The organism is Oscillochloris sp. ZM17-4, from assembly GCF_019599295.1.
In the GTDB taxonomy this organism is placed as follows: Bacteria; Chloroflexota; Chloroflexia; order Chloroflexales; family Chloroflexaceae; genus Oscillochloris.
The window spans coordinates 240,127-293,849 of sequence record NZ_JAIEWN010000003.1 but is presented as its reverse complement, the minus strand read 5'-3'; the positions used below and the strand labels follow the sequence as shown (position 1 = coordinate 293,849).

The following is a 53,723-nucleotide window of genomic DNA, read 5'->3' as shown; positions in this document are numbered from 1 at the left end:
CGCAGCAGCGCGGCGCTGCTGCGCCCCAACAGGAACCCTATGACAATCAATCTGATGCAGGGCGGCGAGAGCCGCCTCACCATACGCTACCTGCCGCTGCTGGCCTGGTTATTCATTGGGGTGACGCTCTACGGCGTCGGGACGCTCGTCGCCGAGCTGGCCGCCGGGTCGCGGGCGATGGATGGCGGCACCGCCCTCGGGCTGGCCGGCCTGATCACGCTGGTGCTCTTCGTCGCCGTCGCCGCCGGGCAGTTCGTGGTCTGCACCTTCGACCGGGGCGGCGACCAGGTGCGGATCGCGCGCTACGGCCTGCACGGGCGGGCCGTGCAGACCCGCCCGCTGAGCGAGGTGGTGGGGATGGACGTGCGCGTGCTGCGGCGGGCCCAGCACCGCATTGAGCTGCGGCTGCGCTCCGGCGAGCGCCTGTCGCTGACCCCCTACTATGTGGTGGCCTACGGCACCGGCGGCATCGAGCGAATCGGCGCGCTGATCGGCGTCGAGCCGGTGACGATTATGCAGCGGGCGACGCTACGGCGCTAGGATGAATGTTGAATGTTGAATGTTGAATGTTGAATTGGCGCATCATACGTGCGACTTTTACCTTTTACCTTTTGCCTTTTACCTTGACATGCTGAGCACCTTCCACCTCAGAACCTTCCTGGCCGTTGTCGACGAGGGCAGCTACTCGGCGGCGGCCCAGCGGCTGCACATGTCGCAGCCGGCGGTGAGCCAGCAGATCCGCGCACTGGAGGAGCAGCTCGGCGACGTGCGGCTGTTCCGGCGGGTCGGCCAGCGCATGGTGCCGACCCACGCCGGCGAGGAGCTGCTGGGCAGCGCGCGCGAGCTGGTGGCCCTCGCCGAGCGGGCCGCACAGAGCATCATCGCCCTGCGCGGCCAGGTGACGGGGCGGGTGCTGGTTGGGTGTACGCCGAGCAGCGGCGAGCGGCTGCTGCCGCGCCTGCTGGCCGCCTTCCGTGAGCAGTTCCCCGCCGTGAGCGTGGAGCTGGAGGTAGCTCAGGCCGACGCCCTGATCGACGGGCTGGGCGAGCGCCGCCTCTCGCTGCTGCTGCTGGAGGAGCAGCAGCGCCGCCGCGGCCTGGAGTCGCAGGCCATCGGCGCCGAGCCCCTGTCGCTGCTGGCACCCAACGCCCACCCGCTGCTCAAGCAGGAGCAGGTGCCGCCCGGCGTGCTGCGCGAGCACGGCCTGCTGCTGCCGCGCGCCGGCGCGCCCCTGCGCCGGCTGATCGAGGAGAGCCTGCGCCGCCGGGGCGTGGCCGCCGCCGACCTGCGGGTCTCCCTGGAGGCCGACAGCATGACCGCGATCGTGCAGGGCGTGCGCTCGGGCCTCGGCCTGGCCTTTGTGCCGAAGATCTGTGTGCCCGGCCGCGGCGAGGGCCTCGGCGCGATCGATCTCGCCGGCCAGCCGCTCCAGCAGGAGTGGTACCTGGTGCGCGCCCGCGAGCGCGGCCTGCCCCGCGCCGTCCAGTCGCTCTACGACTTCCTCGCAGGCCCGCAGTGCCGCGCGCTGCTGAACAAGGCCGGCATCCTCGCGCCGGCCTGACTCCGCCTCAGGGCTGTTGCAACATCCTGGGGCTGCGCCCCAGACCCTACTTTTTGTTGAGGTTTTGGCGGCGAAGCCGCCAAAACCTCAACAAAAATCTTTGGGGGTGGCTTCGCCACCCCCAAACCCCCGCCATGCGGCGACATTGCATCAGCCGTGGACTCCGCCTCTAGCCCCTTGCCTGCGCCGCCGATCTCAGGTATTCTTCAGACGGTCAATATTGGACAAAGCAGATAAGTGGCGCTATGCGGCGCACGTAAGGAGAGCGGCGTGACACGTCAGCGCGTGGTGCTGATCACCATCGGGGTGATGATGAGCCTGTTTATGGCCTCGATGGAGAGCACGGTGATCGCCACGGCGATGCCGACGATCGTGGGCGAGCTGGGCGGCCTGGCCAGCTACAGCTGGGTCTTCGCGATCTACATGCTCACCTCGACGACGGCGGGGCCGATCTTCGGCAAGCTCTCGGACATCTACGGGCGGCGGCCGATCTACATGGCGGCGATCGCGCTGTTCATCGCCGGCTCGCTGCTCTGCGGGGCGGCCATGAGCATGCCGATGCTGATCGCGGCGCGGGCGCTCCAGGGCCTCGGCGCGGGCGGCCTGCTGCCCCTGGCCTTCATCATCGTCGGCGATATCTTCACCTTCGAGCAGCGTGCCAAGGTGCAGGGCCTCTTCTCGGGGGTCTGGGGCGTCAGCTCGGTGATCGGTCCGCTGATCGGCGGCTTTCTGGTCGACCAGATCTCGTGGCACTGGGTCTTCCTGATCAACATCCCGCCGGGCCTGATCGCGGCGGCCCTGGTCTGGACGGCCTGGCAGGACCCGGAGCGCGGCGAGGCGAAGCGCCCGGCGATCGACTACGCCGGCGCGGCGCTGCTGAGCGTGGGCGTGGTGACGCTGCTGCTCGGCCTGAGCGACCTGAGCTCGCCGCTGAGCTGGGGCCTGCTGGCGGCGGCGGCGGCCTCCACGGCGGCCCTGATCGTCGTGGAGCTGCGGGCGGCCGCGCCCATCCTGCCGGTGCGCCTGATCATGCGCGACCGCATGTTCGCCGTGGCCTGCGCCCACGGCGTGCTGGCCGGATGGGTGCTCTTCGGCAGCATGTCCTACGTGCCGCTGTTTGTGCAGGGCGTGCTCGGCACCACCGCCACCCAGGCCGGCTCGACCCTGACGCCCATGCTGCTGGGCTGGGTGGTCACCAGCATCGTGGCCAGCCGGCTCATGCTGCGCTTCAGCTACCGCTCGCTGGCGATCACCGGCATGCTCGGCTTTGTGCTGGGCACCTTCCTGCTCTCGCGGGTGCGCCCCGACATGGGCCAGCTGGAGCTGGTGGTGGCCCTGTCCCTGATGGGCTTCGGCATGGGCGCATCCATCCCCTCCTTCCTGATCGCTGTGCAGAGCAGTGTGGCCCGCACGGATCTGGGCTCGGCCACGGCCACCGTGCAGTTCAGCCGGACGATCGGCGGCACCTTCGGCGTGGCGGTGCTCGGCGTCATCCTGGCCACCTCGCTCACCGCCGCCCTGCAGGCCTCCGGCATCGCCCCCGACTCGGTGCCCCTGGGCGACCTGCTCGGCGGCGGCGGCGCGGCCTCCCTGGAGGGCGGCGCGCGGGCGGCCCTGGCCACCGCCCTCTCGCACACCTTCGGCTCGACCCTCTGGATCGCGATCATGGCCCTGGCTGTGACCTTCCTGGCCCCGCGCGGCAATGTCGGCGACCTGCGCAGCCGCCGGGCCGCCGAGGACGCGGCCGCCGCCGAGGGCGCGGTGGCGGCGCACTGATCAATAGCCGATAGGCGATAGCCGATAGGCGCATGGTGACGGCCAATAGCCGGCGGAGTAGCTGGCCGCTGCGTCGCCTTGTCGCCGATCAAGGCATCGGGTACAATTGGCGGCACCTGAGCGGCAGGAAATAGCCGGCCTATCGGCTATCGATATATCGGCTATCGGCTATATCATGGGAAGGGCCACGGGGTGAGCAGCCCGATTGAGGCGGTGCGCGGGATGCGCGATGTGCTGCCGGACGAGCAGCGGGCCACGGCCTATGTGCGCGCCGCCCTGGAGCGCACCCTGGCCGGCCACGGCTACCTGCCGATCGACCTGCCGATCGTGGAGCAGCGCGAGCTCTACCTGCGCAAGCTGGGCGAGGAGCTGGTCGGCAAGGTCTACGAGTTTAGCTTCGGTGGCCGTGAGCTGGCCCTGCGCCCCGAGTGGACGGCCTCGCTGCTGCGGGCCTACGTGGCGAACATGCAGGATCAGCCGCTGCCCCTGCGGATCGCCTACAGCGGCCCGGTCTTCCGCTACGAGCGGCCGCAGCGCGGCACCTACCGCCAGTTCACCCAGGTTGGCGTGGAGCTGGTGGGCGGGCCGGCGCCCCGCGCCGACGCCGAGGCCCTGGCCCTGGCCTGCGCCGGCCTCGACGCCGCAGGCGTGGGCGGCTACCGGGTGGTGGTGGGCCACATCGGCCTGATCCGCGAGCTGCTCGTCGGGCTCGGCCTGGAGGAGCGCACCCAGGGGGTGCTCGTCTGGAGCATGGAGCGCATGCGTGTCGATGGCCTGGATGCGGTGCGCGCGCGGCTCGGCGAGACGATCGCGGCCCCGCCGCCCGGGCTTGAGCTGCCCGCCGGCCTCGACGACGACCAGGCGGCGGCCTGGCTGCTCGGCATGCTCGACGCGATGCGGATCGACCTGAGCACCGGCACGCGCAGCCCGCAGGATGTGGTGGCCCGCCTGCTGCGCAAGCTGCGCCGGGGCGACCAGCAGCCCCAGATCGACCGCGCCCTCGATCTGCTCTCCCGCCTCGGCCAGCTGCGCGGCGCACCCGCCGAGGTGCTCCCGCTCGTGGCCGACCTGATCGCGCAGAGCGGCCTCCAGTCGGCGGCCTACGCCGAGCTGCGGGCCATCCTCGCGCTCCTCGCCGACCACGGCGTCGACCAGGGCCGGGTCGAGATCGACCTCTGCCTCGGGCGCGGCCTGCACTACTACACCGGCCTGATCTTTGAGATCTACGACGGCGACCAGATGCAGCTCTGCGGTGGCGGCCGCTACGACGACCTGGTCTCCGCCCTCGGTGGGCGCCAGCCTGTCCCGGCGGTGGGCTTCGCCTACGGCCTGGAGCGCGTGGCCGCCGTGGCCGCCGCCCCCCCCCCGCCCGAGGAGCGCGTCGCCCTGGTGGCGCCCGTCTCCGACGAGGACTACGCCTACGCCCTGGATGTGGCCCGCCGCCTGCGCCTGCGCGGCTTCATCGCCACGGTCGATGTGCGCGGGCGCACGCTCGCCACCAACCTGCGCGACGCAGCCCGGCGCGGGGTCGGCTACCTGGCCGTCGTCGGCGCCGAGGAGCGCGCCCAGGCCAGTTTCGTCTGGCGCGACCTGGCCAGCCGCGATGAGCGGCGGGTCGCCCTCGGTGAGATTGCAGATTGGTGATTGCGATGAGATTGCAGATTGCAGATTGCAGATTGCAGATTGCAGCGCCATTCGTCGATGCGAGCTTATGAAGCGTAGGGTGAGCCCAATCTACAATCTGCAATCTGCAATCTGCAATCACAGGAGTATCTGATGGGCGATCCGCCCGTGTGGGGGCGCTACTTCGAGCTTCGCCCGGCCGACCTCGCGGCGATCTGCGACAAGGTGCCGGTTGCCTACCTCCCCTGGGGCGCCCTTGAGTGGCACGGGCCGCATTTGCCCCTCGGCCTGGACGGGGTCGTGGCCGAGGCGGTGGCGAGCCGGGCCATCCGGCGCACCGGCGGCGTGCTGCTGCCGACCACCTGGTGGCCGGCCGGCGCCCTGCCCCACCCCAGCTCGCTCAGCGCCGCCGGAGCCTCGCTCGGCGATCTGCTCGACGGCCTCTTCGCCCAGCTCGCGGCGGCCGGCTGGCGAGTGGCCGTCATCGTCAGCGGCCACCACGGCCACGCCCACGAGCTGGCCATGATCGACGCCGCCGAGCGGGCGATCTCCCGCCACGGCCTGCTCGCCCTGGCCGTCCCGCCCCTGGCCCTGGTCGATGAGACAATGCTCGACCACGCCGCCCTCTGGGAGACATCCCTGGCCATGGCCCTGCGGCCGGATCTGGTGCGGCTTGATGCCCTTGGGCGCGAGCCCCTGCGCATCGAGACGAGCGCGGTGATCGGGCGCGACCCGCGTGACACTGCGTCGGCATCGATCGGTGTGAGCGCGCTCAACCTGGCCGCCGAGCGGCTCGCTGCCGCCGTCATCGAGCTGCGCGAGACGGATAACATGGCTCCGCTCCGCGCCCTCTACGCCCAGCGCCGCGCGCGCTACGAGTCCTTTGTCGAGCGGTTCGGCAGCGATGGCGAGCGCGCTACCCGTGCCTGGTGGGACGATCTGACACAGGAGAAGCCGGCGGGCGGCTGACGAGGGGACAGGGGACAGGGGACAGGGGACAGGCGGAGAGCGGCCATTTTTGAACCCTGAACCCTGAACCCTGAACCCTGAACCCTGAACCCTGAACCCTGAACCCTGAACCCTGAACCCTGAACCCTGAACCCTATGCTACGATTCGGCATTCCCTCAAAAGGCGCGGGCTACGACGCCACCCTGGCCCTGCTGGAGAGCTGCGGCCTGCGGGTGACGCGGGCCAACCCGCGCCAGTACACCGCCACCCTGCGCGGCCTGCCCGACACCGAGGTGCTCCTGCACCGACCCGCCGATATCGTCGAGAAGGTGGCCGAGGGCGGCATCGATATCGGCGTGAGCGGCTTTGACCTTGCACACGAGCAGCGCGGCGACGACGAGAACCTGCTGGTGATCTTCGACGACCTGGGCTTCTGGCGGGCCGAGCTGGTCTTCGCCGTGCCCCAGGGCTGGGTGGATGTGAGCTCCTGGCAGGACCTGGCCGACCTAGCGGTGGAGATGCAGGGCCGCGGCCGGCGGCTGCGCATCGCCACCAAGTATATCGACACCGTGCGCAGCTTCTGCTACAGCCACGGGATCAACGTCTTCGAGCTTGTCGAGTCCCACGGGGCCACCGAGGCCGCCCCCGGCCTGGGCTACGCCGACATCATCGCCGATATCACCGAGACGGGCTCGGCCATCCGCGAGAATAAGCTGAAGATTGTCGGCGGATCGATGCTGAAGTCGCAGGCGGTGATGATCGGCTCGCGGCGCAGCCTGCGGGCCGACCCGAGCAAGCTGGCCCCCGTCCGCCAGCTGCTGGAGCTGATCGAGGCCCGCCGACGCGGGCGCCTGTTCTACTCGCTCACCGCCAACGTGCCCGGCACCTCGGTCGAGGCCGTCGGCCGCAAGGTGACGGCGCGCCAGGGGCTGGCCGGCCTCCAGGGGCCGACGATCTCCCCCGTCTGGAGCAAGTTCGCCGCCGAGGGTGTCTCCGAGCCGCCCTGGTACGCGGTGAATGTGGCCGTGCCCCAGGAGGAGCTGCTGCCCGCCATCGACCACCTGCGCGAGATCGGCGCCTTCAGCATCACCACCGTCCAGGTCCAGCACGTCTTCCAGTCGCAGAGCGAGGCCTACGCGCGGCTGCTCGCCGCGCTCGCGGAGTAAGGGCGCAGCAGCGCCGCGCTGCTGCGCCCTGACAGACTTCCTAGAAGGAGCCCCTATGAGCGACACATATGCCGCCGCCGGCGTCGATATCGCGGCGGCCACCCGGGCCAAGCACCTCATGGCCGCCTCGGTGCGCGCCACCCACGGCCCGGCCGTCCTGGCCGGCATGGGCGCCTTCGGCGGCTGCTTCGACGCCGGCCTGGCTCTGGCCGGCATCGAGGAGCCCGTCCTGGTCGCCAGCACCGACGGCGTCGGCACGAAGACCCTGGTCGCCGCCGCGCTCGGCCGCTACGACACCGTCGGCCAGGACCTGGTCAACCACTGCGTGAACGATATCCTCGTCCAGGGCGCGCGCCCGCTCTTCTTCCTCGACTACATCGCCTCGGCGCGGCTCGACCCCGAGCAGGTGGCTGCGGTGGTCGGCGGGGCGGCGGCGGCCTGTCGGGCGGTGGGCTGCGCCCTGCTCGGCGGGGAGACGGCCGAGATGCCCGATGTGTACGCGGCCGGGGCCTTCGACCTGGCCGGCACGATCATCGGCGTGGTGGGCCGCGCCCAGCTGCTGCCCCGGCCCGACATCGCCCTCGGCGACGCGGTGCTGGCCCTGCCCTCATCTGGCCTGCACACCAACGGCTACTCACTGGCCCGCCGGATCGCCGAGGCGGGCGAGGGCTACGACGCCCGGCCGGCGGTGCTCGGCGGCCAGAGTGTCGGCGAGGCCCTGCTGGCCGTCCACCGCAGCTACCTGGCCGAGGTGGACGCCCTGCGCGCCGCTGTGACGATCAAGGGCCTGGCCCACATCACCGGCGGCGGCCTCTTCGACAACCTGCCGCGCGCGCTGCCCGAGGGCATGGGGGCCACGATCCGCCGGGGCAGCTGGGACATCCCGCCGATCTTCACCTACCTGGTGGAGCGGGGCGGGGTGGCCGAGGGCGAGGCCTTCCACGCCCTAAACATGGGCCTGGGCATGCTTGCCATCGTGCCCGCCGAGGATGTGCCCGCCGCCCTGGCCTCCGTCCCCGAGGCCCGCCACGTCGGCGAGGTCACGGCCACCGCCGGAGTATTGCTCGTAGGGGTGTAGCAGTAGGATCGGCTCTGGCGCTATGCGCCAGAGCCGATCCTACTGCTGCGCCCCTACGGGGGCATACCATGGACATAACATACACCTCGGCGGCGGCGCTCTCGCTGGAGGCGCTCGCCGACCTGTTCACCCGCTCCTTTGAGGGCTACTACTACCCCGGCGTCACCACGGCCGAGGCCCTGGCGGTGCGCGTGCGCGTCGAGCAGATCGACCTGTGGTCATCTCCGGTGCTGCTGGCCGACGGCGAGCCGGCCGGGATCACGCTGATCGCCCGCCGCGGGGATCGGACCTGGTGCGGCGGCTTCGGCGTGGTGGCCGCCCAACGTGGCCTCGGCCTCGCCCACGCCCTCACCGCCGAGATGGTCTCCCGCGCGCGGTCATCCGGCGCGCGGAGGCTGACCCTGGAGGTGCTGACCCGCAACGAGCGGGCCATCCGGGCCTACCAGCGCGCCGGCCTGGCGATCACCCGTCGCCTGCTGATCATGAGCTGGCGCCCCGGCGACGACTGGCAGCCCGCAGATCTGCCGCTCGTCGAGATGCCGCCCGAGGCGCTGCTCTCCCAGTTCGCCGCCCTGCACCCGGCACCCGTCGCCTGGCAGCGCGACCTGCCGGCCCTCCTGGTGGCCGGCGGCCGGCGCGGCCTGTCCCTGCCCGACCCCGCCCTGGCCTACGCCCTCGTCTCCGGCGACGCCGAGAGCCTGCGCATCGCCGACCTGGGCGCGCGGGATGCCGAGGGGGCCTACGCCCTGCTGCGCGGCCTCCAGGCCCGGTCGCGCAGCTTGATCAGCGTCAATGAGCCGGCCGAGAGCCCGCTGACGGCGGCCTTCCACCGGGCCGGCTTTGTGGTGGCCGATGAGCAGCACGAGATGGAGATCATGCTCTGATGGGCGCGAGCGCAGCTCGCGCCCATCAGAGCGAGAATATAATGGAGGCGGATATGCAGCTGGGAGCGAAGCTTGCCGAGGGCAAGACCAAGGGTATCTACGCCCACCCGGACGACCCCGAACTGGTGGTGCTCTTTCATAAGGACGGGATCACGGCGGGGGACGGGGCGCGGCGCAGCGAGATCGTGGGCAAGGGCGCGATCGCCGGGCGCACCGCCGCTAACGTGCTGGCCTACCTGGAGCGCGAGGGCATCGCCACCCACTTCGTGGGCGCCCCCGCCGACGACATGACCGTGGTGCGCCGCTGCGCGATGCTGCCCCTGGAGGTGGTCATGCGCCGCCTGGCCACCGGCTCCTACCTGCGCCGCAACCCCGGCGTCGCCGAGGGCCAGCCCTTCGACCCGCCCCTGGTCGAGTTCTTCCTCAAGGACGACGCCGCCCACGACCCGCAGATCAGCGAGGGCGAGATCGTGTCCCAGGGCATCGCCTCGGCCGAGGATGTCCAGCGCATGATCGCCGTCGGCCGCGAGGTCTGCGCGGCCCTGGCGCGGGCCTGGGCCAGGCAGGACGTGACCCTGGTCGATCTCAAGATCGAGTTCGGCCGCCCGGCCGGGGGCGAACTGATCGTCGCCGACGTGATCGACAACGACTCCTGGCGGATCTGGCCGGGCGGCGAGAAGGCGCGCATGTTGGACAAGCAGGTCTACCGCAACGCCGCCGAGGTGGACGAGGCGCTGCTCGCCGCGATCAAGGATCGCTACCTCCAGGTCGCCGACATGACGGCGGGCTTCTGATAGCTGATAGCCGATAGCCGATAGCCGATATTGCGACCGGGCTATCGGCTATCGGCTATCGGCTATCGGCTATTTCCGCAGGATAACCACACACTCGACGTGCGGCGTCTGCGGGAAGAGATCCACGGGCTGGACGAGGTCCAGCCGGTAGCCGACGTTCAGGAGCGGGCCGAGGTCGCGGGCGAGGATGCCGGGGTGGCAGGAGATGTAGGCGATCCGCTGCGGGGACAGGCGGGCCAGCTCCTCCAGCACGGCGGGGTGGCAGCCGCGGCGGGGCGGGTCAACGATCGCCGCGTCGAAGGGCCCCTCGATGCGGGGCAGGGCGCGCTCGGCGGCGGCCTGGATGAACTCGACGTTGACGATGCCGTTGTAGGGCAGGCTGCGCGCCCCGTCGGCCACCGCCGAGGGGCTCTCCTCGATCGCCACCACCCGCTCCAGGCCGGCCGAGAGCGGCATGGCGAAGGCGCCCGCGCCGCTGTAGGCGTCGAGCAGTCGCTCGCCCGGCTGGAGGGCCAGCTGCTCGCGGATCACGCCGAGCATGCGCTCGGCCTGGGGCGCGTTCACCTGGAAGAAGGTCTCCGGGCTGAGGATGAAGGCCACCCCGCCCAGCTCGTCGTGGATGTCCACCGGGGCCGGCTGATCGTAGCCCGGCGCGTCCACGGCCACACCGGCCATGATGGGTGTGCGCAGGATCCAGGCCGCCGCCAGGTCGGCCAGATTGGCCGGGGAGGAGCGGTCGTGGCCGTGGAGCAGGCCCACCGCGTAGCCGTAGGCCGCGCTGGCCCGCAGCGTCACCCCCTCGACGGCCGACTTAAAGGTGGGCAGCACCTCGCGCAGGCCCGCGAGGGCCTCGTTCAGCGCCGGCAGCAGCAGCGGGTCGTGCTCCAGGTCGGAGACGTGGCGGCTGCCGGAGTAGTGGTAGCCGATCCGGTCGCCCTCGACGTGCAGGTGGGCGGTGTTGCGGTAGCCCCAGGGCTGCGCGGCGGCGATGATCGGCGCGACCGGCGGCGCGCTCAGGCCGGCCAGCTTGGCCAGCTGCTCGCGGATGATCTGCTCCTTCAGGCGCAGCTGGGCCGGGTAGGCGATATGCTGCCAGGCGGCGTGGCCGTCGTCGGCAGTGATGGGATCGACCCGGTCGGGCGAGGCGTGGAGCACCTCGACCACCGACCCGCGGGCGTAGCTCTGGCGGCGCTCGCTGATCTGGACGCGCACCGTCTCGCCGGGCAGCGCGCCCGTGACGAAGACGACCATGCCGTCCACTCTGCCAACCCCGTCGCCGCCCTGGGCGATCCCGTGAATATCAAGCGTTAGTTCTTCCATAGCCGGCCATGATACCACAGCATCACTGAGGCACGGAATCACTGAGGCACGGAATCACTGAGGCACTGAGGAGTTGAGGCGCTGAGGAGCTGAGGCACTCATCATCCTCAGCGCCTCAGTGATTCCGTGCCTCAGTGATCACCATGCACGACTCTGCGGGGAAGCGCAGTGTCACCAGATCGCCGTGGGCCGGCGGGGCTAGGTGCGGGTTGTTGAACACGTCGAAGTGGACGGCGCTTGCGCCGAGGCGCACCCGCACCCGCACGATCGCACCCAGGAAGGTCACATCCTCGACGCTGCCGCGCAGCTGGTTGGCCTGCGGGCCGTGGGCGCCGTTGGGCGAGATGATCTCCGGGCGCACGGCCACCGACAGGCGCTGCCCGGCCGCGCCGCCGCTGATCGGCTTGCCCAGGGCGATCTCCTGGCCGTCCACCCGCACCCGCCCGGCGCCCGCGTCCACCACCTCGGCCGGCAGCACGTTCAGGGTGCCCACGAACGAGGCCACGAAGCCGGTCTGCGGGAAGTTGTAGACCTCGAAGGGGCCGCCGATCTGCTCGATCCGCCCGCGGTTCATCACCACGATCCGGTCGGAGAGCGACATGGCCTCCTCCTGGTCGTGGGTCACATAGATCGTCGTGATGTTGAGCTGGCGCTGGATGGCCCGGATCTCCTGGCGCAGCGAGAGCCGGATCTTGGCGTCGAGGGCCGAGAGTGGCTCGTCGAGCAGCAGCAGCTGGGGCTGCGCGGCCAGGGCGCGGGCCAGAGCCACCCGCTGCTGCTGGCCGCCCGAGAGCTGGGCCGGGTAGCGCCGGGCGAACTCGGGCATGTGGATGAGGCCGAGCATCTCATCCACCCTGGCCCGGATCTCCGCGCGCGGCCGCCCGGCCACCCGCATCCCGAAGCCGATGTTGTCGGCCACCGTCATGTTTGGGAAGAGCGCGTAGGACTGGAAGACCATGCCGATCTTGCGCTTATTTGGCGGCGTGTCGGTCATATCGACGCCGTCGATCCGGATGTGGCCGGCGCTCGGCCGCTCGAATCCGGCCACCATGCGCAGCGTCGTCGTCTTGCCGCAGCCGCTCGGCCCGAGGAAGGAGACGAACTCGCCGCGCTCGGCCCTCAGCTCAAAGTGCTCAACCGCCACCGACTGGCCGAAGGTCTTGCGGACGCCATTGATCTCAAGGAAGCTCATAGGTTATACCCGCCGCCAATCTGCAATCTGCAATCTGCAATCGCCTAGCGAGGCCCGGCCATCTGGCCCTGGCCGGGCGTGCCCCGGCTGAGGAACTGGATCAGCCCGATCGAGGCCCAGGTCAGCGCGAAGCTGACCACCGCCAGCGCCGAGGGCTCGTAGACCTTGCTGCTGCTCAGCAGGCTGATGTACGGCCCGAAGGCGGGCTGGGCCAGCAGCGAGGCGATCGTGAACTCGCCCATGACGATCGCGAAAGTGATGAATGCCCCGCTGAGCACCGAGAGCAGCACGTTCGGCAAGATCACCCGCAGCAGGATGGTCGGCCAGCCGGCGCCCAGGATCTGGGCCGCCTCGGTCAGCGCGCGCACGTTGATCGCCCGCAGGCCGGTGTCCACCGAGCGGTACATGTAGGGGAAGGAGAGCACCACGTAGGCCCCGGTCAGCAGCACGCGCAGGCCCTCGCGGCTATTCGTCAGCGGCGTGCCGTTATAGGTGCGGGCCAGGCTGAAGACCAGCACCACCGCCGGCACCACAAAGGGCAGCAGGGTCAGCAGCTCGATCAGCCGGCGGGCCTGCGGCAGGCGCAGCTGCACCCAGTAGGCCGTCGGCACGATCAGCAGCACGCTGATCAGGATCGTCGCCATGGCCGTCTGGAAGGAGAAGGCGAAGCTGCTGAAGAAGTTGCCGTCGCGGAAGATGTTGGCGTAGGCCGTGAAGCCCAGCGTGCCGCGCTTGGCCTGGAGCGAGAACTGCATCGTCGCCGCCAGCGGGATGATAAAGTAGGCCGCCCCGAGGGCCAGCCAGAGCCAGGGCCAAAAAGATGCGCGCTTCATAATTAATGTTGAATGTTGAATGTTGAATGTTGAATGCCGCAGTGCTCATTCAACATTCAACATTCAACATTTGTACTACTTCCACCGCTCCGAGAGCCGCTGGAGCCAGGAGTACAGCCCGATCGTGATCGTCATGATCACGATCATGCCCAGGGCCAGGGCGTTGCCGAGGCCGGGGTTCGCCAGGGCGTCGCTGCTGATCTGCGCGCCGATCAGGATGGTGACCACGCTGGACTGGCTGCCGCCGCCGGTGAGGGCGAATGCGGTGGCGTGGGCGCCGAAGGCGTTGCCGAAGAGCAGGGCCATGGTGCCGAGGATCGCCGGCAGCAGGATGGGCAGGCCGACGAAGCGCCAGTACTGCCAGCCGGTCGCCCCCAGGCCCTCGGCGGCCTCGCGCCAGTCGCGGCGCATCGCGTCGAGGGCCGGGGCCATGATCAGCACCATCAGCGGGATCTGGAAGTAGACGTAGGTGATCGCCAGGCCCCAGAAGCTGTACAGGCTGAAGGCCGGGTAGAGGCTGACCCCCATCCCCTTCAGCCACTGGGTCACCAGGCCGAGCTGTCCGAGGGTGGCGATGAAGGCGAAGGCCAGCGGGATGCCGGCGAAGTTCGAGGCCACGCCTGAGAAGCCGAGCAGGCCGGCCCGCGCCCAGCTCGGCAGGCCGCCCACCGTGATCGCGTAGGCCAGCAGCAGGCCGAACAGCCCGCCCACGGCCGCCGTCACCGCGCTCAGCTCGATGGTGTAGATATACGAGCTGACGATGAAGGGCTGGCTCAGGTCGGCGATATTCTGGAGCGTGAGCCGGCCCTGCTGATCGAGAAAGCTGCGCACTACGATCGATGCCGCCGGCCAGAGCAGGAATGCCACGATGAAGGCCAGGAAGGGCACCACGCCCAGCCAGGCCATGCCGGGCCACCTGGGCGCCGCGCGCGGCCCGGGCGTATATGTCGTTTCGGTGGAGATCATTTGCGCCATAGTAGGGCCGAAGCATTCGCCGCCATGCGACTCCGCACACCTGGCTTTCCGCTGCGAATGCTTCGGCCCTACACTATTTACTTCACCGTCGCGCCGACCACGGTGGGCCAGCCCTTGGCGATCGTGTCGAAGGCCGCCGCGATCTGGGCCTCGCTGGGCACCGCCACCGGGGCGTCGGTCGTCGGCAGCTTGTCGAGCAGATCCTGCGGGATGGCCTTGCGCGCCTTCAGGTCGTCGAAGCGGACCGGGGTGGCGTAGCCCTTCAGCCAGGTCAGCTGGCCCTCGTCCGAGTAGAGGTACTCCATCCAGAGCCGGGCGGCGTGGGGGCGGGGCGCGTAGGCGCTGATCGCCTGCAGGTAGGGGCCGGCCAGCGAGCCGCTCTTGGGGATGATCACCGCGATGTCCACGCCGTCCTTGTTCTGGTCGCGGTTGCTGAGGGCGTTGTAGGTCCAGCGTAGCGTGATCGGCGTCTCGCCCTTGGCCACCGTGGCCGGGCTGGCCACCACCGGCAGTAGGTTGCCGGCGTCGTTGAGCTTCTTGAAGAACTCCAGGCCGGGCATGGGGTCATCGAGCGAGCCGCCGTTGTAGAGGGCGGCCGCCCAGATCGAGTAGATCGCCTGGGCCGCGCCGGTCGGGTCGCCGCCGAGCGCGATCTGGCCCTTGAACTCGGGCTTCAGCAGGTCGGCCCAGTCCTGGGGCGGGTTCGCGATCACCTGGGTGTTGACCTCGAAGGCCATCACGCCGTAGTAGTCGCCGACCCAGTAGCCGTCGGGGTCCTTCAGGGTGGCCGGGATGCTGTCCCAGGTGGCCACCTTGTAGGGCTGGACGAGCTTGTCGGCCTTGAGCTGGCTGCCCCAGTTGAAGCCGACGTCGATCACATCGGGGTTCTGCGGGCCGCTGTTGCCGGCGTTCGCCTTGATCGCCTCGACCTCCTGGGCCGAGCTGCCGTCGGGGTTGAGGTCGTTGTGCGTGAGGAAGGGGTACTTGGCGAGAAATGCCTTCTTCATCTCGCCATAGTTGGCCCAGCTGTCGGGCAGGGCGATCGTCGAGAGCTCGGCCTCGGCCTTGGCCAGCTCGATCAGCTTGTCCATGCCGCCGGCGGCGGCGAGGTCGATCGGGCCGGCGGCCGGGGCGGCCGGGAGCGGGCCAGGGACGGCGGTGGCGGCGGCGGCGGCCGGGGCCGTCGTGGCGGCCGGGGCCGCCGGGGCGGCCCCGCAGGCCGCCAGGGCGATGCCCATCCCGCTCAGGCTGCTCAGGCGCAGGAACTGGCGGCGGCTCAGCTCCAGCACGCGCTTCTTCTTCAGGGTATCGTCGGTGCTCACGGGTTCTCTCCTTCTCGGACAGCGTAGAGAATCTGCTGCGCCGGCGGGCACGATCAGCCGGGCCGCCCACAGACAGCTCTGTCCTGGTGGGGGCGCGTCTCGGTGAGCGGCACGGCTCGAACTGCCTCGCGCAAACACAGTGCAGCCGAGTGTAGCACCGGTGTGTGATCGGCCCGTGAAGGAGATGTTAAGCGGAGGTTATCGGTGTGGGGGCGGCGCGTAGGGACGCAGCGTGCTGCGTCCTACCTCCCCGCCATGATCTCGCGCAGCAGGTCGTGGGGCAGGGCGCGGGAGACGCGGCCCTGGAAGCCCGTGATCGTCTCGGCGGCGCAGAGGGCGTTGAGGATGGCCTCCTCGGTGGCCTCGGCCACGCCGTGGAAGAGCGGGTCGATCTGCTCGTGGGGCAGCATGCGCAGGTTGTAGGGGCCGGCGGGGCCGGCCGGCAGGTGGTTGCCGGTGGCGAAGGCCAGGAAGATATCGCCGCTGGAGTTGTGGCCGTAGCCGCCCACGCGGGCCAGCCCGGTGGTGGCGCGCTGGGCGAGCCGCCGGCACTGCACCGGCAGCAGCGGCGCGTCCGTGGCGATGATCACGATGATCGAGCTGGACGAGTCGTGTCTGGGCCAGGGCGTCGGCACGACCTCGGGGCCGATCAGCCGCCCGACCGGCACCCCGTCCACCCGCAGATCGCCGCGCAGGCCGTAGTTGGTCTGCACCAGCACGCCCACGGTGAAGGGGCCGCTCTGCGTCTGGGCCACCCGTGAGGCGGTGCCGATGCCGCCCTTGAACTCGTGGCAGTTCATGCCGGTGCCGCCGCCCACATTGCCCTCGGCCACCGCGCCGCCGCGGGCCGCATCGATCGCCGCGATCGCGTGCTCCGTCGTCACGTGGAAGGCACCGATGTCGTTCAGGTGGCCGTCGTAGGTCTCCGCCACCACCGGCAGGAAGAAGCTCTCGTAGAGCTCGCGGTCCACCGCATAGCGGATGATCGCGTCGCGCACGACGCCCACCTGGTGCGTGTTGGTGATCCCGATCGGCGCGCCGATCATGCCCGACTCATCGATCCAGGGCAGGCCGGTCATCTCGCCGTTGCCGTTGTAGACGTGGTAGGCGGCGAAGGCGTGATCCGACCAGATCCCGCCGTCGCGGGGGACGATCATCGTCACGCCGGTGCGGGCCACCCGCGGCTGGTCGTAGATCAGGGTGGTGTGGCCGACCAGCACCCCCGGCACGTCGGTGATCGCGTTCAACGGGCCGGTCGGCAGGTCGCCGATAGCAATGCCAAGATCGCGGGCGCGCGTCATGTCGCTTCGCTCCTCAGAGAGAGGTATGGAGAGAGTGAAACTCTCTCCATACCTCTCTCTTCACCTCACCTCAAACAGCTCTTTATCCAGCACCTCAATATCCACCGGGTACTCGCCGATGAAGCAGCCCTTGCAGAAGTTCCCCGGCTCGCGGCGGGTCGAGCGGATGAGGCCGTCGAGGCTGAGGTAGGCCAGGCTGTCGGCGCCGAGGTGGCGCTGGATCTCGGGGATGCTCATGCGGTGGGCGATCAGCTCGGGGTAGCTGGCCATATCGACGCCGAGGAAGCAGGGGTGGCGGATGGGCGGCGAGCAGACGCGGATATGCACCTCGGTGGCGCCGGCCTCGCGCAGCAGGCGCACGATCGGGCCGGAGGTGTTGCCGCGCACGATGCTGTCGTCGATCAGCACCACCCGTTTGCCGGCCAGGTTCTCGGCCAGGGCGTTGAACTTCAGCGAGATGCCCACCTTGCGCAGCTGGTCGTCGGGCTGGATGAAGGTGCGCCCGATGTAGCGGTTCTTGATCAGGCCCTCGGAGTAGGGGATTCCCGACTCCTGGGCGTAGCCGATCGCGGCGGGCACGGCGCTGTCGGGCACCGGGATGACCACGTCGGCATCGGCGGGCGACTCGCGGGCCAGCTCGCGGCCCTGCGAGACGCGCACGGCGTGCAGCGAGGCCCCCTGCAGCACGCTGTCGGGGCGGGCGAAGTAGATATACTCGAAGAGGCAGGCGGCCGACCGCGCGGCCGGCATGCGCGCGATCACCTGCGGCCCCTCCTCGGTAAGCATCAGGATCTCGCCCGGCTCCACCTCGCGCACAAACTGTGCGCCGATCGTGCCGAGGGCGCAGCTCTCGGACGCCACCACCCAGCCCCGGTCGCCGAGGCGGCCCAGGCAGAGCGGGTGCAGGCCCCAGGGGTCGCGCACAGCGAAGAGCGCGTCGCGGGTCAGCACCGTCAGGCAGTAGGCCCCCTGGGCGCGCACCATAAACACCCGCAGCTTCTCCTCCCAGGTGCGGCCCTCGCCGCCGGCGAGCATCTGGGTGATCACCTCCGAGTCGCTCGTGCTGGTCAGGCCCACGCCGCGCAGGAGCAGCTCGCGGCGCAGCGCGGCGGCGTTGCTCAGGTTGCCGTTGTGGCCCACGGCGAGCGGGCCGAGGGCGCTCTCGACCACAAAGGGCTGGGCGTTCTCCAGCTTTGAGGAGCCGGTGGTGGAGTAGCGGGTGTGGCCGATGGCGAAGTGGCCGACCAGCGGGCGCAGGTTGTCCTCGTTGAACACATGCGAGACCAGGCCCATCTGCTTATAGTAGCGCAGCCCGCGGCCGTTTGACACGGCGATGCCGGCGCTCTCCTGGCCGCGGTGCTGGAGCGCGTAGAGGCCGAAGAAGGTCAGCCGTGCGACATCGGCGTCGGGGGCGACGATCCCGAAGATGCCACACTCGTGCGCGGGCTTGTCGTCGCGCTCGAACGGGTCAAACTCGGGCATCGCTTCCCGCGTGCGGGTGCTCTCCATGGTGCGTGATCCTCCGCAGGCGCCACGCGCCCGCAACCTTTCCTCAATAATTGGTTAAGCCCTTTAACGAAAGTATAGCACAGCAAAACTCTGCTGCTGTCAGGCGGCTCATCGCGCAGATGACAATCTACCTGGCGGCGAACACCTCATCGACGCTCACGCTAAAGCCGTCCAGCAGCATTGAGTCGGCCCGCTCGCCAGAGCGAAACACCCCGTGGGCCACATAGGCATCGCCGACCAGCGTCAGCACGCTGATCGTCCCGCCGAGCGGGCTGACGATCCAGTACTCGGGGATGCCAGCCTCGGCATAGTCCGCCACCTTCTCCACCGTGTCGCGCTCCGGGTGATCATCGCTGACGATCTCGACCACGAGATCCGCGCCGAGCCAGAAGCGGTTCTGGGCGCGCGGATCGTCGGCGCTGCGAAGCAGCATAAGGTCGGGCTCGCGGTACCGCTCATGCCGGATCTGGACGCGCAGCGGGGCGAAGAGCACCGTGCCGTTCATCTGGTCAACAAAGGCAAAAAACATCCGGTAGAGAAATGCCAGAATCATCTGATGTTGTTGCGTCGGCATCGGCAGCACCTCAATAACCCCGTCGGTATACTCCATCAGGCGATTGGTCTGGTCGGTCAGCCCGAGGTACTGCTCAACGCTCCACGAGCCCTGGAGGATGGCAAGGTCAATCTCGGTCTCCTCGCCGGCGATCTTCATGCTCATCCGGGTTTTCTCCATCGCCACTGCCATGTGTGTCCTCCTGGGTGAGGGCTGCTGGCCATCTCTATTCCTCAGTATACCATTGCGCAAATCCCGGCCCTGTGCTACCCTCCCCTGTGCGATTGCAGATTGCAGATTGCAGATTGAGCGACGAGTCACACTCAACGCTCAACACCTAACACGCAACACCTATGCCAGCTATCGACCTGAACTGCGACTGTGGCGAGAGCTTCGGCCCCTGGCCCATGGGCGACGACTCCGCGCTGCTGCCCCACGTCACCTCGGCGAACGTGGCCTGCGGCGGCCACGCCGGCGACCCGGCGACCATGCGGCGGACGGTGCGGCGCTGCAAGGAGCTCGGCGTGTCCGTGGGCGCCCACCCCGGCTACCCCGACCTGCAGGGCTTCGGGCGGCGCAGCATCCCGATGGACCCCGCCGAGATCGAGGATATGGTGCTGGCCCAGCTCGGCGCCCTGCACGCCATCGCCCGCGCCGAGGGCGTGGAGCTGCGCCACATGAAGGCCCACGGCGCGCTCTACAACGACGCCGCGCGCGCCCCGCTGATCGCCCAGGCCATCGCCCGCGCCGTGGCCGCCTTCAGCCGCGACCTGGTGCTGGTGGGGCTGGCCGGCTCCGCGATGATCTCGGCCGGCGAGGAGGCCGGCCTGCGGGTGGCCCGCGAGGCCTTCGCCGACCGGGCCTACGAGCCGGACGGCAGCCTGCGCAGCCGGAGCCTGCCAGACTCGCTGATCACCGACCCGGCCCGGAACTTGCAGCAGGCCATGAGTATTATCGATAGCGGGTTCGCCCTCAGCGTCGATGGGCTCCAGGTGCCGATCTGGGCCGACACCCTCTGCATCCACGGCGACACCCCCGGCGCCGCCGCGCGGGCCGCCGCCCTGCGCGCGGGGCTCGTCGCCGCTGGCATCGAGATCCGCCCCTACTGAAGGGTTGTGCAACAATCTACGACGCGCCGCGTCAAACCGGCAGAGCTCGCCTGACCTATGAAAGAGGTGTCTCTATGCAGACAACCGGCAACGCATCGCGATTCAGCCTGGGCGAGATCATCGCCAATGCCGTGACCCACGGGATCGGGGCGGCGCTCTCGATCGCCGGGCTCGCGGTGCTGGTGGCCTTCGCCAGCCTCAACGGCGACGCCTGGCAGATCGTCAGCGTCAGCATCTACGGGGCCACCCTGATCTTCCTCTACCTCTTCTCCACGCTCTACCACAGCATCCAGGGGCCGCGGGTGAGCCAGGCGCTGCGCGTCTTCGACCACTCGGCGATCTTCCTGCTGATCGCCGGCACCTACACGCCCTTCACCCTGGTCACGCTGCGCGGCACGCTCGGCTGGACGCTCTTCGGGATCGTCTGGGGGCTGGCCCTCTTCGGCGTCGCCTTCCAGACCACCCTGCTGCGCCGGCACGTCGCGATCTCGCTCGCCCTGTACATCGGTATGGGCTGGGCGGTGGTGATCGCGGCCCGCCCGCTGCTGGACGCCCTGTCGCTGCCCGGGGTCATCCTGCTGGCGGCGGGCGGCCTGGCCTACACCCTCGGCGTGATCTTCTACGTCTGGCGCCGCCTGCCCTACCACCACGCGATCTGGCACCTCTTTGTGCTGGCGGGCAGCACCTTGCACTTCTTCGCGATCTTGCTGTATGTGATTTAAAGGTAGGGTCGAAGCATCAGGGTTGGCGCTCTGCGCCAACCCTGATGCTTCGGCCCTACATGATATCTATATGAGCTGGATCTTCCGCCCGATGGGCGACTCCGCACTGCTGATGGAGGCCGAGGACGACGGCGGGGCGGCCAACCGGGCCGCCCTCGATCTGGCCGCCGCCCTTGAGGCCGGCCCGCCGATCTGGCTGCGCGCCGTCGTGCCCGCCATCGCCTCGCTGCTCGTCTGCTTCGACCCGCTCGCGGTCAGCTACGCCGGCGTCGAGTGCCACCTGCGCGCCCTGGTCTCCGCCGGCGTCTCCGCCGGCGACCAGGGCGCCGGGAGGGTGGTGCGCGTCCCGGTGCGCTACGGCGGCGACGACGGGCCTGATCTGGAGGGCGCCGCCAGGACCCTCGACATCTCCCCCGCCGAGCTGGTCGCGCTCCACTGCGCCGGCCCCTACCGCGTGATGATGATCGGCTTTGCGCCGGGCTACCCCTACATCGGCCCGCTGCCCGATTCCCTGCGCATCCCGCGCCGGGCCACCCCGCGCAGCGCTGTGCCCGCCGGCTCCGTGGCGATCGCCGCCGGCCTGAGCGGGATCTACCCCGCCCGGCTGCCCGGCGGCTGGCACCTGATCGGCCGCACCGACGTGCGCCTGTTTGACCCGCAGGCCCGCCCCCCCGCCGCCCTCGCCCCCGGCGATATGGTGCAGTTTGTGTCATTGTAGATTGCAGATTGCAGATTGCAGATTGCACAAGAGATCGCCCAGACGAGGAGGACCCAATGCCCGAACAATCTGCAATCTACAATCTGCAATCTGCAATCGAGATCATCTCCGCCGGCCCGCTCATGACCGTCCAGGACATCGGCCGGCCCGGCGCACGGCGCTACGGGGTCTCGCCGGGCGGCGCGCTCGACCCCTTCGCCCTCGCCGCCGCGAACGAGCTGGTGGGCAACCCGCTCGCCGCCGCCGGGGTCGAGATCACCGCCGGCGGGGCGCGCCTGCTCATGCAGCGCTCGATGATCATCGCCCTGGCCGGCGCCGACCTCGGGGCGCGCCTGGACGGCCGGCCCATCCCGCTCTGGACGGCGGTCTTCGTCAGCGCCGGCGCGACCCTGACGCTGGAGGGGCGCCGGCATGCGTGGGGCGCGCGGGCCTACCTGGCCGTCGCCGGCGGCGTGGGCGTGCCGCTTGTCCTCGGCTCGCGGGCCACCGACCTCGCCGGTGGATTCGGCGGCATGGACGGCCGCCCGCTCCGCGCCAGCGACCAGCTGCCGCTGGGCGATACGGCGGCCAGCCTCGTCCCCCTGATCGGCCAGCGCTGGCCCGAGTCCGCCCGCCCGCCCTACTGCGCGGAGCCGAGACTGCGGATCATCCCCGGGCCGCACCTGGAGTGCTTCGCGTCCGACGCCCTGTCTACGTTGGCCGCCGCGACCCTGCGGGTCAGCGATACGTCGAACCGTATGGGCTACCGCCTGGAGGGCCTGCGCCTGCCCTACGCCCGGCCGTGCAGCCTGCCCTCGCTCGGCGTCATCCCCGGCACCATCCAGGTGCCCCCCGACGGCGCGCCCATCCTGCTCATGGCTGACGCCCAGACCACCGGGGGCTACCCGGTGATCGGCGCGCTGATCAGCGCCGACATGCCCCTGGCGGCCCAGCTGCTCCCCGGCGACACCCTGCGCATGCGGCCGACGACCCTGGACGAGGCCTACGATGCACTGGGCGCGCAGGCCGCCGCCCTGAGCCGCCGGCCCGACCCTGGCGAGGGCGATCTGCTGGCCGCCCTGGCCGGGGGGTAGAGCAGGGCGCAGAGCGCAGAGCAAACGTGGAGCACCAAGATGGTCATGTACCAGAACAGCCTCACCGGCGTGGACGCCTCGCATCTCCAGGGCTTCTTCGTCGGCTGGCCGAGCCCGCCCGCGCCGGCGACCCACCTGCGCATCCTGGCCGGCAGCAGCCATGTGGTGCTGGCCCGCGAGGGCGAGCGTGGGCCGGTCGTCGGCTTCATCACCGCCGTGAGCGACGGGGTCTCCTGCGCCTACATCCCGCACCTGGAGGTGCTGCCGGGCCACCAGGGCCGGGGAGTCGGCAGCGAGCTGCTGCGGCGCATGCTCGCTGCGCTGCGGCAGATCTATATGATCGACCTGATCTGCGACGCCGACGTGCAGCCCTTCTATGAGCGGCTGGGCATGCGCCCGTACAGCGGGATGATCCTGCGGAACTATGATCGCCAGAGCGGGGAGTAGCAAGGGGCCGGCACCATGTGTGTGGCGCCGGCCCCGGTGCGGGTGGTGTGGGCCTCGGGCAGGGTGTCTCGTGTAGATTCAAGCAGCCTTTTTGGACAAGATGCTGCGTGCTGTCTCATCGTGACGCCTAACCCCCGACTCCCAACTCCTAACCCCTGCGCTGAAAGCGCACTAGGCTGGGCCGCCCCTCGATATGACCGCGATCATGATATTGCTCAGCACCAGGATGAGCAGCACGACGAGGGAGGCCATCGGCGCCCAGCGGCCGAGCGCGCGCAGGGGGTTCTTGGCGCCCAGGGCCATGTGCGCCAGCCCGGCCGCGATCAGGCCCAGGATCGGGTGCAGGATGAAGGGGAAGCCCATGTAGCGCGCCATCCCCCCTGGCAGAGTCAGCAGAAAGACCCAGTAGATGACGCCGAGCGTCACCTGGAGGTCGACGAGCACCGGGAAGAATCGCTCGATCGGCCCGCGGGCCGCCCCCGGCTTGTACACCACGGTCATGTAGATCGCCACCGCGACGATGAGCAGCGGCAGGATCATCTCCCCAAAGATACGGTGGATGTTGAAGATGAGCAGCATACCAGGACTTTCTCGGCCTTTCGGCACCTATGCGTCTGTCACGTGTCGCTGTAATAGTCAGGTTTGACTATTAGTGACTAAGTTACAACATTCACGAGAAGTTGTCAACCCACATAGGAGAGCGCAGAGCGTAACACGCTCAACGCTCAGCACTCAGCGCTCAGCGCTCAGATCGGCTCATTACGCTTGACCCTCTCATAGAGGGCGACCGTCTCGGGGAGCGGCTCGATGCCCATATCGCTGCGGAGCGTCTGGGCGCAGCGGGTGTAGCTGCGCATCGCCTGAGAGCGGCTCCCGGCGCGGGCGTGGGCGCGCATGAGGGTCTGGTAGGCCTCTTCGTAGACGCTGTCGTGGCGGAGCACCCGCTCGCAGAGCTGGATCGCCTGGGCCTGCTCACCGTCGTCGCTGAGCCGCTGGGCGTGGCCGACGGCGGTGGCGAGGTAGCGGGCGATCAGGCGCTCGCGCTCCTCGATCGTCCAGAGGTCGTAGAGCGACTCGGCCAGGTAGTCGCCCCGATAGAGCTGGACGGCGATCTGGGCGTTGCGGCGGGCAAAGTCGGGGTCATCGCGGGCGGCGGTTCCGGCCACGCGCAGCTCGAACTCGTCCACATCGATCCAGACGCCGTAGGATGGGGCGAAGCTGTAGGCGAGGCCCTGGCGGCGGATGAAGAAGGGCTGGACGCGCGGCGGGCGGTGCGGCTCCAGGGCGGCGTTGAGGGCGTTCAGCGTCACCTTAAACTGGCGCTCGGCGGCGTCGAGGTCGGCCTCGGGCCAGAGCCAGGCGCAGATCTGCTCGCGCTGGATCCAGTGGCCGCGGTAGGTGAGCAGCAGCTGGAAGAGCTGGCGGGCCTTCTCGCGCTGCCACTCGCGGGCCTGGATCTCGTGGGCGCCGCGCCAGACGCGGAAGGTGCCGAGCATCTGCACCCGCAGCGTGTAGCCGGGGTGGTAGTCCTCCACCGCGTCGTCGGCGGCGATGTTGGGGAAGCCCTGGCGGAGCAGCTGGCGGGCCAGCTCGACGTGGCGCGAGATGCCGCGCCCGCGCAGCAGGAGCGGCACGATCGTGGCCATATCGCGCGGGCCAAACAGGCTGGGCGCGATCAGCACGCCCACATAGCCCTGGGCCGCCACCAGGTCGAGCAGGGCGACGATCTCAGGGTCGGCGCGGGCCGTGTCGGCGGTGCGTAGGGCGCTCAGGGCGCGCCAGAGGTGGACGATCGCCTGGCCGTAGACATCGCCGCCGCGGGCGAACCGGGCATGGGCCTGGTCGAGCCAGTGGGCCGCGCGCTCATCGCCCATGGCGGCCGCCGCGCCGCCGAGGGCGAGCATCAGGCAGGCGGCGGTCCACTCATCGCCGGCGGCGGCGGCGATCTGGAGCCCATCCTTGGCCTCGATCTCGGCGCGCACCAGGTCGCCGGCGTGTCCGTGGAGCAGGGTCTGCCCCATCAGCCCCTCGGCGCGGGTGCGGGCCACGCCCACCTCGCCGATCAGCTGCATGCCGGCCGTGTAGCGGGCCTGGGCCGGGGCCGTGTCGCTGGTGGCCACAAGCTGATAGGCGTGGCCGAGGCGCAGCTCGGCGATCGCCTCGGTGAGCCGCGCCCCGGCCTGCTGGGCATCCTCCAGGCTGCGCCGGGCCATCGCCAGGGCGCGGGCGCCGCCGCCGAGCATGGCGTAGATCAGCGAGAGCAGCAGCAGCGGCTCACGGTGGGCGCCAGTCTGCCGCACCGGGTCGCCCGCCGCGTCGCTGCGCAGCTGGTCCTCAAGCTGCCTGCGGGCCTCGTCGAGCCGCCCGGCGCGCAGCAGCAGGCGGGCCGGCAGCTGCTCGACGGAGCTCGCCTCCTGCCTCCTGCCTCCTGCCTCCTGCCTCCTGCCTCCTGCCTCCTGCTCCCGCGCGGCCCGCTCAAGGATCAGCGCGACATCGGCCCGACCGCGGTTGGCCCAGTTCTCGGCCTGGAGCCGCAGGATGCTGGCCCGGCTGGCGGCCCGCTCGCGGGGCAGCAGCTTCAGCGCCCGCTTGAGCAGGTTGGTCGCCGGGGCGGGCTGCACGGTGTCGAGGTAGACCTCGGCCTGGCCGCGCAGGGCGCGCACCTGGCCGTCGACATCGCCGACGGCGGCGAAGGCCGCCTCGGCGGCGCCGTAGGCGGCGAGTGCGGCGTCGAAGACGTCCAGGTGGCGCAGGGCGGCCGCCTGCACCTCGATCAGCGCCGGCGGCTCGCCCATGAGCGGGCGCAGGTGTCGCACCCAGGCCAGGGCGCGCTCGGGCTGGCCGGTGGCGAACATGGCCTCCGCCGCCGTCGCCAGCGCCCCCACGGCCCGCGAGTCGCCGGCGGCCGCCAGGTGGTGCAGCACCGCCTCATCATCGGCGTGGGCGCGGTAGTGCTCGCTCAGCCGCAGGTGCAGATCGTGCCAGTTAGCGACTTCGGCCCGGGCGCGGCGCACCAGAAAGGCGTGGAAGATCGGCTGGAAGGTTGGGGGACCCTCGGGCGTGTCTGAGAGGAAGAGCCTGCGCCGTCGGATCGTGGCGATCAGCTCGGCGGCCGTGGCGCCGTCGGTCAGCAGCGCTGCGGCCTCTGGCTCAAGCCGGCGCAGCGCCGAGGCGCGCAGGACAAAGCCGCGCAGCTCGCCGGGGAGATCGCCGAGCACCTCATCGGCCAGGTAGGCGTCCAGGGGCGCGGCGTGCGTGTCGCTGGCGCGCAGCCCGAGGGCGGCCCGCCAGTCGCCGGCCCCGAGGGCGGTCTGCATCGCGAGCGGCCACCCGCACGCGGCCGCGACGATCTCATCGGCATCGGCGGGCGGCGGCTGGCTGGCCCGGGCGCAGAGGTTTCTCAGCTCGGCCGAGGTGAAGGCCAGATCCGCAGGCCCGAGCTCCAGGAGCTCGCCGCGCAGGCGCGCGGTGTCGATCCCCGGCAGAGTCGGCGCGGCCCGCGTGGATAGGGCCAGGTGCAGGCGCAGGGGCTGCACCGCCGTCAGCCGCTCGATGATCGCCCGCAGCCCCGGTCGATCATCCGCCAGGTGGTAGTCGTCGAGCACGAGCAGCGTCTCATCATCGAGGGCGGCTGCCAGCTCGTTCACCAGGGTGTCGAGGGCTGCAGGCAGGTTGCCGGAGTCGGCCAGCGAGCCGATCCGCGCCTCGTTGATCGTGACCACCGGGCGGAAGGCGGCCGCGAGGTGGCGCAGCAGCAGGCGCGGGTCGTCCTCGGCGCTGATCCGGCACCACGCCGCCGGCCAGCCGCCATAGATCGCCAGCGCCGCCAGCGCCACCGTCTTCCCACTGCCCGCCGGCGCCGCCACGGTCGTCAGCGGGTACTCCATCGTCTCGGCGAGCAGCGCCTCCACGCGGCTGCGGCGCAGCAGTCGCGCGGGCTGGGCGGGCGGAGTCAGGCGGGTGAGCAGCAGCCCGCTCCCGCCGGCCCCGTTGCCGCTGAACTCATCTGTAACCACCTGGCGTACCATACACCTGTGCCCGGCGGCGTCGCCGCCGGGGCGTACACACGTATATCACATAGAGCGGCCTGTATAGGGCTATTGTACTCTTGAGGGATACAAGCCATGAGCGATGATACCACGCCTCCGGAGGAGGAGCCGCGCCAGCCCTACGCTGGCGCGGCCGATATGATGCTCCGCTCGGTGCAGGCCTGGAACGATCTCCTGACCACCAGCACCGACATGGCCTTCGATGTCGTGCTGAAAAACTGGGACTACAGCCGCAGCCTGCGCAACTCCGCAGAGCAGGCTGTCGCCGACACCATCAGAACCCAGCAGCGCCTGAGCCGGGAGATGCGCCAGGCATGGCAGGGCTACTCCGATGACGTCAAGGAGATCATTGAGAAGAGCGGGAAGTAGAGAATGTTAAATGTTGAATGTTGAATGCTGAATGCTGAATGTCCGACATTCAACATTCACAATTCATCATTCAACATTACATAAATACCCCCCCGTTCACATTGATCTGCTGCCCGGTGATGTAGTCGGCGTCGGCGGCGAGGAACAGCACCGCCTTGGCCATCTCCTCGGGCATGCCGAAGCGGCCCATCGGGATCTTGGACTTGATCTGATCCTGGACGGATTCGGCCACCTTCGAGAGCATATCGGTCAGGGTGAAGCCGGGGGCCAGCGCGTTGACCGTGATGTTGTACTTGGCCAGCTCGATCGCCGCCGTCTTGGTGAAGGCGATGATCCCGCCCTTCGACGCGGCGTAGTTCGCCTGGCCGAAGTTGCCGGCCTGCCCCACGTACGAGCTGAGGTTGATCACCCGGCCGTACTTCTGCTCGATCATGATCGGCATGGCCGCCGAGGTACACCAGTAGACGCTGTTCAGATTGGTGGTGAGCACCGTCATCCAGTCATCATCAGTCAGCTTGCGCATCGACTTGTCGCGGGTGATGCCGGCGTTATTCACCAGCACGTCCAGCCGACCCCAGGTTTCGGCAACCTTCTTGATCATTGCGCGGGCCTGGTCCGAGTCTGAGACATCCGCCTGGGCGAGCATCGCGGTGCCCCCGAAGGCCGCGATCTCATCGGCCACCTCCTGCGCGCCCGCGATATCGTTGTTGTAGTTGATGGCGACCTGCGCGCCCTCCTTCGCCAGCAGCACCACGATCGCCCGCCCGATCCCCCGCGACGCCCCCGTCACCACCGCCACCTTCCCGTCAAGCTTGCCCATTGCGCTAACTCCTCTCTGTAAGGGCGCAGCAGCGCAACACTGCTGCGCCCCGACGACTTCCTAGATCCGCTCGAAGATCGCCGCGATGCCCTGGCCGCCGCCGATGCACATGGTGACGAGGGCGTAGCGCCCGCCGGTGCGCTGCAGCTCGTAGATGGCCTTGACGCTGAGCAGCGCCCCGGTGGCCCCGATCGGGTGGCCCAGCGAGATGCCGCTGCCGTTGGGGTTGGTCTTGTCCATCGGCAGCTCCAGGTCCTTGGCCACGGCCAGGGCCTGGGCGGCGAAGGCCTCGTTCACCTCGAACAGGTCGATGTCGCCGAGCGACATGCCGGTGCGCTCCAGCAGCTTGCGCACCGCCGGCACCGGGCCGATGCCCATGTACTTCGGCTCGACGGCGGCGTGGCTATAGCCCACCAGCCGCGCCAGGGGCTTGTAGCCGCGCCGCTCGGCCGCGCCACGCTCCATCAGCACCACCGCCGCCGCCGCATCGTTGATGCTGGAGGCGTTGCCCGCCGTCACCGAGCCGTCCTTCTGGAAGACCGGCCGCAGCTTGGCCATTCGCTCGATCGAGGCGTCGCGGCGGACATTCTCGTCGGTGTCGAAGAGGGTCGTGCCGCCCTTCACCTTCAGCTCCACCGGCATGATCTGGCTCTTGAAGAAGCCGCCATCGATCGCGCGCACCGCGCGCTGGTGGCTCTCGACCGCCAGGGCGTCCTGCTCCTCGCGGCTGATCTGCCACTTCGCCGCCACGTTCTCGGCGGTGACGCCCATGTGGCAGTCGTCGAAGGGGTCGGACAGGCCGCCGACCAGCATGTCCACCATCTTGGCGTCGTTCATGCGGGCGCCCCAGCGCATCGCCGGCACGGTGTAGGGGCTGCGGCTCATCACCTCGGCCCCGCCGGCCACCGCCGCGTCGACGTCGCCCAGCATGATCGCCTGGGCCGCCGACACAATCGCCTGGAGCCCGCTCCCGCAGAGCCGGTTCACATTGAAGGCCGGCGTCTCTACGGGAAGGCCGCCCTTGACGGCGGCCACGCGTGCGAGGTACATATCGTGCGGCTCAGTGTTGATCACATGGCCGAAGACGGCGTGCCCCACCTCGGCTGGGTCCACCCCGGCTCGCGCCACCGCCTCGCGCACGATCATGGCCGCCAGCTCTGACGGCGGCTGATCCTTGAGTCCACCGCCAAAGCTGCCGATGGCGGTCCGAACACCACTGAGGACGACGACCTCACGATCGCTACTCATGCTATGACCTCCTTGTCGATTTCGGGCACGCTAGCACATGACATACGGCGAATATGGGCGTGAGTGAATGGGCACAACCCCTGCTCGGCGCATAGCTTAGGCAATGTGCTCCCTCAGCGTGCTCTGGCACGCACGATTCAGCGCTCTCTCTTGCCGGTTGCCTTGTCGTAGCTGGGATAGGTGTTATTATACCAGTATTGTTGGCCTGGGCAGGGGGGGATTTGCAACAGATTGTGCTATGTGCAGCAAAGAATGGTGGTGCGACTACCGCACGAGCGAAGTAACTCAGGTGTAACTATCTGTGATACAGTTCACCTATCTCACTTCCCGAGAGCTGAAACATCCCCAACGCTATTTCCATAGGAGACAGATCATGTCGCAGCGCATTGAGGCGGTCGGCAGCGTAGCACTCAAAGATGGCCGGACCGTGACCATTCGCCCGCTGATGGAGCAGGATCGCGCCGCTCTATCGAACTTTGGTCTGGGCCTGCCGAAAAATGATCTGCTGTACCTCGAGGATGATTTTCAGAACCCTGAGATTATTACCCGCCTGATCAATGCCAACGCCGCTGAGAACTGGCGGCAGGTTGTGGCCGTCACCGACGATGGGTCGATCGTCGCGTACAGCGGCGCGCTGCGCCTGCCCGGCTGGTCCTACCACGTGGCGAACATCCGCCTGATCGTCGACCGGGGCTGGCGCCGCAGCGGCCTGGGCATGTTTATGGCCCAGGCGATCGTCGATGCGGCCCGCGAGCTCGGCGCCGCCAAGGTGACGGTGGAGATGCTGGCCGCCCTGACGGCGGGCCAGGCGATCTTCAGCCACCTCGGCTTCGCCGTGGAGGGCCAGCTCGCCCGCCACGCGATCGACCGCGATGGCAACCTCCACGATATCGTGATCATGTCGGCCTTCGTGCGCGTCTAGCCTGCGCGCGGCCCGCCTCCCCAGATAGCCGCTGTGTGTAGCTCAGCTACGCACTGCGGCTATCTGGGCGTGCGCCGGCGACAATCGCCCTTCAGACCGATGCCGGCCCTCTGGGGCTAGGGTATGCTGGCTGCGGCTGCGCGGCCAGACGGAACTGCACATGCGCCTCGACACCCCCTCGGGCTGTCCTGGCGCCTCTCGGCGTTGAGGAGATGTAGTGTGGTACGGACATGCTGGCAAAGCCAGCATGTCCGTACCACACTACGAGTTTTGAGATGGATGACCGTATGGAACTGTACCTCGCGGTCGCCGCGCGCTCCTTCCGGCGGGCCACGACCTACCGCAGCGCCTACCTGGCCGGGATCATCACCAACGCCTTCTTCGGCGCCCTGGTCTGCTTTGTGTACCAGGCGCTCTACGCGGGCGGCGGGCGGGTGGCCGGGCTGAGCCTCAACGACGCGATCAGCTACGCGTGGACGACCCAGTCGCTGATCTCGATCGGCGGGGCCTGGATCGTCAGCGCCGGCATCTCCCAGTCCATCCGCTCGGGCGACGTGATCACCGACCTGTCCCGCCCCTGGAGCTTCTACCTCTACTGGCTGAGCCGCTCCTTCGGCGAGCGGGCCTTCAACCTGCTCGTCCGCGGCGCGCTCACCTACCTGGTCGGGGTGCTCTACTTCGGGGCGCGCCTGCCCGCGCCGGCCGACCTGCTGGCCTTCCTGCCGGCGATCATCCTGGCCATGCAGGTCTCCTTCGCCTTCAGCTTCATGGTCAACCTGACGGCCTTCTGGCTGCTGGATAGCACCGGGGTCACCCTGCTGTCAAACGTGATGCTGACCTTCCTGTCGGGCTTCATCCTGCCGGTGGCCTTCTTCCCGCCGGCGCTCCAGGCGCTAGTCCACGCCCTGCCCTTCGAGTCGATCACCGGGCTGCCGACGCAGATCTTCCTCGGCCAGCTCGCGCCCGCCCAGATCGCCCGCGCCCTGGCGACCCAGGCGGCCTGGGCGGCGGCGCTCACCGCCCTCGGGCTGGCCATGCAGGCCGCCGCGATGCGCAAAGTTGTCGTGCAGGGGGGGTAGGGGCGGCTCGCGAGCCGCCCCTACGGAGGAACAATGATCCAACTCTACCTCACACTCATCGGCGCGCGGGTGCGCTCGCAGATGCAGTACCGCGTCTCGTTCTGGCTTGAGCTGCTGGGCTTTCTGCTCGTCACCGGCCTGGAGTTCGCGACGATCGCCATCCTGCTCGGGCGCTTCGGCTCGGTGGGCGGCTGGGGCCTGGCTGAGGTGGCGCTGCTCTATGGGCTCACCTCCTTCGCCTTCAGCCTGGCCGAGATGGTGGGGCGCGGCTTCGACTCGCCCTTCGAGCGCATGATGGTCATGGGCGCCTTCGACGGCGTCCTGGCCCGCCCGCTCGGCGCCTTCTTCCAGGTGCTCACCGCCGACTTCCAGCTGCGCCGGCTTGGCCGCACCGCCCAGGCCGCCCTCGTGCTGGCCTACGCCTTCAGCCAGATCCCGATCGTCTGGACGCCCGATCGGCTGCTGCTGCTGCCCGTCACCGTGCTCTCCGGCTTCCTGATCTACCTGGCCCTGATCGTGATCGGGGCGACCTTCTGCTTCTGGACGACCACCACGCCCGAGGTGATCAATGTCTTCACCTTCGGCGGCGAGCAGATGGCCAGCTACCCGCTGAGCATCTACCAGGAGTGGCTGCGCGCGGTGTTCCTGTTCCTCATCCCGGTGGGTTTTAGCAACTACCCGGCGGCGCTCTACCTGCTGGGCCGCGCCGACCCGCACGGCCTGCCGGCCTGGTCGGCCTGGCTGGCGCCCCTGGCCGCCGCCGTCTTCTTCGGCGCGGCCCTGCGCTTCTGGCGGTTCGGGGTGAGCACGTATGCGTCGACGGGATCGTAAGGGCGCAGCAGGAAGATGAATGAGCGGCGGCGCGCCGCCGCTCATTCATCTTCCTGCTGCGCCCGTACAGGGGGAGGAAGGTATGGCCTTGATCGAGGTCGAGAATCTCCAGAAGTCATTCTCCCGCCCGGTGCGCCGGGCTGGGCGGCTCGGCGCCCTGCGCGGGCTGCTGGCCCGCGAGTATGTGACGATGGAGGCGGTGGCGGGGGTCTCGTTCACGCTGGAGGCGGGCGCGATGGCGGGCTACCTGGGGCCGAACGGGGCCGGCAAGTCCACCACCATGAAGATGCTGACCGGCATCCTGGTGCCCAGCGGCGGGCGGATCGAGGTGGGCGGGCTGGTGCCGCACCGCCAGCGCGTGGCCCACGTGCGCCGGATCGGCGTCGTCTTCGGGCAGCGCACCCAGCTCTGGTGGGATCTGCCGACCATCGAGTCCTTCGAGCTGCTGCGCCACGTCTACAAGATCCCCATGGCGCGCTACCGCGAGAACCTCAAGGCCTTCAGCGAGCTGCTTGAGCTCGGGCCGTTCCTCGACACGCCGGTGCGCCAGCTCTCGCTGGGCCAGCGCATGCGCGCCGACCTGGCCGCCGCGCTGCTGCACGACCCGGCCATCCTCTTTCTGGACGAGCCGACGATCGGGCTGGACGTGGTGGCCCGCGAGCGCATCCGCGGATTCCTGAGCGAGATCAACCGCGAGCGCGGGGTGACGGTGATCCTGACGACGCACGACCTGTCCGATGTGGAGCGGCTCTGCCAGCGGGTGGTGCTGATCGACCACGGGCGGGTGATCTACGACGGCGGTCTGGATCAGCTCAAGACCCGCCACGGTCGCTGGCGCACGCTGGTGGTGGATCTGGCCGACGCATCATGCGCGCCGCTGGTGGAGATGGCCGATCTGGTGCGCCAGGAGGGGCCGCGGGCCTGGCTGCGCTTCGACCGCGAGCGCACCAGCGCGGCGGCCCTGATCGCCGAGGTGGCCGCGCGCTACCCGGTGCGCGACCTGACCGTCGAGGAGCCGGAGATCGAGGCGATTGTGCGCGGGATCTATGAGCGTGGGGTGGGGGTGATCTGAGGAGGGGAGTGTGGCGGGCAGGGAGAGAGAATCTAGAAACGCCGCATTCTGCATTAGAATGCGGCGTTTCGTGTTTTGTTGGATGATGTTTGCGGCGATGTTTGCGCGCAAACATCCTCACTCGCCCGGCTTCTTCCGCTTCTTCTTTGGCTTCTTCTCCTCCTGGCCCAGCTTCTCGAACAACTTCTCGAACTCTGGAGGTAGTGTCGCGGCCTCGGGTTCGCGGGCGTCGTTCTCTGTGTTGGCATGCGCGGGCGATTCGGGCGCTCCACACTCCGCATCCGTGTCGATGATGATGATGTTGTTTTCCGCGTCCTGATGCTCGCTCGGCATTGCATCTTCACCACTCCGCATCGAATCGCCATGGGATGCAGAGCGGGTGCCGAGTAGCGGTGTGGTGCGGGCTGCCGTAGGTTCATCCAGCATGCCGTAAAAGGCATCGAGCAGATTGGGGTTGCCGAAGAAGGCTCGCGCCACCTTACGCGGGAAGCGCGATCGGGCTGGCTCTAAGATGCCGTCTCGCTCCAGCCGCCGTGCGATCTCGTCAAACATATCCCAGGAGATTTGTCCGCGAATACCCTCCATCGCCAGCAGCTTGGAGCGCACAAAATCACCGTTCAGCTGCCGACAGGCCACATCAAGCAGCAGCTTCGCGTTGCGCACGAACTGGCGCTCGTCCGCGTCGCCCAGGCCGCCGTCTGGTCCAAACTCCGCGACGCGCGATACCTCTAGCGTAACCTGCTCCGGGGTCACATAGCAGGTCTGGATCTCGCTGGTGCGCCCGGCCACGCGCAGGATGGCCCGGCCGGGAGGCAGATTGACCGCCTCGCTGGTCTGGATGATCAAATTGCTTTCGCGCCAGGTCGCACAAGAAAACGCAATCCTGTTCTCAAAGTTCGCGGTGATCATCGAGTCGATCACCTTGCTCTGCACCATCTGGGTGCCGATGCAGATCGTGACGCCGGCCGACCGGCCGAGTGATGCAATCCGGGTCATCAGCAGCTTGGCCCAGCTGCCCACCGACTGCTTGCCAATCTTCGTGGTGTCAGTGGTCAAAATTGCAAACTCATCGACTAACAGAACAATCCTCTTGAGCTTCTGGCCAGTCGAGCGCTCCAGGGCGCCGATCGAGGTGACGCCGGCGCGCTCGAAGATCCGGTTGCGCTGCTCAATCTCCTTGTATGCCTGGCCGAGCAGGTTCAGCGCCGACTCGGGGGCGACCGCGATATGGCGCACGATGCCGGCCTGGTCGCGCTTCCCCATCAGGCTGCGGTACAGCGAGAACTCGCTGCGCTTCATATCAACGAGCCACAATTCCATCGTGTCCGCGCTGTTGCGGCTGATGAATGTATTGATGATGCTGTGGTAGAGCGTCGTTTTACCGCCCCCTGTCGCGCCGGCGATCAGGAAGTGTTTGTACTCCATCAGATCGCCAACAACCTGATCGCCGGCGCTGTCGATGCCCATCGGCACCGCCAGGATCGGCGCATCGGGCGGCATCGTAAAGCTGTTGAGCGAGTAGACATCTGGGAAGGCCGCCCCGCCCAGCGACACCACGTAGCAGAACTGGCCGCTGGCCAGATAGTCTGCTCGCACGCCTGCGTTGAGCCGATCCACCAGCGAGTTGATGATCTGCTCGTCGCGCAGCTCGTCGGTGGTGCGGCCGATGGGCAGGCTGCGCTGGTCGAGCGGCAGCCATAGCTCATTCTGCGTCATCAGCAGCGGGTAGACGTAGCGCATCCGCCGCCGCTTGACCTTGCCCTTCTTCATTACGACCCGGCTGGCGAAGCCAAGCCGCGCCAGCTCAGCCAGCAGCGCATCGGCGTAGCGCTGCGCCTGGCGCCGCCGCCGACCGGCGGCGCTGTCGTGGCTGCGCAGATACTGGTTGATCCAGCGTGTAAGTGGAGAAATGACAACCCGAATTGGCGTGAACAGCAACTTGAGGAGGCGCATAATGTTCTCCTTGGTTGGAATCTTTCCTATTATCATTTTATCCGTTCATCATTTCAATACTCAACGTCAGTTCTTCAAAAAGAGGCTGCTGCAAATGTGAAAAGAGGCTGCTGCAAATGTGAAACCTTTGCTGTATTATCGGCGTATGGACACGACCGTCCTCATTCAGTTGCCGGATGGGACCTGGGCGATACTGAATCGTTCGATGGATTGGGGCCAGATCGTTATCATCCTGCTGTTGGTGGCACTGATGACGCTCTACATCTACGATCTATGGCACCGCACACGCATTTAACCTACCTCGCAAAATCCTCCCGCATCGGCATTCGCCCGTGGCATCGCCGCCATGATCGGCGGCAGATCGACCACTGGCCGCCGTATACCCCCACTCTCCCCGCTCATTGGCTGGCAGCGTCACGCGCCAGCGGTGAGCGGCTGTCATATGCCGTCGATCTGCTTGGCGTACACCTGACCGGGCGGATCAGCCTCCTGATCAGCGATAGCGCGGCCCGGCTCGGCATCGCGCTGCACCCTGGACATCTGGGCTCCGGTCTCGGCACCGAGGCGATGAGCCTGATGCTGGTCGTCGGCCGCCAGCTGGGGTTGTCCACGCTGCAGCTGGATGTGGCGGCGGAGAATATCCGCGCCGCCCGCTGCTACCAGCGCGCTGGATATGTCGCCGTCGGCGAGATCTGGCGCGGCGGCTATCGCTATGAGCTGATGGAGCGCGGTCTATGAAGCGCATCAACTGGTGGTTTGTTTTCGGCACTGCGGCGCAGCTATCCCTACGCGTTTTTAGCCTCATCCTCGCCGTTTATGTCGGGCTGGTCGGCGCCACGCTGCTGCCGCCAGGGTTTGACGATGTCCTGCGCGCAGATGCCGTCCGCGTACTGGCGCAGCTCTCGGATCTCATGTTGGCCGGACTCGCGGTAGAGAACCACGCGGTGGTGGCTTCCATGCCAGCTGCTTTTGTGACCGGCCTCGCGTTCGTGGCTGCTTGGAATGCCTGTAAAGACATCGTGGCCGATCTCAGCACCGATGCGGGGGTCACAAAACGCGAGTACATCCTGATGGCTCGCTGCGCGGCGCGCGGCTGCTCACTGAGCATCGCAGAGAGCGAGGGGTATGTCGCGGTTCGTCCAAATCAGTCACGAGAACGGCTCTGGCGGATAGCTGATGTTGAGCAATTTCTGCTCGATCTGGAGGGCACGGATGCACCCGCTTCAGCAGATCCTGTCAGCGATCGCGCTCATGCTGCTGCTCAGTGAGTTCTTCGACGCGATCGGCTATATGCTGTTCGGTCCAATGGACGATTAATGCTCTCTCAGCTACCAGCGTACCTATCGGCTGTTGCAGGGGACGCACTGAACTACGAGCTGCTGCTGATCATCACGTTTACGCTGTTGCTCGATATCCGGCGCCTGCTCCAGCGCGGTCTGCGCTGGTATCGCACGCAGAGCCAGATGCCCGAGGATCGATTGCGCGCCGCTCTCTGGAAGTTGTTGCGAGGTCAATAGCGCCGGGATAGTGTAACTGGAAACACGCTGCGCCTGTTACGCAGTAATGCGGGTTCAAATCCCGATCCTGGCCCCACGGCCCCTTGTATATCCGCTCTTAGCCCAAGGAGATGTCCAACAGCTACCCTTCCCGCTGAACTGCAGGCGGCCCTCGATGTCTTCCTGCTCCTGCTCAACTCGCTGTTCGACCTGGTCATCGGCATCCTCTTCCCTGCGACGCCGACTGCCCTCTCTGTCATCAGCGACTTCGGCCTTCTGGTCGCCCTCGTCTTTGGCACAATCGCCGTCGTCAAGAAGTTCACCAACTGGTAATCCGCTGGTGAACTGCACGCAAACAGGGCGGCAGGGGACAACCCTGCCGCCCTGTTTTGTTTAGGGGGAGGGGGGGAGATGAGCGCAACTCAAGGTGCGATTTATGCGCTGGTGAAGTGGCTTATCGACAACACACTGTCGTCGCATGTGGGCCAGATCGCGGTGCCCTTCGTGATCATCCTCCTCCTCTTGCGCTTTTTCGTTTGGACGAAAGCGACGGCCAAGGGCGAGCGGATGGACTCTATGCAGGCCGAAATGGAGTCGCTGCGGAGCGATCGAGAAGATGCGATTGTCCAGTATCAGACAATCCGCAGCTCTGGCTATCGCGAGCTGCGCGACCAGGGATTTTCGACCCGCGAGATTGCCATTCTTCGCCGGCAGCGAGCTGGCAGAGCGCTGCCCAGCCGTGAGGCTCAGCAGCGAAATCGCCGATTGAGGATTAAGTGATGACGCGCTGGAAAAAACGGCAGTCCGCATTGCTGTCCATGCTGCTGCTGCTTGCGCTGCTTGTATGTGCGTATCCTACTCCCTCGAGTGCAGCTATTGCCAATCCCTCGTTTACGGGTGTTGTCAATCCTGCGCCGTCTACGAACATCACCGGCGTTGCACCAGCGGGGGTATCTGCGTCAACCATTCAGATCGCCTTACTTGTCGGATACGATGCGATTGTGTCCGTCTCCCCGTTCGATACTGGATGGACGCTGATCTCAAGCGCTGACAACGGAACGCACTGGGCGCAGGCGTACTACCGTATCGGAGTTCCTACATCCTATCGATTTGACTACGCGCTACCTTCGCCGTATTCGGTCCTGATGATAGGTTCGTATGCTGGCGTTGATCTCGCATCTCCAATATCTGGAGTTGGGGCACCTTCGTATGGAACATCAGCAGCGCGCTCAATGGCGTCAGTTAATGTCGCTGCTGATGGATCTCGTTTGTTGTGGTTTTCCGCCGGATACAATCTCGCCGGACCCACCGCGCCGCCGCTGCCGTGCGCGGTGGGCGACCGGATCGGCGTGCCGGTTGCGCCGGGGACTGCGCAGCTGTATATGGAGATAGGCGTGCAGTTCGTCGTCTCAGGCGCCAATATCTGGCTCAACATCGGAGCCACCGCGCGGGAAATCCAGGCTGGCCAGTACACCTGGCAGCTGGCCAGCGGACCGTACACGGCCTACTCGCTGACCGGGCCGGCCGAGGTGTGGATCTGCGCCGGCACGGCTGCCACGTTGACGCCGACCGGCGCGCCCACCTGGACACCTGGCCCGGTTGATGTGCCCACGGCCTACTGTATCCCTGTGGCCGCCACCGCGACGGTGATCTCCTACGCGATGCCGAACCTGTCGTTCGTGATCCCGCTGCGCGCCTCCCCCACGGCCACCATTACCGGCACGGCGATGATCAGCATCACTGCGCTGATCGCCCTGGAGCAGACGGTCCTGGCCGGGGTGGAGACGCCGGCGGCCGGCATCGCGACGATGACGGGCACGTTCTCCTGGTCGTCCGGCCAGCAGGCCGGCGCAACGGCGCTGGCGATCGCCCAGCCGGCCCTGTCCTGGATGGCGATCGTCAACCCCAACAATCCGGCCTGGTCGGTGGATGGTGGCCCGCTCTGGGCGCTGGAGCCCGCACTGCTGCCGATCATGCCTGTGCTCGTGGCGCTCGCGTTCGCGTCGTTCGCCCGCCTCGCGCTGTGGATCATCGACTGGATCATCAAGCTGATCCGGCTGGTGCTCGCGCTGATTGAGCTGATCCCCTTCATATGAGCCACGATATCCTCGAAATCTCGTCGGTGCCGCGCCAGCGCGCCGAGCTGAAGGCGCTGATTGGCACGGCCCGGGCCGAGCGGCGCACGTCTCATCTGATCCGATTCGCCGCGGCTAATCTCGCGGCCTGGTCGCTGATCATCCCCATGCTGCACGGCTGCAACGCGCCGAGCGCTGCGGTGGTATCATCTGCCTCCTACACTGTGTTTTTGCCTGCCGTAATACACGGGAAGTAGACTCGACATGAGCGATATACTGATCACCATCGCCGGTGTGGGTCTCTGCACCGGGCCGCTGTGGGGGGGCGCGCTGGGCTACTTCCTGGCGCGGCGAGGCTGGCAGCTGCGTTCTCCGTTCCACCTAGCCAATGATAATGAGGAGGGGCCAGATGTCTGACATATCACCGTCGCCTCGTGTTGAGGACCATATCCTGAAGGCTCTGCGCTCTAATCCACAGCAGAGCCTCCAGGATATTGCGATCGTGACGAGTTTTGCGCGCTGCACCGTTGAGCGCACCATCAGGCGTCTGGAGTTGCGGGGTCAGATTAAAAAGGTGACTGGGAAGGGCAGAATCCCCAACCGGTACGAGATTCCCTAGCCGATGTTTGCGCGCAAACGTCAGCCCCCTGGCACTGCCAGGGGGCTTTGTGTTGGGCGATGTTTGCGCGCAAACGTGCCTGCCTACCACCCCGCCGGCAGGCAGTCCACCGCCGCCCGCGCCTGCTCCGGGTCCACCAGGATGTAGCGCATGGTCGTCTCTAGGCTGGAGTGGCCCAGCAGCACCTGGATGCTGCGCAGGTCGCCGCCGTGCCTGAGGATCTGGGTGGCGAAGCTGTGGCGCAGCTGGTGGGCGGTGAACCGGTACGAGAGGTTCAGCACCCTGGGCAGCCGCCGCATCAGCGACTCCAGCGAGCGGCGGCTGATGTCTTCGCCGTCGATGTTCTTCAGCACGCTGCCCGTGCGCTCGGCCTCGGGCACGTGCTCCAGATTCAGCCTGAGCATGCTGTGCAGCGGCACGTTGCGGTCTTTCCCGCCCTTGCCCTCGTAGACCATCAGCAGCCCGTCATCCAGGTCGATATGCTCCCAGCGCAGCGCCGCCGCCTCGGCCAGGCGCAGGCCCGAGAAGAGCATCAGGATGATCGCCAGCCGGCCGCGCTTCCACATGCTGTGGTGATAGCGATTCTCCGGCGGCTGCTTCAGGCTGGCCAGCAGCTCGCGCAGCTGGGCCGGCTTGAGCGGCCGCGGCGCTGTCAGCTTCTTCTTCGGCCATTCCACGTCGCGGGTCGGGTCGTCGTCGATCATCCCCTCGCGCCGGGCCCAGCGGCAGAAGCCGCGGATGCACGACAGCCGGTTGCCCATCGTCGCCCCGGCCATGTCGTCTTCTGATAGCTTCTCCTGGTAGCGCCGCACCGCCGCGCTGGTGACATCCTTGATCGTCGCGTCGGCGTCCATCCAGGCCACGAAGAGGTTCAGCGTGTAGACGTAGGTGCGGATACCCCTCGGGCGCAGCTTCTTGGCCACCAGCGAGCGCCGGAAGGGCTCCACCAGGTCGCGCAGCGGCGTCCGCACGTCGGGCCGGTCGGCCGGCAGCAGCACCAGCTCGCGCCGGGTCTGTACGGTTGGCTCTGTCATTGCTCTTTCCATACTCACTACTCCTGCTCACCACGGCGTCGTTTCGCAATCGACTGGAGTGTTGGGCCTATGGCCTTGGCTGTGAGATCATCTTCGCTTCCGCCCGCACCGTCTGGATACGCTGCTTCTACAACTGACATAGTCGCGCTGTCCGGGTTGTCGGCCTCGATAATGCGGTTGACGATAGCGATCGAGTGGATCGAGTTGTCGGCATTGAGGTAGGTGATCTTGCCAGTGACCCGATAGAGCGTCCCACTGCCCTTCCCCACTGGGCGAGACAGTATTGAGGTGGCGAAGCCGCTGCCCTCAAGCCTCATCGTGAAGAGAAAATGTTTCTTGCCGCCGCAGTAGGGGTGCTGGCATACGATTTCTACATCGCCGAGCAGTTCCTCAGCCGATAGCGAAATGTCGTTGCACGTATCGCATCGCGGGCACGTAAACTCCAGATAGATCCTCCCTGGCTCATGCCAGCTTTTCTTGTCTGACGCCTTAAGCTTCAGGTCGTACAGGTCGACTGTATCGCTGCCCATCCCCTACCCCCTCACCTTGCTGATTACCAGCCTCCACAAGCAGGCCCAGCGGCAGGCCGTACACCAGGCCGAGCAGGCCCACGCTGAAGCCGATGATAAATGCGCTAGTCTTCACCGCTCGCCCCCTGTGAACCTCGCAAGGTCTTGCAGAAAATCCGACCGCATAGACTCATTCATCCAACTCCAAAACACGACGATGAATACAAGCACTCCGACAAAGAACCCGGCAGCCACGTACTCATCATCCCACTCGTGCAGCGGCATCGCGTTCAGGGTCCGCAGCGTGGCCAGGAGTGCGCGCAGGGTGCCGGTGAGAGCCGCAGATGCCGACTGCCCCCAGTAGCGCACGGTTGGCAGCGCCAGCAGTGCGCCAATCACAATGACGCCGGCGATGATCAGCGGTGTCACCCCTCGCCCCCTTCCGCCCGGTACGCCCCGTCGTCCTGCCGGATCACCCGCCCGGCCTGCTCCAGCGCCCACAGCGCCTGCGATACCTGCACCGGCACCACCTCCAGCCCGGCGGCCTGGAGCAGCGCCGTGATCTCGCGCGGCCGCAGCGGCCGCCCGGCCTGGCGCAGCGCCGCCAGCACCGACTCGGTGCGCGGCGCCTCGGGGATGTCTACCAGCTCCACGATCTCGGTGATCCGCTCCGTCACCCGCCGGTACACCATGCGCCCCGTCCGCTCCCTCGGCCGCACCCGGCTGCTCACCACCTCGGGCAGCGCGGCCCGCGTCGCCGCCGGCGCTGGCCCCCGCCGGGCCTCTAGCGCCGCCAGCCGCGCCTCCAGCGCCGCCAGGCGGGTCGCGCTGATGTCTGCGCCCGTGAACGACTCGTGCAGCCGGCGGTAGCACTCGCGCTTGTAGCGTAGCAGCTGCTCGCGGTTCTCCGGCTTGATCCGCTCCGCGCTCACCCCGAACAGCCACCCGTGCAGCATGTCGTCCGGCAGGCAGACCATGTCGTAGCGCTTCCCATCGGTTCCAGTTGCCTGTATTACACAGGCAACTGAATTGAGAACTTCGTCGCGCATAATCCGCTGGCGCTGCGACTCCCAGTCGATCCCCAGCGCCTCGCAGACTCGCTTGACCGGGACATAGATCCCGCCTTCGGCCTGTACCGCAACCAGGTTGTCGCCGTAAAACTCCACCGCCCGCTGGGTGATCGCCGTCACCCGTGGCATACCCTCTACGGCCTCGGTTTCCTCGTTCATTAGTGTCCTCTCGATGCAGTTGAGTGAGTTGTTCTCAGAGGAGTTATACCATAGCTGTATCTCCTGTCAAGATACAAGATTAAGATATTGACAATGTATTCTTGTGTGGTATCCTTGTGTCGGATAGATGGCAGGCAGAAAGGAGGTGACATGACGTACCTGCGAATAAAAGAGCTTGCTGAAGCAAAAGGCTGGAACATTCAGCAGCTCTCTTGGAATGCGCGGCTATCCTACAGCAGCGCTCACGCACTCTGGAATGACAAGCCCAAGCAGCTCGATAGACCGATGCTTGATCGCGTTGCTCGGGCTTTGGAAGTGAATGTGAGCGACTTGTTTGGGGGAGAACCAACAGCGCAAGAGGGGGACAGCCAGCCCCTGCTGTTAGCCGCGTAACTACCTAACAGCAGGGGTTTCGACTGTGAGCGACTGTGCTGAGCAATTGGAACCTGAGCAGCACACCGCACCGCGATTGTAGCATCCCCAAGCGAAAAACCCCCTCCCGGCCCCTACGCTCTGTGTAGGGTGGGCGAAGCATTGTTTTGAGAATGGCTTATTATAACCTTTCTCAAAACCGGCTATACTAGGCAAACTCGCACTGGGGCGCACCTTACCAATTAAACCGAATTTCAACTAAACGCAAAGCGGCCCGCGCCGGGGATGGCGCGGGCCGCAGAAGGTGCGTTTTCTCAGGCCGACATCGCCTGATTATTGAGGTGGGCTTGCAAAATGCCTCATAGCTCGGTTGCGTTGCCCGCCTGAAAGGCGCGAATAGCGTCATCAGCCAGAGCGTCCAGGCGTCCGGCCGCAACATCGGCCTCCAGCTCGGCATCCCACTGCTGCGCATCCCGCTCTTCATACCAGGCCCGCAGCGCCCGCGCCTCCTCCTCCGACAACCGGAGGATGGCCGTTTTAATCTTCTCAACCCTCGTCATCGTCGTCATTTTGATGTACCTCCCCGCCCCCCATACCAACGCGGCCCGCGCTGGGCAAAGCGCAGGCCGTAAAGAGAGAATTGCCTGTCGATTGTATCACACGCCAGAAGGACACGCATGCTACCAGAGGCTGGTATATGGCTTCAACACGCTGCGAACACTGCGGCGGCGCGCTGCGCCCGCGCGAGCCCGGTTCTGCTCAAAGCGCTGCCAGCGCGCCGCCGCCCGCCGCCGGCGGCGCGCAATCGCCGCCCTGCTCGACCGCCGCGACCCCCAGGTCGCGGTGTTTCTCAAGGAGTGTGGACTATGACCTACGCACCATGTTTGCGCGCAAACATCAGGGGATGACCTATGGCCAACGAGGAACCAGACGACCAGATTCGCCCCATCTCACGGTTCCAGCAGGAATCAACCACCGTCCCCCATTGGCTGATAGCCCGAACCGATCTGACCCCAACCCAGCGCTTTATCGTCATCAGCCTGCTGATGTTCGAGACCCTGAAGGAGGAGCCAACCCAGTCCGACATCGCCGAGCTGCTGGGGCTCAAGTCGCCCCGCAATGTCCAGATCCAGCTACAGCCGCTGCTCAAGGCCGGCATTGTGAGGAGCCGACCGCGCGGCGGAAATCGTCCGGCGCTCTACTTCATCTACAACCCCAATTCTCCGCTTCCTAAACGCAAGAAACGGGGTGGACACGATCATTTGATCGTGGACGATCAAATGATCGTGGACGATCAAATGATCGTGGACGATCAAATGATCGTGGACGATCAAATGATCGTGTCCAGATCGCGCAGCCCAACGCGCCAAACCGGGAGGGACACGATCAAAAGATCGTGTCCACCCCCACATGTAGAAGAAGAAGTACCACTTCTTGATTCGGATTCTTCTGATCAAGGTACTACTACTCCATGCGCCGCGCGCGATTTTGAACCGACCCCGCTCTACTTCTGGCTGCTCGAACAACACGTATCCGCCGCCGGCGAATTCGCACACCTGGACTTCGAGGCCGCCAAGGCCGACTTCCTCGCACGACGCGCCCAGGGCTGGTACCCGGGCCGGATCGTCAAGGCGTGGCGCGAGTCGCCGCCCAGGCCGGGCATGCGCGAGGTTGAGCCTGAGCCGTATACGCCGGAATGGTTCGCCAAGATGCAGCGCGAAAATCCCGGCTGGCGGCTAGGCGGCGACACATCGGACCTAGACATCGAGGAGGAAGCCGCGTGAACACACAGCAGGTTCTCAGCCGGGTCGCGCTGGCGTTCGAGGTCGAGCCGGCGCAGCTCCAGGCCGGCAGCCGCAGCACGCGCCTGGTGCAGGCCAGGCAGGCCGCCGCCTGGATGCTCTACTTCAACCAGCGCCACTCCTACAGCGACATCGCCGCAGCGCTGGGCTACCGCGACCACTCGACGGCGGTGTGGGCGGTGCAGGCCGCCGCCAATCGGGCCAAGCGTGATCAGGACTACTCGGACAAGTTGGGCCAGATAGCGAGGATGTAAATGCGAACGATCCAGATCGAGCTGCACCTGAGCGACGAAGAGCAGGCCGTGCTGCGCCGGCACCACCAGGAGCTGAACCAGATGTTCGCCGAGAGCAACCAGATGCTGGCCAAGCTCGGCATGGCGCAGGCCCGGCCGCTGGCCGAGTCGGAGGTGTGCCAGATGCTGTTCAAGTCGGCCCTGGAGCGCGAGCGCAAGCTGCTGCAGCTCCAGGATGGTCGGAACGACCCGGAGTGGATTAAGCGAGCCGTCCGGCAGGCGCTGGATGAGCTGATGATCGGAGGCGAGTGATGGCCGAAGAACGTGAGGAATGAAAAAGGCGCGGTGCTTACACACCGCGCCTCCGCCAGTACCACGAATGGCACCCTGAATGGCCCTCTCAATCTACCACGAAAGGACAACATTGTGGACACCGAATCGCGCAGTTGTGTCGCCCGCCTGCTGGACATTCGCTATTTCGTCCTGGCCGCGCGCAACAGCATGCGGCACGCCGAGCCGGCCAGCGCGCTGTTTATGCTATTCGTCTTCGGCCTGATAGCGCTGCTGCTGGCGCCCGTCTACATCACCTTCGACCTCAACTCAACCTGGACCTTCACCACCGGCTTGCGCACGGCCGCCGAGCCGGCGATCAGCCAGATGTCCGCCCAGACCGAATCACTGCTCCAGCTGAGCGTGGGGGCGCTGCTCAGCGGCATCATCCTAACCAGCTTCACTCTGCTGCCGTCGCTGTTCGAGCTAGCCTTCCCCACCGTCGCCCACCCGCTGCTGAGCCTGATCCTCTGGCTCTCGATCATCTTCGACTACATCACCGACTGGCAGAAAAGCTGGGATCTCGTCGGCACCTGGGTCGACAACCCCACTGTGCGCTTCCTGATCACCGTGCCGCTCTGCGCCTTCTTCAGTATCTTCGTGCAGGCGCTGCTGGTCATCTCGATAACCGTCGTCATCTTCGCGGTGATCACCCTGGTGAGCGGCGGCAAGCGCCAGGCCGAGGCGGTCATCATTCGGCAGTAGGGGGTTACTATGGCGCTGATCACCGGAGAGGAGCTGGCCCGGGGGCTGCTGATCGGCCTATTCGGCGGTGCCGCCGGCGTCTGCACGGTTGCGCTGCCGGGCTCGCCGATCTGGATCGTGCCGGCGGGGATTGCGGTCGGTGGCTGCGCGCTCACCGTGCCCGAGGTGCGCCAGGAGATCACCCCCTACCTGGCGCAGCTGCCGGCGCCGGCGCAGCTGCGCCAGCTGCCCGCCCAGCTGCGCCAGCTGCCCGCCCAGCTGCGCCGGGCGCTGCCGGCGCCGGCGGCGCCGGCCGATGTTTGCGCGCAAACATCGGCCACCGGGCGCACGCCCAAGGCGCAGGCAGCGCAGCAGGAAGCGGAGCCGGCCGCAGGCGAGCTACAGCGCCAGCTTGAAGATACCCCGCACCGGCTGATCATCGGTCACACGCGCGGCGGAAAAACGACGCTCATCCACGCCATGGCTACCGACTGGGCCGCGCGCGGTGAGCGGGTGCTGGTGGGCGACCCGGACGCCGCGCCCGGCCTCTGGCCCGGCTGCGAGGTGCGCGGTGCCGGCGACAACATCGCGAGCATCGGCGAGCTGCTGACGATTGTCGACGCAGAGGTGGCCGAGCGCCGCGCCCAGCGCGCCCAGGGCGTGCGCCGGTTCCCGGTGCTGCACCTAGTCATTGATGAGGCCCAGGACGTTTTGCCCGCCCTCGACGGTGGCCTAGAGCTGTTCGAGGACGTGGCCCGTCGGGGCGGCAAATTGAATATTCGTATGACCGTAGGGGTTCAGGACAAGATGGTCGGCACGCTGGGGCTGAAGGGCAAGAGCGAGGTACTGCGCAACCTGCAGATCGCCGACGTGCTCAAGGGCCGCGACGGGCGGCGGGTGGCGGTGCTGCGCGACGCCGAGAGCGGCAAGAAGATCAGCCTGCCCATCCCCGAGCTCACCGACCCGGAGAGCCTGATCACCACCCCGGCGGCAGTCGCAGTGCCGCGACCGGCAGAAGGAGTGACAACTCAGATCGCGCCTGATGATTTGCTGGCGTACCTCCTGGCCGAACCCGCGCCTAGCGCATCACAAAGCGTAGGCGCACCCGCGACTGAAACTGCGACTGCGACTTACACAGCAGGCGCAGGCGCAGGCGCGGCAGGGGTGGTAATGAGCTTAGGCGCAGGCGCAGGCGCAGGCGCACCGGGCATCACCCTGAACGTCAACGCCCGCGCTGAGGCCATACCTCCTGGACGTGTGCGCCCGCGCCGAGGCCGTGGCCTGAATATGCACCGGCGCCGACAGCTGGCGCAGGAGCAACAGCAGGATGAGAGGAAAGCCGAGCTGCGGGCTGCGTATGAGGCCCGCAAGGCAGTCGGGATATCACACCGCAAGGCCTTCGCCGAGCTGGGCGGCAGCAGCGAAGAAACCCGCGCCTGGTGGCGAGCGGCCCCAGGCCCAAAAGGGGTAACACCGTGAAGACTTCCGACGCAACCGCCCAGGCTGCGACCCGCGCTATGGACACGATCCAGCGCTGCGTAGACATCCTGCACGACCTGGCTGCGGCCAACCCGGCCGCAGCGACCGCGACGATCGACGCGCTGCGCTGCTACGACACCCCGGCCGCCGAGGCTCTGGCCTGGCACATCGAGCGGGTGGCCGAGGCCCGCCACGGCGCCGCGCAGCTGCGCCGGGCCAGATAGGAGACACCGATGATCAGCGAGCAAGAACTCCTGGGCAACCTGCTCACCCGGCGCCCGCGGCGCGGCATGCGCTGCGACACCTGCCGCCACTACGAGCCAGATCCGGCGTGGAAAGGTGAGGGCTACTGCCGCGAGTTGGTGGGCCTCTGATCATAGTCAGCTGGACTATATGGGCATCCCCAAGGCATCGCCCCTTGCATGGAAAGACGACCAATGAACATTAACCCGCGCTGGAAGATCGGCATCGCCGTGCTGGCCGTGCTGTTGCTCTCCGCACCGTCCGCTGTCGGCGTGTTCCGCGCCCTGGAGCCGACCCGTGGGGCTATCGCATCCGCCCTAGCCGCTGGCGGGTTCGAGCTGGCGTACTTGAGCCTCAGCCTACTGTCGCTGCGCCCCGATCTGCGCCGGCAGGCCCGCGCGGTGGCCCTCGGCGCAGTGGCCACCGCGATCGCGCTCAACGGCCTGGCCGACTACGCCCACCGCGTTCCGGGCGGGCTGGCGAACTGGCTGGCTGCCCAGCACCTGTTCGATCCGCTGGCCCTGGCGCTGTCGGTGGCCGAGTCGGCCCCGCTGGCCGGGCTGGCCTTCGCCCTGGCCTCGCTGCTCCACCGCCTGGCCGAAGAGCCACCGCCAGAGCCGACGATGCTGGCCGCCACCGCCGAGACTGACGATGCTCCAGCCGAGGCCGCGCCGCCAGCGCTGGCCTGGGCGCGTGAGGAATTTACTGAGCCGCTATTGGTCAATCTATTGGAGAGCGACGCCAATACGGATGGCGTAGCTGGCAATAACAGCAATACGCCAGAAGAGCCAAAGGTCGTCTACCGCTGCCGCCAATGTGGCACCGAGGGGCTAAGCAAAGCCGAGCAATTGCAGCACGGTCGCAGGCACGCCGCCGAGCGGCGCGCAGCAGAGCAAGGAGTCAATCAATGATCACCCCAACCCTAGTTCACCTGTCGCTTATCGACGACAACCCCTACCAACCACGGCTCAGCTACGACGAGGCGGCGATCGCCGAGACAGCCGCGAGCATCAAGGCCAACGGCCTGCTCCAGATCCCGACGGCGCGCCAGGTCGGCGAGCGCTACCAGCTCGCCTTCGGGCACCGCCGCCGCCGGGCATACTCGCTGCTGGCCGAGACCGACCCGGCCTACGCCCAGATGCCGCTGATCATCCGCGAGCTGGATGACCGCGCCATGGTCAAGCAGACCTGGAGCGAGAACAAAGACCGGAGGGACATCAGCCCCTACGAAGAGGCGCGGGCGATTGATCACTACATGCGCGCCTTCGGCTGGAGCCATAAGCAGGTGGCCGAGGAGCTGGGGATCGACAGGTCCACAGTCACCAACAAGGTGGGCCTGCTAAAGCTGCCCGCCGAGCTGCTGCGCCTGTTCGCGGGCGGAGAACTGAGCGAGCGCCAGATGATGGCGCTCAAGCCGCTGGCCGAGCTGCCCATCAACAGCTGGGATACGCCGATCTCATGCTGGGTGAGGGGCAACAAGATCAGCGCGCTGAGTGAGATTGTGCCGCTGATCTCCAAGATCCCGGCCGACGAGCTGCGCCGCATCGTCGATGATCTGCTAGACAAGGTATCGGTGAGCCTGGAAAAAGTGAGTTGGCCCTGGCAGGCGCCGCTGCCCGTCGACGGCGTGCAGAACCAGAACTGCAAAGAGTGCGCGATACGGATGCGCGTTTCGAACCGCTGCCCGTCGCTGCTCTGCGCCGAGCTGAAAGAGAAAGCCGCGCGGCGCATCGCGGCCGCGGCCGCGGCCGCGAAGGAGGGTCTGCCTGCTGATGCCGTAGGTGGCTACGGCGAGTACGACACGCTCAGCGGGGTCAAGCGGTCGGATATCAAGAAAGAGGCGAAGTACCGCAGCTGTAGCAACCTGGTGGTTGCCAAGGTGAGCTATGGCGCTCACCCGGTTGAAGGCCACACCGGGTACTCCATGGTCTGCAAGTCAACCCGCTGCCAGTGCAAGGCCGCGCTAGAGAAGAGCGCCGACCCGGCCAAGAGCGACGCGGCGCGCAAGAAGGCCGACAGGAAGCAGATCCGGCAGATGTACAAGGAGCCGGCCGAGGCCGCGCTGGCCGGCGCGCTGGCCGACGTACCGGCGGGCATGCTGCGGCTGATGTTGCGCCGGATGCACTACAGCGCCAGCCAGAAGCTTGCGCCCGACGCCAGCGCCGCGACGATCGCCACAGCGATCGCCGAGCAGCTGGTGAGGGAAGAGATTAAATACGATGAGGACGCCGGCAGGCTCGACGACTCGCGCCAGAAGCTGGAGCAGATGCTGACCCTGGCCGGTATTGAGCTGCCCTGGAAGAACCAGCCGCAGCCCGAAGCTGATGATCAGCTCTTTCACCTGCTTGAGGATCAGGTGTCCCAGGTGCGCAAGCTCCTCGCAGACGCCCACGAGCTGCGCGAGCTGCCGATCGCCCCCGCCTATCTGGAGCAGGCCGAGCAGCGATGCGCCACGATCGCCACGATCAATCTGAATGTGGCCGAGGCGTACCAGCGCCAGATCGAGACGCTGCGCAACAGCCTACAGCCGGCGTCGCCAGAGACAGAGAGCGCCGACGGCGATGTTTGCGCGCAAACACCCGCGCTCACCCCTCTGGAGAGCGGCGAGCCGATCCCCTTCCCAATGCTGAAAGACTGGGTTATCGAGCTGCGGAACCGCATCACGACCGGCGAGAAAGGCGCTGCGATTGAGCAGTCAATCGAGATCCTGGGCGATCACCTCCAGCTGCTCACTGATGACGAGGGGGTGTCAGATGAGGAGTACGAGCAGGTATTGCGCGACATTGACGACCTGGTGGATATGATTGGGGGAAGGTAATGACCGCAATACGCTGGAAACTGGTGTTTGAGCGCACGATCGCCGCGCTCTTCTACCTCTCCTGGGGACTGCTGGGTCTGGTCGCCCTGGCATCGGTGGGGCTAATGTCGCCCTACCTGGGCTCTCTGGCCCGCTGGCGAGTACTGGATCTGCTAATGTGGCTGGGTGTGGCGGGGAGGGATCAGCAGATTGTGGTCGTCTTCCTGGTGCTGATCCAGTCAATCATCCGCCAGATGATCGGCCTGGGGCGGCAGTTTATGCCGGAGGATGAGTGATAGGTGTAAAACCTTCGCCGTCGTGACGCCCCTGCAAGCGCAACATATGTAGGAAACAAGTTGCACATAGCCCCCCGAGCGGTCTGGGTTCAGACCGCTCGGGGGGCTAACTTTTTACAGTCGCGTTACGCCCAATGCGGTAAACTGGCCCTGGTGGCTACCGCCTCAAGTGTAAAGCTATACGTTCGCAACCGAAAGGACTGACACAATGCTCCGCTCGATTTTCGGCTCATTCGCTCGCAGCTACGGACGCCAGCTCGGCCGGGTCGCCGCCCGCCACACATCCTGGCTCGCCATCCCGGTTTTAATCGGCGTGATCTGGTACGGCATCGCCGAATATGGCAGTATGCAGCAGATCATCGCGGTCGTGCTGCACGCAATTGGCCGCTAGACGCACCAGGAAGGCCGCTGAGCGAATCAGGTGCCAGCGGTCGCGTCTGCCCGCTTGCGCCTGCTGTGTGCCCGCTTGCGCGGCCTTGCGGGGAAGACGGGCCTTCCCGATTGCCGACCGCCCAGCAGCGCGATCAACTCCCGCGCCACACACAGATCGCCTTCGTCTACCTGCACGAGGGGTTCAGGCTGGATGACCTGAATCCAGCCAGCTCGTATCCAGTTGTAGATCGAGCGGCGTTCGAGGTCGTACTTCTCGGCCGCCTCGGTCACATAGATAGCTTGGCCCGCAGCGCTATCCTGGGCAACGCAAAGGCGGGCAACTATCGCTGCGGCCTGGCTCAGATCGCAGATGTGCTTATTGCCGGCAATGACGCCGGCGGTAACAAGGTGCCTCAGCATCACGTCATCGATGTTGAGAATTCGGGATGCGTGACTAATCTCCACGCGCTCAGTGGCAATACTCATGGTGGTGTCGTTTCCTTTCACCACGAGTGTAGCATGGGGGTTGAGGATCGGCATATGCACCCCGAATCAGCAGATCGGCGGGCAGGGAGAGATTCGAACTCTCGACAGCATTGCTGCTGTACGGCATTTCCAGTGCCGCGCACTAGACCAGACTATGCGACCTGCCCGTATGATGAGGGGACAGGGTACAGCGGACAGGGGACAGGTTTGATCTGTCGCGTCTATACACTGGGAACTACCCCGTCATGGGGACAGGGTACAGCGGACAGGGGACAGGTTTGATCTGTCGCGTCTATACACTGGGAACTACCCTGTCATCTCGAACGGCGAAATCTTACCACATGAATGCAGAACAGGCAACAGCCGGCGTACGGCTGCTGCCTGTCCCCTGTCCCCTGTCCCCTGTCCCCTGTCCCCTGTCCCCTGTCCCCTACTTCTACTCGACCGTGTACTCGCCCTCGACGACGCCGTCGTCCTTCTTGTCGCTGCCGGTGGCGCCGGGCTGGCCCTGGGGCGCGCCCTCCTGGTAGGCGCTCTGCGAGATGGCGTACATCGCCTGCTGCAGCTCGCCGGTCAGGCCCTCCATGCGCTCGCGGTTCTCCTGGGCCACCGCGTCGCGCAGGTCCTTGATCAGGCCCTCGACGCGGCCCTTCTCGATGCTGTCGACCTTATCGCCGAGCTCGCCCAGGGTCTTCTCGCTCTGGTAGGACAGGCTGTCGGCCTGGTTCTTCAGCTCGATCAGCTCGCGGCGGGCCTTGTCCTCCTCGGCGTGGGACTGGGCGTCGCGCACCATGCGCTCGACCTCGTCCTTGTTCAGGTTGGTGCTGGCGGTGATCGTGATCCGCTGCTCCTTGCCGGTGGCCTTGTCCTTGGCCGAGACGTTCAGGATGCCGTTGGCGTCGATGTCGAAGGTCACCTCGACCTGCGGCACGCCGCGGGGGGCCGCGGGGATGCCCTCAAGCCGGAAGCGCCCGAGGGTCATGTTATCGCCGGCCATCTCGCGCTCGCCCTGGAGGATGTGGATGTCCACCGCCGTCTGGCCGTCGGCCGCCGTGCTGAAGATCTCGCTCTTCTGGGTCGGGATCGTCGTGTTGCGGTCGATCAGCTTGGTCATCACGCCGCCCAGGGTCTCGACGCCCAGGGAGAGCGGGGCCACATCGAGCAGCACCACGCCCTTGACATCGCCGCCGAGCACGCCGGCCTGGATGGCCGCGCCCACCGCCACGACCTCATCGGGGTTGACGCTCTTGTTGGGCTCCTTGCCGATGATCTTGCGCACCAGCTCCTGCACCACCGGCATGCGGGTGGAGCCGCCGACCAGCACGACCTCCTGGATGTCCGAGGCCTTGAGGCCGGCGTCCTTGATCGCCTGGTTGACCGGGCCGCGCAGGCGCTCGGTGAGCGCGCTGGTGAGCTGCTCGAACTTGGCCCGGCTGAGCTTCATGGCCAGGTGCTTGGGGCCGCTGGCGTCGGCGGTGATGAAGGGCAGGTTGACCTCCGTCTCGCTGACGCTGGAGAGCTCCATCTTGGCCTTCTCGGCGGCCTCCTTGAGGCGCTGGAGGGCCTGGCGGTCCTTGCCGAGGTCGATGCCCTGGTCCTTGCGGAACTCATCGGCGATCCAGTCGACGATCGCCGCGTCGTAGTCGTCGCCGCCGAGGTGGGTGTCGCCGTTGGTGGCCCGCACCTCGACCACGCCGTCGCCGACCTCCAGCACCGACACGTCAAACGTGCCGCCGCCAAGGTCGAAGACCAGGATGGTCTCGTCCTTCTTCTTGTCGAGGCCGTAGGCCAGGGCGGCGGCCGTCGGCTCGTTGATGATCCGCATCACCTCAAGGCCGGCGATCTTGCCGGCGTCCTTGGTGGCCTGGCGCTGGGCGTCGTTGAAGTAGGCCGGGACGGTGATCACGGCCTGGGTGACGGGCTCTCCCAGGTAGGCCTCGGCGTCAGCCTTGAGCTTCTGCAGCACCATGGCCGAGATCTCCTGGGGCGCGTAGTCCTTAGATGTCTGCGGCACGCCGATCCGCACGTCGCCGCGGGCGCCCTTGGTGACCTTAAACGGCACGATCTCGCGCTCGGAGGGGGTGTCGTCGAAGTCGCGGCCGATGAAGCGCTTGATCGAGTAGAGCGTATTCTCAGGGTTGATCGTCGCCTGGCGCTTGGCGGTCTGCCCGACCAGGCGCTCGCCGTTCTTGGCGAAGGCGATGACCGACGGGGTCGTCCGGTTGCCCTCGGCGTTGGGGATGACGACGGCGTCGCCGCCCTCCATGACCGCCACGCACGAGTTGGTCGTCCCCAGGTCGATACCTACAATTTTACCCATTATGGCCTCCTCAAATGAATTATGAATGTTGAAGTGTGAATGTTGAATGGCCTGAACAGGCGCCTGTGCTGAATGGCGATCGACCATTCAACATTCAGC

58 protein-coding genes and 2 tRNA genes are annotated in these 53,723 nt (G+C 67.2%); 39 read left to right on the top strand and 21 right to left on the bottom strand.

Going from position 1 to position 53,723, the window contains the following annotated elements:
- From K2Z83_RS04820 to K2Z83_RS04775, 10 genes are all read left to right on the top strand, one after another.
- The coding region (locus tag K2Z83_RS04820; RefSeq protein ID WP_220594026.1) for a hypothetical protein at positions 1–540 on the top strand (540 nt) is incomplete at its 5' end.
- Between the two features lie 88 nt (positions 541–628).
- Positions 629–1,561 carry a LysR family transcriptional regulator gene (locus tag K2Z83_RS04815; protein WP_220594025.1) on the top strand — a complete coding sequence of 311 codons (933 nt, stop codon included), beginning with the start codon at positions 629–631 and terminating at the stop codon, positions 1,559–1,561.
- A gap of 270 nt (positions 1,562–1,831) precedes the next feature.
- The gene (locus K2Z83_RS04810) at positions 1,832–3,337 is read left to right on the top strand and encodes an MDR family MFS transporter (RefSeq protein ID WP_220594024.1); all 1,506 of its coding nucleotides are present in this window, start codon (positions 1,832–1,834) and stop codon (positions 3,335–3,337) included.
- 192 nt (positions 3,338–3,529) lie between these two features.
- A complete protein-coding gene (hisZ, locus tag K2Z83_RS04805; protein ID WP_220594023.1) occupies positions 3,530–4,981 on the top strand; it encodes an ATP phosphoribosyltransferase regulatory subunit in 1,452 nt (483 codons plus the stop codon).
- Complete coding sequence (locus K2Z83_RS04800) at positions 4,968–5,114, top strand: hypothetical protein (protein WP_220594022.1); 147 nt, start codon at positions 4,968–4,970, stop codon at positions 5,112–5,114. The genes hisZ and K2Z83_RS04800 overlap by 14 nt, the downstream gene beginning before the upstream one ends.
- Entirely contained in the window at positions 5,114–5,929 is an 816-nt protein-coding gene (locus K2Z83_RS04795) for a creatininase family protein (RefSeq protein ID WP_220594021.1), read from the top strand. Before K2Z83_RS04800 ends, K2Z83_RS04795 begins: the two co-directional genes overlap by 1 nt.
- A gap of 135 nt (positions 5,930–6,064) precedes the next feature.
- Positions 6,065–7,075: an ATP phosphoribosyltransferase gene (hisG, locus tag K2Z83_RS04790; protein ID WP_220594020.1), complete on the top strand. Its 1,011-nt coding sequence runs from the start codon at positions 6,065–6,067 to the stop codon at positions 7,073–7,075.
- Positions 7,076–7,130: 55 nt separating this feature from the next.
- A complete protein-coding gene (purM, locus tag K2Z83_RS04785; protein WP_220594019.1) occupies positions 7,131–8,153 on the top strand; it encodes a phosphoribosylformylglycinamidine cyclo-ligase in 1,023 nt (340 codons plus the stop codon).
- Between the two features lie 68 nt (positions 8,154–8,221).
- Positions 8,222–9,037, top strand: coding sequence for an N-acetyltransferase (locus K2Z83_RS04780; RefSeq protein WP_220594018.1), 816 nt, complete (start codon positions 8,222–8,224; stop codon positions 9,035–9,037).
- Positions 9,038–9,090: 53 nt separating this feature from the next.
- A complete protein-coding gene (locus K2Z83_RS04775) occupies positions 9,091–9,831 on the top strand; it encodes a phosphoribosylaminoimidazolesuccinocarboxamide synthase (RefSeq protein WP_220594017.1) in 741 nt (246 codons plus the stop codon).
- Positions 9,832–9,900: 69 nt separating this feature from the next.
- On the opposite strand, the gene K2Z83_RS04770 is transcribed toward K2Z83_RS04775, so the two are convergent.
- The 8 genes from K2Z83_RS04770 to K2Z83_RS04735 all read right to left on the bottom strand — a co-directional run bounded on the left by K2Z83_RS04770 (position 9,901) and on the right by K2Z83_RS04735 (position 19,001).
- On the bottom strand, positions 9,901–11,151 hold the full coding sequence (locus K2Z83_RS04770; RefSeq protein ID WP_220594016.1) for a class I SAM-dependent RNA methyltransferase: 1,251 nt from the start codon (positions 11,149–11,151) through the stop codon (positions 9,901–9,903).
- Positions 11,152–11,266: 115 nt separating this feature from the next.
- Positions 11,267–12,343, bottom strand: a complete 1,077-nt coding sequence (locus K2Z83_RS04765) for an ABC transporter ATP-binding protein (protein WP_220594015.1) — start codon at positions 12,341–12,343, stop codon at positions 11,267–11,269.
- A 44-nt stretch (positions 12,344–12,387) separates the two neighbouring features.
- A complete protein-coding gene (locus K2Z83_RS04760; RefSeq protein ID WP_255603291.1) occupies positions 12,388–13,176 on the bottom strand; it encodes an ABC transporter permease in 789 nt (262 codons plus the stop codon).
- Positions 13,177–13,251: 75 nt separating this feature from the next.
- On the bottom strand, positions 13,252–14,082 hold the full coding sequence (locus K2Z83_RS04755) for an ABC transporter permease subunit (protein WP_255603290.1): 831 nt from the start codon (positions 14,080–14,082) through the stop codon (positions 13,252–13,254).
- 146 nt (positions 14,083–14,228) lie between these two features.
- The gene (locus tag K2Z83_RS04750) at positions 14,229–15,473 is read right to left on the bottom strand and encodes an extracellular solute-binding protein (RefSeq protein ID WP_370650064.1); all 1,245 of its coding nucleotides are present in this window, start codon (positions 15,471–15,473) and stop codon (positions 14,229–14,231) included.
- Positions 15,474–15,715: 242 nt separating this feature from the next.
- Positions 15,716–16,774, bottom strand: coding sequence for a P1 family peptidase (locus K2Z83_RS04745; protein WP_220594013.1), 1,059 nt, complete (start codon positions 16,772–16,774; stop codon positions 15,716–15,718).
- 60 nt (positions 16,775–16,834) lie between these two features.
- On the bottom strand, positions 16,835–18,283 hold the full coding sequence (purF, locus tag K2Z83_RS04740) for an amidophosphoribosyltransferase (RefSeq protein ID WP_220594012.1): 1,449 nt from the start codon (positions 18,281–18,283) through the stop codon (positions 16,835–16,837).
- Positions 18,284–18,410: 127 nt separating this feature from the next.
- Complete coding sequence (locus K2Z83_RS04735; protein ID WP_255603289.1) at positions 18,411–19,001, bottom strand: Uma2 family endonuclease; 591 nt, start codon at positions 18,999–19,001, stop codon at positions 18,411–18,413.
- A 188-nt stretch (positions 19,002–19,189) separates the two neighbouring features.
- Here K2Z83_RS04735 and K2Z83_RS04730 point away from each other — a divergent pair, with 188 nt between their 5' ends.
- From K2Z83_RS04730 to K2Z83_RS04710, 5 genes are all read left to right on the top strand, one after another.
- Positions 19,190–19,945 carry a 5-oxoprolinase subunit PxpA gene (locus K2Z83_RS04730; RefSeq protein ID WP_220594011.1) on the top strand — a complete coding sequence of 252 codons (756 nt, stop codon included), beginning with the start codon at positions 19,190–19,192 and terminating at the stop codon, positions 19,943–19,945.
- A 74-nt stretch (positions 19,946–20,019) separates the two neighbouring features.
- On the top strand, positions 20,020–20,667 hold the full coding sequence (locus tag K2Z83_RS04725; RefSeq protein ID WP_220594010.1) for a hemolysin III family protein: 648 nt from the start codon (positions 20,020–20,022) through the stop codon (positions 20,665–20,667).
- Positions 20,668–20,737: 70 nt separating this feature from the next.
- Complete coding sequence (gene pxpB / locus K2Z83_RS04720; protein WP_220594009.1) at positions 20,738–21,385, top strand: 5-oxoprolinase subunit PxpB; 648 nt, start codon at positions 20,738–20,740, stop codon at positions 21,383–21,385.
- 56 nt (positions 21,386–21,441) lie between these two features.
- Positions 21,442–22,458 (top strand): biotin-dependent carboxyltransferase family protein, encoded by a 1,017-nt coding sequence (locus K2Z83_RS04715; RefSeq protein WP_220594008.1) that lies wholly within the window; start codon positions 21,442–21,444, stop codon positions 22,456–22,458.
- A 39-nt stretch (positions 22,459–22,497) separates the two neighbouring features.
- The gene (locus K2Z83_RS04710) at positions 22,498–22,905 is read left to right on the top strand and encodes a GNAT family N-acetyltransferase (RefSeq protein WP_220594007.1); all 408 of its coding nucleotides are present in this window, start codon (positions 22,498–22,500) and stop codon (positions 22,903–22,905) included.
- A gap of 171 nt (positions 22,906–23,076) precedes the next feature.
- Here K2Z83_RS04710 and K2Z83_RS04705 read toward each other — a convergent pair whose 3' ends face one another.
- Both K2Z83_RS04705 and K2Z83_RS04700 read right to left on the bottom strand, forming a co-directional pair.
- A complete protein-coding gene (locus K2Z83_RS04705; RefSeq protein ID WP_220594006.1) occupies positions 23,077–23,484 on the bottom strand; it encodes a hypothetical protein in 408 nt (135 codons plus the stop codon).
- Positions 23,485–23,651: 167 nt separating this feature from the next.
- Positions 23,652–26,921 (bottom strand): BTAD domain-containing putative transcriptional regulator, encoded by a 3,270-nt coding sequence (locus K2Z83_RS04700; protein ID WP_370650063.1) that lies wholly within the window; start codon positions 26,919–26,921, stop codon positions 23,652–23,654.
- 108 nt (positions 26,922–27,029) lie between these two features.
- Between K2Z83_RS04700 and K2Z83_RS04695 the strand changes: the two genes are divergently transcribed.
- Positions 27,030–27,323, top strand: a complete 294-nt coding sequence (locus K2Z83_RS04695; protein ID WP_220594004.1) for a hypothetical protein — start codon at positions 27,030–27,032, stop codon at positions 27,321–27,323.
- 76 nt (positions 27,324–27,399) lie between these two features.
- Here K2Z83_RS04695 and K2Z83_RS04690 read toward each other — a convergent pair whose 3' ends face one another.
- Both K2Z83_RS04690 and K2Z83_RS04685 read right to left on the bottom strand, forming a co-directional pair.
- The gene (locus K2Z83_RS04690) at positions 27,400–28,143 is read right to left on the bottom strand and encodes a 3-oxoacyl-ACP reductase family protein (protein WP_220594003.1); all 744 of its coding nucleotides are present in this window, start codon (positions 28,141–28,143) and stop codon (positions 27,400–27,402) included.
- 60 nt (positions 28,144–28,203) lie between these two features.
- Positions 28,204–29,391: an acetyl-CoA C-acyltransferase family protein gene (locus K2Z83_RS04685; protein ID WP_220594002.1), complete on the bottom strand. Its 1,188-nt coding sequence runs from the start codon at positions 29,389–29,391 to the stop codon at positions 28,204–28,206.
- A gap of 373 nt (positions 29,392–29,764) precedes the next feature.
- On the opposite strand from K2Z83_RS04685, the gene K2Z83_RS04680 reads away from it, so the two are divergent.
- The 4 genes from K2Z83_RS04680 (at position 29,765) to K2Z83_RS04665 (ending at position 33,295) form a co-directional block, all read left to right on the top strand.
- Positions 29,765–30,313: a GNAT family N-acetyltransferase gene (locus tag K2Z83_RS04680; RefSeq protein WP_220594001.1), complete on the top strand. Its 549-nt coding sequence runs from the start codon at positions 29,765–29,767 to the stop codon at positions 30,311–30,313.
- Between the two features lie 287 nt (positions 30,314–30,600).
- The gene (locus K2Z83_RS04675) at positions 30,601–31,392 is read left to right on the top strand and encodes an ABC-2 family transporter protein (RefSeq protein WP_220594000.1); all 792 of its coding nucleotides are present in this window, start codon (positions 30,601–30,603) and stop codon (positions 31,390–31,392) included.
- Positions 31,393–31,425: 33 nt separating this feature from the next.
- A complete protein-coding gene (locus tag K2Z83_RS04670) occupies positions 31,426–32,223 on the top strand; it encodes an ABC transporter permease (protein WP_220593999.1) in 798 nt (265 codons plus the stop codon).
- An 82-nt stretch (positions 32,224–32,305) separates the two neighbouring features.
- Positions 32,306–33,295, top strand: a complete 990-nt coding sequence (locus tag K2Z83_RS04665; RefSeq protein WP_220593998.1) for an ATP-binding cassette domain-containing protein — start codon at positions 32,306–32,308, stop codon at positions 33,293–33,295.
- Positions 33,296–33,412: 117 nt separating this feature from the next.
- On the opposite strand, the gene K2Z83_RS04660 is transcribed toward K2Z83_RS04665, so the two are convergent.
- Entirely contained in the window at positions 33,413–35,248 is a 1,836-nt protein-coding gene (locus tag K2Z83_RS04660) for an FtsK/SpoIIIE domain-containing protein (RefSeq protein WP_220593997.1), read from the bottom strand.
- Between the two features lie 273 nt (positions 35,249–35,521).
- Between K2Z83_RS04660 and K2Z83_RS04655 the strand changes: the two genes are divergently transcribed.
- From K2Z83_RS04655 to K2Z83_RS04625, 7 genes are all read left to right on the top strand, one after another.
- Positions 35,522–35,986 carry a GNAT family N-acetyltransferase gene (locus tag K2Z83_RS04655; protein WP_220593996.1) on the top strand — a complete coding sequence of 155 codons (465 nt, stop codon included), beginning with the start codon at positions 35,522–35,524 and terminating at the stop codon, positions 35,984–35,986.
- Positions 35,983–36,516, top strand: coding sequence for a hypothetical protein (locus K2Z83_RS04650; RefSeq protein WP_220593995.1), 534 nt, complete (start codon positions 35,983–35,985; stop codon positions 36,514–36,516). The genes K2Z83_RS04655 and K2Z83_RS04650 overlap by 4 nt, the downstream gene beginning before the upstream one ends.
- Before the next feature lie 48 nt (positions 36,517–36,564).
- On the top strand, positions 36,565–36,765 hold the full coding sequence (locus tag K2Z83_RS04645; RefSeq protein WP_220593994.1) for a hypothetical protein: 201 nt from the start codon (positions 36,565–36,567) through the stop codon (positions 36,763–36,765).
- A 1-nt stretch (position 36,766) separates the two neighbouring features.
- A tRNA-Asn gene (locus K2Z83_RS04640) sits at positions 36,767–36,841 on the top strand.
- 314 nt (positions 36,842–37,155) lie between these two features.
- The gene (locus tag K2Z83_RS04635; RefSeq protein ID WP_220593993.1) at positions 37,156–37,524 is read left to right on the top strand and encodes a hypothetical protein; all 369 of its coding nucleotides are present in this window, start codon (positions 37,156–37,158) and stop codon (positions 37,522–37,524) included.
- 488 nt (positions 37,525–38,012) lie between these two features.
- Complete coding sequence (locus tag K2Z83_RS04630) at positions 38,013–38,840, top strand: hypothetical protein (protein WP_220593992.1); 828 nt, start codon at positions 38,013–38,015, stop codon at positions 38,838–38,840.
- Positions 38,837–39,076: a hypothetical protein gene (locus tag K2Z83_RS04625; RefSeq protein ID WP_220593991.1), complete on the top strand. Its 240-nt coding sequence runs from the start codon at positions 38,837–38,839 to the stop codon at positions 39,074–39,076. The genes K2Z83_RS04630 and K2Z83_RS04625 overlap by 4 nt, the downstream gene beginning before the upstream one ends.
- 445 nt (positions 39,077–39,521) lie before the next feature.
- Here the strand turns inward: K2Z83_RS04625 and K2Z83_RS04620 are convergent, their stop codons facing one another.
- The 4 genes from K2Z83_RS04620 to K2Z83_RS04605 all read right to left on the bottom strand — a co-directional run bounded on the left by K2Z83_RS04620 (position 39,522) and on the right by K2Z83_RS04605 (position 42,210).
- Entirely contained in the window at positions 39,522–40,472 is a 951-nt protein-coding gene (locus K2Z83_RS04620) for a tyrosine-type recombinase/integrase (RefSeq protein ID WP_255603288.1), read from the bottom strand.
- Positions 40,473–40,489: 17 nt separating this feature from the next.
- Positions 40,490–41,002: a hypothetical protein gene (locus K2Z83_RS04615; RefSeq protein WP_220593990.1), complete on the bottom strand. Its 513-nt coding sequence runs from the start codon at positions 41,000–41,002 to the stop codon at positions 40,490–40,492.
- 111 nt (positions 41,003–41,113) lie between these two features.
- The gene (locus K2Z83_RS04610) at positions 41,114–41,410 is read right to left on the bottom strand and encodes a hypothetical protein (protein ID WP_220593989.1); all 297 of its coding nucleotides are present in this window, start codon (positions 41,408–41,410) and stop codon (positions 41,114–41,116) included.
- Positions 41,407–42,210: a phage antirepressor N-terminal domain-containing protein gene (locus tag K2Z83_RS04605; RefSeq protein WP_220593988.1), complete on the bottom strand. Its 804-nt coding sequence runs from the start codon at positions 42,208–42,210 to the stop codon at positions 41,407–41,409. Before K2Z83_RS04605 ends, K2Z83_RS04610 begins: the two co-directional genes overlap by 4 nt.
- A gap of 150 nt (positions 42,211–42,360) precedes the next feature.
- Here K2Z83_RS04605 and K2Z83_RS04600 point away from each other — a divergent pair, with 150 nt between their 5' ends.
- On the top strand, positions 42,361–42,603 hold the full coding sequence (locus K2Z83_RS04600) for a helix-turn-helix transcriptional regulator (RefSeq protein ID WP_220593987.1): 243 nt from the start codon (positions 42,361–42,363) through the stop codon (positions 42,601–42,603).
- 338 nt (positions 42,604–42,941) lie between these two features.
- On the opposite strand, the gene K2Z83_RS04595 is transcribed toward K2Z83_RS04600, so the two are convergent.
- Positions 42,942–43,151 carry a hypothetical protein gene (locus K2Z83_RS04595; RefSeq protein WP_220593986.1) on the bottom strand — a complete coding sequence of 70 codons (210 nt, stop codon included), beginning with the start codon at positions 43,149–43,151 and terminating at the stop codon, positions 42,942–42,944.
- A gap of 342 nt (positions 43,152–43,493) precedes the next feature.
- Here K2Z83_RS04595 and K2Z83_RS04590 point away from each other — a divergent pair, with 342 nt between their 5' ends.
- From K2Z83_RS04590 to K2Z83_RS04540, 11 genes are all read left to right on the top strand, one after another.
- Positions 43,494–44,366 carry a hypothetical protein gene (locus K2Z83_RS04590; RefSeq protein WP_220593985.1) on the top strand — a complete coding sequence of 291 codons (873 nt, stop codon included), beginning with the start codon at positions 43,494–43,496 and terminating at the stop codon, positions 44,364–44,366.
- Complete coding sequence (locus tag K2Z83_RS04585) at positions 44,363–44,638, top strand: helix-turn-helix domain-containing protein (protein WP_220593984.1); 276 nt, start codon at positions 44,363–44,365, stop codon at positions 44,636–44,638. Before K2Z83_RS04590 ends, K2Z83_RS04585 begins: the two co-directional genes overlap by 4 nt.
- Positions 44,639–44,929: a hypothetical protein gene (locus K2Z83_RS04580; protein WP_220593983.1), complete on the top strand. Its 291-nt coding sequence runs from the start codon at positions 44,639–44,641 to the stop codon at positions 44,927–44,929.
- Positions 44,930–45,043: 114 nt separating this feature from the next.
- Positions 45,044–45,652: a hypothetical protein gene (locus K2Z83_RS04575; RefSeq protein WP_220593982.1), complete on the top strand. Its 609-nt coding sequence runs from the start codon at positions 45,044–45,046 to the stop codon at positions 45,650–45,652.
- Between the two features lie 9 nt (positions 45,653–45,661).
- A complete protein-coding gene (locus K2Z83_RS04570) occupies positions 45,662–47,110 on the top strand; it encodes a type IV secretory system conjugative DNA transfer family protein (protein WP_220593981.1) in 1,449 nt (482 codons plus the stop codon).
- A complete protein-coding gene (locus tag K2Z83_RS04565) occupies positions 47,107–47,334 on the top strand; it encodes a hypothetical protein (protein WP_220593980.1) in 228 nt (75 codons plus the stop codon). Before K2Z83_RS04570 ends, K2Z83_RS04565 begins: the two co-directional genes overlap by 4 nt.
- Positions 47,335–47,343: 9 nt before the next feature.
- The gene (locus tag K2Z83_RS04560) at positions 47,344–47,484 is read left to right on the top strand and encodes a hypothetical protein (RefSeq protein ID WP_220593979.1); all 141 of its coding nucleotides are present in this window, start codon (positions 47,344–47,346) and stop codon (positions 47,482–47,484) included.
- 63 nt (positions 47,485–47,547) lie between these two features.
- Positions 47,548–48,264 carry a hypothetical protein gene (locus K2Z83_RS04555; protein WP_220593978.1) on the top strand — a complete coding sequence of 239 codons (717 nt, stop codon included), beginning with the start codon at positions 47,548–47,550 and terminating at the stop codon, positions 48,262–48,264.
- Positions 48,261–50,171, top strand: a complete 1,911-nt coding sequence (locus tag K2Z83_RS04550; protein ID WP_220593977.1) for a ParB/RepB/Spo0J family partition protein — start codon at positions 48,261–48,263, stop codon at positions 50,169–50,171. Before K2Z83_RS04555 ends, K2Z83_RS04550 begins: the two co-directional genes overlap by 4 nt.
- Complete coding sequence (locus tag K2Z83_RS04545) at positions 50,171–50,446, top strand: hypothetical protein (RefSeq protein ID WP_220593976.1); 276 nt, start codon at positions 50,171–50,173, stop codon at positions 50,444–50,446. Before K2Z83_RS04550 ends, K2Z83_RS04545 begins: the two co-directional genes overlap by 1 nt.
- Positions 50,447–50,654: 208 nt before the next feature.
- Complete coding sequence (locus tag K2Z83_RS04540; protein ID WP_220593975.1) at positions 50,655–50,837, top strand: hypothetical protein; 183 nt, start codon at positions 50,655–50,657, stop codon at positions 50,835–50,837.
- A gap of 26 nt (positions 50,838–50,863) precedes the next feature.
- Here the strand turns inward: K2Z83_RS04540 and K2Z83_RS04535 are convergent, their stop codons facing one another.
- The 3 genes from K2Z83_RS04535 to dnaK form a co-directional block, all read right to left on the bottom strand.
- A complete protein-coding gene (locus K2Z83_RS04535; protein ID WP_220593974.1) occupies positions 50,864–51,358 on the bottom strand; it encodes a hypothetical protein in 495 nt (164 codons plus the stop codon).
- A 24-nt stretch (positions 51,359–51,382) separates the two neighbouring features.
- Positions 51,383–51,471, bottom strand: a tRNA-Ser gene (locus tag K2Z83_RS04530).
- A 269-nt stretch (positions 51,472–51,740) separates the two neighbouring features.
- Complete coding sequence (dnaK, locus tag K2Z83_RS04525; protein WP_220593973.1) at positions 51,741–53,624, bottom strand: molecular chaperone DnaK; 1,884 nt, start codon at positions 53,622–53,624, stop codon at positions 51,741–51,743.
- Positions 53,625–53,723: the final 99 nt, after the last annotated feature.

Coding starts and splice junctions, on each gene's coding strand:
- K2Z83_RS04815 (WP_220594025.1), top strand. CDS start 629: ATGCTGAGCACCTTCCACCTCAGAACCTTCCTGGCCGTTGTCGACGAG.
- K2Z83_RS04795 (WP_220594021.1), top strand. CDS start 5,114: ATGGGCGATCCGCCCGTGTGGGGGCGCTACTTCGAGCTTCGCCCGGCC.
- hisG (WP_220594020.1), top strand. CDS start 6,065: ATGCTACGATTCGGCATTCCCTCAAAAGGCGCGGGCTACGACGCCACC.
- purM (WP_220594019.1), top strand. CDS start 7,131: ATGAGCGACACATATGCCGCCGCCGGCGTCGATATCGCGGCGGCCACC.
- K2Z83_RS04780 (WP_220594018.1), top strand. CDS start 8,222: ATGGACATAACATACACCTCGGCGGCGGCGCTCTCGCTGGAGGCGCTC.
- K2Z83_RS04775 (WP_220594017.1), top strand. CDS start 9,091: ATGCAGCTGGGAGCGAAGCTTGCCGAGGGCAAGACCAAGGGTATCTAC.
- K2Z83_RS04770 (WP_220594016.1), bottom strand. CDS start 11,151: ATGGAAGAACTAACGCTTGATATTCACGGGATCGCCCAGGGCGGCGAC.
- K2Z83_RS04765 (WP_220594015.1), bottom strand. CDS start 12,343: ATGAGCTTCCTTGAGATCAATGGCGTCCGCAAGACCTTCGGCCAGTCG.
- K2Z83_RS04760 (WP_255603291.1), bottom strand. CDS start 13,176: ATGAAGCGCGCATCTTTTTGGCCCTGGCTCTGGCTGGCCCTCGGGGCG.
- K2Z83_RS04755 (WP_255603290.1), bottom strand. CDS start 14,082: ATGGCCTGGCTGGGCGTGGTGCCCTTCCTGGCCTTCATCGTGGCATTC.
- K2Z83_RS04745 (WP_220594013.1), bottom strand. CDS start 16,774: ATGACGCGCGCCCGCGATCTTGGCATTGCTATCGGCGACCTGCCGACC.
- purF (WP_220594012.1), bottom strand. CDS start 18,283: ATGGAGAGCACCCGCACGCGGGAAGCGATGCCCGAGTTTGACCCGTTC.
- K2Z83_RS04735 (WP_255603289.1), bottom strand. CDS start 19,001: ATGAGCATGAAGATCGCCGGCGAGGAGACCGAGATTGACCTTGCCATC.
- K2Z83_RS04730 (WP_220594011.1), top strand. CDS start 19,190: ATGCCAGCTATCGACCTGAACTGCGACTGTGGCGAGAGCTTCGGCCCC.
- K2Z83_RS04725 (WP_220594010.1), top strand. CDS start 20,020: ATGCAGACAACCGGCAACGCATCGCGATTCAGCCTGGGCGAGATCATC.
- pxpB (WP_220594009.1), top strand. CDS start 20,738: ATGAGCTGGATCTTCCGCCCGATGGGCGACTCCGCACTGCTGATGGAG.
- K2Z83_RS04715 (WP_220594008.1), top strand. CDS start 21,442: ATGCCCGAACAATCTGCAATCTACAATCTGCAATCTGCAATCGAGATC.
- K2Z83_RS04710 (WP_220594007.1), top strand. CDS start 22,498: ATGGTCATGTACCAGAACAGCCTCACCGGCGTGGACGCCTCGCATCTC.
- K2Z83_RS04705 (WP_220594006.1), bottom strand. CDS start 23,484: ATGCTGCTCATCTTCAACATCCACCGTATCTTTGGGGAGATGATCCTG.
- K2Z83_RS04695 (WP_220594004.1), top strand. CDS start 27,030: ATGAGCGATGATACCACGCCTCCGGAGGAGGAGCCGCGCCAGCCCTAC.
- K2Z83_RS04690 (WP_220594003.1), bottom strand. CDS start 28,143: ATGGGCAAGCTTGACGGGAAGGTGGCGGTGGTGACGGGGGCGTCGCGG.
- K2Z83_RS04685 (WP_220594002.1), bottom strand. CDS start 29,391: ATGAGTAGCGATCGTGAGGTCGTCGTCCTCAGTGGTGTTCGGACCGCC.
- K2Z83_RS04680 (WP_220594001.1), top strand. CDS start 29,765: ATGTCGCAGCGCATTGAGGCGGTCGGCAGCGTAGCACTCAAAGATGGC.
- K2Z83_RS04675 (WP_220594000.1), top strand. CDS start 30,601: ATGGAACTGTACCTCGCGGTCGCCGCGCGCTCCTTCCGGCGGGCCACG.
- K2Z83_RS04670 (WP_220593999.1), top strand. CDS start 31,426: ATGATCCAACTCTACCTCACACTCATCGGCGCGCGGGTGCGCTCGCAG.
- K2Z83_RS04665 (WP_220593998.1), top strand. CDS start 32,306: ATGGCCTTGATCGAGGTCGAGAATCTCCAGAAGTCATTCTCCCGCCCG.
- K2Z83_RS04660 (WP_220593997.1), bottom strand. CDS start 35,248: ATGCGCCTCCTCAAGTTGCTGTTCACGCCAATTCGGGTTGTCATTTCT.
- K2Z83_RS04655 (WP_220593996.1), top strand. CDS start 35,522: ATGGCACCGCACACGCATTTAACCTACCTCGCAAAATCCTCCCGCATC.
- K2Z83_RS04650 (WP_220593995.1), top strand. CDS start 35,983: ATGAAGCGCATCAACTGGTGGTTTGTTTTCGGCACTGCGGCGCAGCTA.
- K2Z83_RS04645 (WP_220593994.1), top strand. CDS start 36,565: ATGCTCTCTCAGCTACCAGCGTACCTATCGGCTGTTGCAGGGGACGCA.
- K2Z83_RS04635 (WP_220593993.1), top strand. CDS start 37,156: ATGAGCGCAACTCAAGGTGCGATTTATGCGCTGGTGAAGTGGCTTATC.
- K2Z83_RS04625 (WP_220593991.1), top strand. CDS start 38,837: ATGAGCCACGATATCCTCGAAATCTCGTCGGTGCCGCGCCAGCGCGCC.
- K2Z83_RS04620 (WP_255603288.1), bottom strand. CDS start 40,472: ATGACAGAGCCAACCGTACAGACCCGGCGCGAGCTGGTGCTGCTGCCG.
- K2Z83_RS04615 (WP_220593990.1), bottom strand. CDS start 41,002: ATGGGCAGCGATACAGTCGACCTGTACGACCTGAAGCTTAAGGCGTCA.
- K2Z83_RS04605 (WP_220593988.1), bottom strand. CDS start 42,210: ATGAACGAGGAAACCGAGGCCGTAGAGGGTATGCCACGGGTGACGGCG.
- K2Z83_RS04600 (WP_220593987.1), top strand. CDS start 42,361: ATGACGTACCTGCGAATAAAAGAGCTTGCTGAAGCAAAAGGCTGGAAC.
- K2Z83_RS04595 (WP_220593986.1), bottom strand. CDS start 43,151: ATGACGACGATGACGAGGGTTGAGAAGATTAAAACGGCCATCCTCCGG.
- K2Z83_RS04590 (WP_220593985.1), top strand. CDS start 43,494: ATGGCCAACGAGGAACCAGACGACCAGATTCGCCCCATCTCACGGTTC.
- K2Z83_RS04580 (WP_220593983.1), top strand. CDS start 44,639: ATGCGAACGATCCAGATCGAGCTGCACCTGAGCGACGAAGAGCAGGCC.
- K2Z83_RS04570 (WP_220593981.1), top strand. CDS start 45,662: ATGGCGCTGATCACCGGAGAGGAGCTGGCCCGGGGGCTGCTGATCGGC.
- K2Z83_RS04560 (WP_220593979.1), top strand. CDS start 47,344: ATGATCAGCGAGCAAGAACTCCTGGGCAACCTGCTCACCCGGCGCCCG.
- K2Z83_RS04555 (WP_220593978.1), top strand. CDS start 47,548: ATGAACATTAACCCGCGCTGGAAGATCGGCATCGCCGTGCTGGCCGTG.
- K2Z83_RS04550 (WP_220593977.1), top strand. CDS start 48,261: ATGATCACCCCAACCCTAGTTCACCTGTCGCTTATCGACGACAACCCC.
- K2Z83_RS04545 (WP_220593976.1), top strand. CDS start 50,171: ATGACCGCAATACGCTGGAAACTGGTGTTTGAGCGCACGATCGCCGCG.
- K2Z83_RS04540 (WP_220593975.1), top strand. CDS start 50,655: ATGCTCCGCTCGATTTTCGGCTCATTCGCTCGCAGCTACGGACGCCAG.
- K2Z83_RS04535 (WP_220593974.1), bottom strand. CDS start 51,358: ATGCCGATCCTCAACCCCCATGCTACACTCGTGGTGAAAGGAAACGAC.
- dnaK (WP_220593973.1), bottom strand. CDS start 53,624: ATGGGTAAAATTGTAGGTATCGACCTGGGGACGACCAACTCGTGCGTG.